37 protein-coding genes (1 of these 37 only partly in view) are annotated in these 44,581 nt (G+C 34.7%); 31 read left to right on the forward strand and 6 right to left on the reverse strand.

What is annotated here, in order from left to right; all coding sequences use genetic code 11:
• From Q0951_RS02290 to Q0951_RS02360, 15 genes are all read left to right on the forward strand, one after another.
• Positions 1–613, forward strand: partial view of a cytochrome c oxidase subunit II gene (locus tag Q0951_RS02290; protein WP_299333735.1) — the 3' portion only. 449 nt of this gene lie to the left of the window's left edge; only the last 613 of its 1,062 coding nucleotides appear in the window; its start codon lies beyond the left edge, outside the window; the stop codon is at positions 611–613.
• A gap of 24 nt (positions 614–637) precedes the next feature.
• Positions 638–2,431 carry a cbb3-type cytochrome c oxidase subunit I gene (locus Q0951_RS02295; RefSeq protein WP_299333737.1) on the forward strand — a complete coding sequence of 598 codons (1,794 nt, stop codon included), beginning with the start codon at positions 638–640 and terminating at the stop codon, positions 2,429–2,431.
• A gap of 69 nt (positions 2,432–2,500) precedes the next feature.
• Complete coding sequence (gene ruvB, locus Q0951_RS02300) at positions 2,501–3,523, forward strand: Holliday junction branch migration DNA helicase RuvB (protein WP_299333740.1); 1,023 nt, start codon at positions 2,501–2,503, stop codon at positions 3,521–3,523.
• An 8-nt stretch (positions 3,524–3,531) separates the two neighbouring features.
• Positions 3,532–4,866 (forward strand): cytochrome P450, encoded by a 1,335-nt coding sequence (locus Q0951_RS02305; protein ID WP_299333743.1) that lies wholly within the window; start codon positions 3,532–3,534, stop codon positions 4,864–4,866.
• A 145-nt stretch (positions 4,867–5,011) separates the two neighbouring features.
• Positions 5,012–6,355, forward strand: a complete 1,344-nt coding sequence (locus tag Q0951_RS02310; RefSeq protein ID WP_299333746.1) for a cytochrome c peroxidase — start codon at positions 5,012–5,014, stop codon at positions 6,353–6,355.
• Between the two features lie 52 nt (positions 6,356–6,407).
• Positions 6,408–7,331 (forward strand): tRNA epoxyqueuosine(34) reductase QueG, encoded by a 924-nt coding sequence (queG, locus tag Q0951_RS02315; RefSeq protein ID WP_299333868.1) that lies wholly within the window; start codon positions 6,408–6,410, stop codon positions 7,329–7,331.
• Positions 7,332–7,432: 101 nt separating this feature from the next.
• The gene (locus Q0951_RS02320) at positions 7,433–9,733 is read left to right on the forward strand and encodes an NADP-dependent malic enzyme (protein WP_299333749.1); all 2,301 of its coding nucleotides are present in this window, start codon (positions 7,433–7,435) and stop codon (positions 9,731–9,733) included.
• 60 nt (positions 9,734–9,793) lie between these two features.
• Positions 9,794–10,375 (forward strand): Holliday junction branch migration protein RuvA, encoded by a 582-nt coding sequence (gene ruvA, locus Q0951_RS02325; RefSeq protein ID WP_299333752.1) that lies wholly within the window; start codon positions 9,794–9,796, stop codon positions 10,373–10,375.
• Positions 10,376–10,378: 3 nt separating this feature from the next.
• Positions 10,379–17,827, forward strand: a complete 7,449-nt coding sequence (gene sprA / locus Q0951_RS02330; RefSeq protein WP_299333755.1) for a cell surface protein SprA — start codon at positions 10,379–10,381, stop codon at positions 17,825–17,827.
• Between the two features lie 60 nt (positions 17,828–17,887).
• Positions 17,888–18,268 carry a glycine cleavage system protein GcvH gene (gcvH, locus tag Q0951_RS02335; protein ID WP_299333758.1) on the forward strand — a complete coding sequence of 127 codons (381 nt, stop codon included), beginning with the start codon at positions 17,888–17,890 and terminating at the stop codon, positions 18,266–18,268.
• Entirely contained in the window at positions 18,240–18,623 is a 384-nt protein-coding gene (locus Q0951_RS02340) for a VanZ family protein (protein ID WP_299333761.1), read from the forward strand. Before gcvH ends, Q0951_RS02340 begins: the two co-directional genes overlap by 29 nt.
• A gap of 62 nt (positions 18,624–18,685) precedes the next feature.
• Positions 18,686–19,411 (forward strand): energy transducer TonB, encoded by a 726-nt coding sequence (locus tag Q0951_RS02345; protein WP_299333764.1) that lies wholly within the window; start codon positions 18,686–18,688, stop codon positions 19,409–19,411.
• A 117-nt stretch (positions 19,412–19,528) separates the two neighbouring features.
• Complete coding sequence (locus tag Q0951_RS02350) at positions 19,529–20,329, forward strand: energy transducer TonB (RefSeq protein ID WP_299333767.1); 801 nt, start codon at positions 19,529–19,531, stop codon at positions 20,327–20,329.
• A gap of 115 nt (positions 20,330–20,444) precedes the next feature.
• Entirely contained in the window at positions 20,445–22,556 is a 2,112-nt protein-coding gene (locus tag Q0951_RS02355; protein ID WP_299333770.1) for a gliding motility protein RemB, read from the forward strand.
• Between the two features lie 89 nt (positions 22,557–22,645).
• Positions 22,646–23,128 (forward strand): hypothetical protein, encoded by a 483-nt coding sequence (locus Q0951_RS02360; protein ID WP_299333773.1) that lies wholly within the window; start codon positions 22,646–22,648, stop codon positions 23,126–23,128.
• Positions 23,129–23,225: 97 nt separating this feature from the next.
• On the opposite strand, the gene Q0951_RS02365 is transcribed toward Q0951_RS02360, so the two are convergent.
• Positions 23,226–24,110, reverse strand: coding sequence for an MBL fold metallo-hydrolase (locus Q0951_RS02365; protein ID WP_299333776.1), 885 nt, complete (start codon positions 24,108–24,110; stop codon positions 23,226–23,228).
• A gap of 128 nt (positions 24,111–24,238) precedes the next feature.
• Between Q0951_RS02365 and cyoE the strand changes: the two genes are divergently transcribed.
• From cyoE to tsaB, 15 genes are all read left to right on the forward strand, one after another.
• Positions 24,239–25,132: a heme o synthase gene (cyoE, locus tag Q0951_RS02370; protein WP_299333779.1), complete on the forward strand. Its 894-nt coding sequence runs from the start codon at positions 24,239–24,241 to the stop codon at positions 25,130–25,132.
• Positions 25,133–25,714 carry a cytochrome c oxidase subunit 3 gene (locus Q0951_RS02375; RefSeq protein WP_299333780.1) on the forward strand — a complete coding sequence of 194 codons (582 nt, stop codon included), beginning with the start codon at positions 25,133–25,135 and terminating at the stop codon, positions 25,712–25,714.
• Between the two features lie 137 nt (positions 25,715–25,851).
• On the forward strand, positions 25,852–26,829 hold the full coding sequence (locus Q0951_RS02380; protein ID WP_299333782.1) for a cytochrome c oxidase subunit 3: 978 nt from the start codon (positions 25,852–25,854) through the stop codon (positions 26,827–26,829).
• Positions 26,830–26,850: 21 nt separating this feature from the next.
• Positions 26,851–27,291 carry a cytochrome C oxidase subunit IV family protein gene (locus Q0951_RS02385; RefSeq protein ID WP_299333784.1) on the forward strand — a complete coding sequence of 147 codons (441 nt, stop codon included), beginning with the start codon at positions 26,851–26,853 and terminating at the stop codon, positions 27,289–27,291.
• Positions 27,292–27,359: 68 nt separating this feature from the next.
• Entirely contained in the window at positions 27,360–28,082 is a 723-nt protein-coding gene (locus Q0951_RS02390; RefSeq protein ID WP_299333786.1) for a hypothetical protein, read from the forward strand.
• 3 nt (positions 28,083–28,085) lie between these two features.
• Positions 28,086–28,847: an SCO family protein gene (locus Q0951_RS02395; protein WP_299333788.1), complete on the forward strand. Its 762-nt coding sequence runs from the start codon at positions 28,086–28,088 to the stop codon at positions 28,845–28,847.
• Positions 28,848–29,384 (forward strand): DUF420 domain-containing protein, encoded by a 537-nt coding sequence (locus tag Q0951_RS02400; protein ID WP_299333790.1) that lies wholly within the window; start codon positions 28,848–28,850, stop codon positions 29,382–29,384.
• A 3-nt stretch (positions 29,385–29,387) separates the two neighbouring features.
• Positions 29,388–29,615: a hypothetical protein gene (locus Q0951_RS02405; RefSeq protein WP_299333792.1), complete on the forward strand. Its 228-nt coding sequence runs from the start codon at positions 29,388–29,390 to the stop codon at positions 29,613–29,615.
• Positions 29,616–29,749: 134 nt separating this feature from the next.
• Complete coding sequence (locus tag Q0951_RS02410) at positions 29,750–30,451, forward strand: ABC transporter ATP-binding protein (protein WP_299333795.1); 702 nt, start codon at positions 29,750–29,752, stop codon at positions 30,449–30,451.
• Complete coding sequence (locus Q0951_RS02415; protein WP_299333797.1) at positions 30,444–31,688, forward strand: ABC transporter permease; 1,245 nt, start codon at positions 30,444–30,446, stop codon at positions 31,686–31,688. The genes Q0951_RS02410 and Q0951_RS02415 overlap by 8 nt, the downstream gene beginning before the upstream one ends.
• 1 nt (position 31,689) lies before the next feature.
• Positions 31,690–32,949, forward strand: a complete 1,260-nt coding sequence (locus tag Q0951_RS02420) for an ABC transporter permease (RefSeq protein WP_299333799.1) — start codon at positions 31,690–31,692, stop codon at positions 32,947–32,949.
• Positions 32,950–32,970: 21 nt separating this feature from the next.
• Positions 32,971–34,131: an efflux RND transporter periplasmic adaptor subunit gene (locus Q0951_RS02425; RefSeq protein WP_299333801.1), complete on the forward strand. Its 1,161-nt coding sequence runs from the start codon at positions 32,971–32,973 to the stop codon at positions 34,129–34,131.
• A gap of 51 nt (positions 34,132–34,182) precedes the next feature.
• Positions 34,183–35,625 (forward strand): TolC family protein, encoded by a 1,443-nt coding sequence (locus Q0951_RS02430; RefSeq protein ID WP_299333804.1) that lies wholly within the window; start codon positions 34,183–34,185, stop codon positions 35,623–35,625.
• A gap of 4 nt (positions 35,626–35,629) precedes the next feature.
• Complete coding sequence (locus Q0951_RS02435; RefSeq protein ID WP_299333807.1) at positions 35,630–36,931, forward strand: efflux RND transporter periplasmic adaptor subunit; 1,302 nt, start codon at positions 35,630–35,632, stop codon at positions 36,929–36,931.
• Positions 36,932–36,951: 20 nt separating this feature from the next.
• On the forward strand, positions 36,952–37,626 hold the full coding sequence (gene tsaB / locus Q0951_RS02440) for a tRNA (adenosine(37)-N6)-threonylcarbamoyltransferase complex dimerization subunit type 1 TsaB (RefSeq protein WP_299333810.1): 675 nt from the start codon (positions 36,952–36,954) through the stop codon (positions 37,624–37,626).
• On the opposite strand, the gene Q0951_RS02445 is transcribed toward tsaB, so the two are convergent.
• The 5 genes from Q0951_RS02445 to Q0951_RS02465 form a co-directional block, all read right to left on the reverse strand.
• Positions 37,623–38,435 carry a mechanosensitive ion channel domain-containing protein gene (locus tag Q0951_RS02445; RefSeq protein ID WP_299333813.1) on the reverse strand — a complete coding sequence of 271 codons (813 nt, stop codon included), beginning with the start codon at positions 38,433–38,435 and terminating at the stop codon, positions 37,623–37,625. The two genes, tsaB and Q0951_RS02445, sit on opposite strands and share 4 nt — an antisense overlap.
• Positions 38,436–38,524: 89 nt before the next feature.
• The gene (locus Q0951_RS02450; RefSeq protein WP_299333816.1) at positions 38,525–39,214 is read right to left on the reverse strand and encodes a hypothetical protein; all 690 of its coding nucleotides are present in this window, start codon (positions 39,212–39,214) and stop codon (positions 38,525–38,527) included.
• A 67-nt stretch (positions 39,215–39,281) separates the two neighbouring features.
• Positions 39,282–39,482, reverse strand: coding sequence for a dodecin family protein (locus Q0951_RS02455; RefSeq protein ID WP_299333818.1), 201 nt, complete (start codon positions 39,480–39,482; stop codon positions 39,282–39,284).
• A gap of 101 nt (positions 39,483–39,583) precedes the next feature.
• Entirely contained in the window at positions 39,584–40,330 is a 747-nt protein-coding gene (locus Q0951_RS02460) for a hypothetical protein (RefSeq protein WP_299333821.1), read from the reverse strand.
• Between the two features lie 76 nt (positions 40,331–40,406).
• On the reverse strand, positions 40,407–41,309 hold the full coding sequence (locus Q0951_RS02465) for a NifU family protein (RefSeq protein WP_299333824.1): 903 nt from the start codon (positions 41,307–41,309) through the stop codon (positions 40,407–40,409).
• Positions 41,310–41,662: 353 nt separating this feature from the next.
• Here Q0951_RS02465 and Q0951_RS02470 point away from each other — a divergent pair.
• The coding region (locus Q0951_RS02470) for a choice-of-anchor L domain-containing protein (RefSeq protein WP_299333827.1) at positions 41,663–44,581 on the forward strand (2,919 nt) is incomplete at its 3' end.

Consider the following 44,581-nt stretch of genomic DNA (forward strand, 5'->3'; position numbering starts at 1 on the left):
ATTTACTTGGACAAGTATCATGAATATTGATGAAAGTGAAGATCCTTTAGTGATTGAGCTATACGCACAACAGTTTAACTGGAAAGCACGTTATGGAGGAGAAGATAATACCTTAGGTATGGCCAATGTAAGATTAATTGATATTGATCGTGCTAACATACTTGGTGTAGACGAATCAGACCCGAATGCTCAAGATGATATCATTACTACAGAGTTGCATTTACCAGTAGGACGACCAGTATTGTTTAAAATGCGTTCTCAAGATGTATTACATTCAGCTTACATGCCTCACTTTAGAGCACAAATGAACTGTGTGCCGGGTATGATTACTCAGTTTGGTTTTACACCAACAGTAACAACTGCTCAAATGAGAGAACGAGATGAAATCAAAGAGAAAGTTGCAAATATCAATGCACTAAGAGCAGAAAGAAAAGAAGAAATAGAAGAAAAAGGACAAGAATTATTATATGAGTTTGATTATCTGTTATTATGTAACAAAATATGCGGTAAATCTCATTACAACATGCAAATGAAGATTGTTGTAGAAACTCAGGAAGAATACGATGCTTGGATTAAAGAGCAAAAAACATTCAAAAATTCTTTAACTAACTAAAAAAGATTTAAAAGAAAATAGATTATGTCAGCACACGCAGATACTCACGCACACGACGACCACGGACATCATCATAAAGAGACTTTTGTTACTAAATATATATTTAGTCAAGACCATAAAATGATTGCCAAACAGTATTTAATTACTGGAGTAATTGTTATGGGAATTATTGGTATTCTTATGTCTCTAATGATGCGTATGCAAATTGCATGGCCAGAAGAGCCTAATGTAATCTTTGAGGCATTATTAGGAAAATGGGCGCCAGACGGTGTCATGGATGCAGATATTTATTTAGCATTAGTCACCATACATGGTACTTTAATGGTATTTTTTGTATTAACAGCTGGATTGAGTGGTACCTTTAGTAACTTATTGATACCGTTGCAGATTGGAGCACGTGATATGGCTTCTGGATTTTTAAATATGATATCTTATTGGTTATTCTTTTTGTCTTGTGTAATCATGATATTATCATTTTTTGTTGAATTTGGTCCTGCAGCAGCTGGTTGGACAATCTATCCACCGTTAAGTGCATTGCCAATGGCTCAAGGAGGTTCTGGTATGGGAATGACGCTATGGCTAGTATCTATGGCTATATTTATTGCCTCGTCATTACTAGGTTCATTAAACTATATCGTTACTGTTATCAACTTACGTACAAAAGGGATGTCGATGACAAGATTGCCATTAACAATTTGGGCTTTCTTCGTAACAGCTATCATTGGTGTTGTGTCTTTCCCAGTATTATTATCTGCGGCATTATTATTAATAATGGATAGAAGCTTTGGTACGTCTTTCTTTTTGTCAGATATATTTATCCAAGGTGAAGTACTACATTATCAAGGAGGTTCGCCAGTATTGTTTGAACACTTGTTCTGGTTCCTAGGACACCCAGAAGTATATATCGTTTTATTACCAGCATTAGGTATTACATCTGAAATTATTGCTACAAATTCACGTAAACCAATCTTTGGTTATAGAGCAATGGTGATGTCTATTCTTGCTATTGCATTTTTATCAACCATTGTTTGGGGGCACCATATGTTCATTTCAGGAATGAATCCATTCCTAGGTTCTGTATTTACATTCACAACCTTATTAATTGCAATTCCATCAGCGGTAAAAGCTTTTAATTATATTACCACGCTTTGGAAAGGTAATCTCCAGATGAATCCTGCAATGCTATTTTCTATTGGATTAGTATCTACATTCATCACAGGTGGACTTACTGGTATTATTTTAGGAGATAGTGCCCTAGATATAAATGTTCACGATACATACTTTGTTGTGGCGCATTTCCATTTGGTTATGGGTATTTCTGCACTTTATGGTGTGTTTGCTGGTATTTATCATTGGTTCCCAAAGATGTTTGGTAGAATGATGAATAAGAATTTAGGCTACATACACTTCTGGGTAACAGCTATAGCTGCCTACGGTGTATTTTTTCCAATGCACTTTATAGGTATGGCAGGATTGCCAAGACGTTATTATACAAACTCTAACTTCCCACTTTTTGATGATGTTGCTAATGCTAATGTATTAATTACTATGTTTGCCTTATTAGGTGGTGCAGTACAATTGGTATTTTTATATAACTTTGTAAGAAGTATATTCTACGGAAAAAAGGCCGAACAAAACCCATGGAAATCAAATACATTAGAGTGGACTGCTCCAGTTGAGCATATACATGGTAACTGGCCAGGAGAAATTCCTCATGTGCACAGATGGGCTTATGATTACAGTAAACCAGGACATGACGAAGATTTTGTGCCTCAAAATGTTCCACTTTACGATGGAGAAGAAGAATTACAGCATTAAAATTCTTATGAAAAATATTGAAAAGCCTTTCGTTAATATCGAGAGGCTTTTTGTTTATATTTGTGTTATATGAACGAAAACCTTGATCCAACAAACGATAATTTTTCTCCCGAAGAACTCGATGTAGAAAAAAAGTTAAGACCCTTATCCTTTGATGATTTTACAGGTCAGGATCAGGTATTGGAGAACCTTCAGGTTTTTGTTCAGGCAGCTAATGGAAGAGATGAAGCTCTTGATCATACACTATTTCATGGACCTCCAGGATTGGGTAAAACAACCTTAGCTCATATTTTAGCTAGTGAGCTTAGTGTTGGGATCAAAGTGACTTCTGGTCCTGTATTGGATAAGCCAGGTGATCTGGCTGGTTTATTAACCAACTTAGATGAACGTGATGTCTTATTCATTGATGAGATTCATCGATTGAGTCCTATTGTTGAAGAGTATTTGTATTCTGCAATGGAAGACTATAAGATCGATATCATGATAGAATCTGGGCCAAATGCCAGAACTGTTCAAATCAACCTAAATCCATTTACATTAGTTGGCGCAACTACACGTTCTGGACTATTAACCTCTCCAATGAGAGCACGTTTCGGAATTCAAAGCAGGCTACAATATTATAATACCGAATTATTAACCACCATTGTTCAACGTAGTGCATCTATTCTAGATGTGCCAATTTCAATGGAAGCGGCTGTAGAAATTGCTGGACGTAGCCGAGGTACTCCAAGAATTGCTAATGCCCTACTTAGACGAGTTAGAGACTTTGCTCAAATTAAGGGCAATGGAAGTATAGATATCAAGATTGCTAAATTTGCTTTAGAAGCACTCAATGTAGATGCTCATGGTTTAGACGAAATGGACAATAAAATTCTGGAAACCATCATTGACAAATTTAAAGGAGGACCAGTTGGTATTACTACTTTGGCAACAGCCGTAAGTGAAAGTGCAGAAACTATTGAAGAAGTTTATGAACCGTTTTTAATTCAGCAAGGCTTTATCATGCGTACACCTCGTGGTCGTGAAGTGACTGAACTTGCGTATAAACATCTAGGTAAAATTAAAGGTCCAATTCAAGGCGGATTATTCTAAATGACCTTATGAGTAGTCCAAAAAACATACCTACAGTTCCATTACTTCGATTCCTAAAACATTCTCTTGAAATTTTAAAAAATCCCCTTCCCTTTCATCATAAAAATTTTAATGAAAAAGGAGATATATTCCGTCTAAAAATTGGGTTTAAAAATGAAGTCTTTTTTGTAAGAGATACTGGTTTTGCTCAATATGTACTTCAGAAAAATCAAAAAAACTACGTAAAATCTAAAATACAAACCGAAGATTTGGTAAAATATGTAGGAGAAGGTTTATTGACTTCAGAAGGTGACAAATGGAAGAAGCAACGGAAAATGATGCAGCCAGCCTTCCATAAAAAGCAATTGCAGAACTTGTTACTAGGAATGCAAGACACTATTATCTCAGAATTCAACAAGATAACACCAAATCAAGACATAGACCTGTTTCCTATTCTGAATGATTTGGCATTTCAAACTGTTGTAAAGTCACTATTCACTAAAGCTGCCAAGGAAGATGATATGGAAAGACTCCAATATATTACTGAAATGAATCAGAAGATGTTGGTTAGAGAATTACGTCAGCCGTATCTCGCTTGGTGGTTTAAAATAAGTGGAACTATAGACAAGTATTTGAAGCTTTCTAAAGAAGCACGAACCATTTTAAAAGGGATTGTAGATGAACGAAAGGCTTCAGGGAAAACGTATGGCGATTTGTTAGACATGTTATTAGAAACACGTTATGATGACGGTAAAGGAATGACTGAGGAACAATTGATTGACGAGATTTTAATCATTTTTACAGCTGGACACGAAACCACATCTAACGCCTTAACATTTACCTTTCAATTGTTAGCCTTACATCCAGAATGGCAAGACCAAATTTTTGACGAGAATAAACACATTAAAGAACAAACTCAAGATTTGATGACCTTGGTCACTTCTTCTAAAGTTTGTCAACAAGTACTTGAAGAATCGATGCGTTTGTATCCTCCAGCCTATTTTATTGATCGTGTTAATCTCAAGGAAGACCATTTTAATGGAATGACTTTTAAACCAGGCTCAAATTTATTGTTTTCGGTGCATGAAATGCATCGTCACCCAGATTTATGGGAACAACCAAATAAATTTTTACCTGAACGGTTCAGTGAAGGTGAACGGAAATTCTCGTCACAATATTTTCCTTTTGGTGCAGGACCAAGAAAATGTATTGGAAATAATTTTGCCATGTTTGAAATGATCATTGCAGTAACAACACTTGTTTCGAAATTTAAGATACATCCCGAATTTGAAGCAATTGAAATTACACCTCTAATTACTTTAAAGCCTAAAAATGCACGTTTAAGGTTTGCACCACGATCGTAGATTTTTCTTACTTCATTTATCCGTAAAAACCCACACTTTATCTTTTAGAAAATTACCTGAACTAAAAAACAGGTGTTTCGTCTGTTAAATTTAGATGCATTTTTATTTTGATTTACTTTTCACGAGCCTATTAAATGTAATCAAAATGAAAAAGTTACAACGTCCCACTTATCTTATTGTTGCCACAATGGCTTTGTTAATGTCTTGCGCATCAGATGATGATAACTACGTGCCAATCCCTGGACAGGATATTTTAGAGAATCGAATTATTGAACTTTATGGTTCTAAGACGGCACTAATCCAACCATTATCTACAGATTATAATTTGATACCTAACGATGCTAATAACCCAATTACAGAAGCTAAAGTGTCGCTTGGCCAACTATTATTTCATGAAACAGGACTTGCAACAAATCCTAATATGGATGAAGGGATGCATACTTATTCTTGTGCAAGTTGCCATCATGCTAAAGCTGGTTTTCAAAGTGGTATCTTACAAGGTATAGGAGAAGGCGGAATGGGCTTTGGACTCAGTGGAGAAGGACGATTTAAAAATACGTTATATCCTGAGGCAGATCTGGATGTTCAACCAATAAGAACTCCGAGTGCGCTTAATGTGGCCTATCAGGATGTGATGCTTTGGAATGGTCAGTTTGGTGCTACAGGAACAAATGCTGGTACAGAAGCTAACTGGACTCCTGGAACACCCAAAGAAGCTAATAATTTAGGTTTTGAAGGTGTTGAAACGCAAGCTATAGCAGGTTTAGATGTACATAGATTAGTTATCGATGAAGATTTTATTATCAATTCAGAATATAAAGATATGTTTGATGAAGCTTTTCCAGATGTTGATGTCTCCGAGCGCTATTCAAAGATAAATGCTGCGTTAGCTATTGCAGCTTATGAACGTACATTACTTCCTAATCAGGCACCTTTTCAGCAGTGGTTAAACGGAAATGTTAATGCCATGAATGAGCAGGAAACCGAAGGCGCGTTGTTATTTTTCAATGAGGCTAAATGTTTCTCATGTCACGCTGGACCAGCATTAAATGGTATGGAGTTCCATGCCATAGGAATGAACGATCTTGCTGGAGAAGATATTTTAACTACAATTGATGATGCCACAAAGCGAGGACGTGGTGGATTTACAGGTAACCCAGAAGATGATTACAAATTTAAAACACCACAACTTTATAATTTAAAGGATGTTTCATTTTATGGTCATGGCGGAAGTTTTCAAACTATAGAAGAGGTTATTCGCTATAAAAATATAGCTGTAGCAGAAAATCAAGACGTGCCATCTGCACAGTTGTCAGCTATGTTTGAACCACTAAATCTTACAGATTCTCAAGTAGATGCCATTACTGCGTTTTTAGAAAATGCACTGTATGATAGCAACTTACAACGTTACGTTCCTGAAGCATTGCCTACTGGCTATTGTTTCCCTAATGCAGATACAATGTCATCTGAGGATATGGGTTGCGAATAATCACATTTAGATAAGGATAAACACAAAAATTTAATGAGATGTTTTAAATTTGATTGTGAATACAACTGAACGATCAAAATTTATCAAAGCTGAAGCTAAGCGTTTAGGCTTTTTGTCCTGCGGAATCAGTAAGGCTGAGTTTCTAGAAAATGAAGCTCCAAGATTAGAAACATGGCTAAAAAATAATGCACATGGCGAAATGCGTTACATGGAGAACCATTTTGATAAGCGTTTGGATCCAACTAAACTGGTTGAAGGCTCTAAAAGTGTCGTGTCTCTGTTATTAAATTATTATCCTTCGGAAATTCAAAATCCTGAAAGTTACAAACTCTCAAAGTACGCTTACGGAACTGACTATCATTTTATCATTAAAGACAAATTGAAAGCTTTATTATACACCATTCAATCTGAAATTGGAGATGTTCATGGACGCGCTTTTGTAGATTCGGCTCCAGTATTAGATAAAGCCTGGGCTGCAAGATCTGGTCTTGGATGGATTGGAAAGCATAGTAATCTATTAACTCAGCAAATAGGCTCTTTCTATTTTATTGCCGAACTTATTATCGATTTAGAACTCGACTATGATCACGCAACAACAGATCATTGTGGAACCTGTACTGCCTGTATTGATGCTTGTCCTACCGAAGCCATTACAGAACCCTATATTGTAGATGGTAGTAAATGCATTTCCTATTTCACAATTGAACTTAAGGATAATATCCCATCAGACTTTAAAGGACAATTTGACGATTGGATGTTTGGTTGTGATGTATGTCAGGATGTTTGTCCGTGGAATCGCTTTTCAAAAGCACATAATGAACCGCTATTTAATCCACATCCAGAGTTGATGTCAATGTCTAAAAAAGATTGGGAAGACATCACGAAAGATACGTTTAACAAAGTCTTTAAAAACTCTGCAGTTAAGCGTACAAAGTACGAAGGACTACAACGTAATATTAGGTTTATTAAGAAGTAATTTTCCAATTACTAATCTATCACTTTCTCATAAAACACTTACATTTGTAATTCGATTTGTTGTCAGGTGCAAATACAAATTGATTAATAGATAAAAGAAATATGAGCAAGCAGAGTAAACGTAGAGAAGCATTGGTTTATCACGCCAAACCAATTCCTGGAAAAATACAGGTATTACCAACAAAAAAATATGCCACACAAAGGGATTTATCATTAGCTTACTCTCCAGGTGTTGCCGAGCCTTGTCTGGAAATTGAAAAGGACAAAAACAATGTGTATCGATACACTGCTAAGGGGAATTTGGTAGCAGTCATATCTAACGGGACAGCTGTGCTTGGCTTGGGAAATATTGGCCCAGAGGCTTCTAAACCTGTAATGGAGGGGAAAGGTGTTCTGTTTAAAATATTTGCTGATATCGATGTATTTGACATTGAAGTTGATACTGAAAATGTGGATGAGTTTATTCAAACTGTAAAAATGATTGCGCCAACATTTGGAGGTATCAATCTTGAAGATATAAAAGCACCCGAAGCCTTTGAAATTGAACGTCGCCTCAAAGAAGAATTAGACATTCCTGTAATGCACGACGATCAGCATGGAACAGCCATCATTTCTGCTGCTGCATTAATCAATGCATTAGAAATTGCTGAAAAAAATATTGAAGATGTCAACATTGTAATCAGTGGCGCAGGAGCTGCTGCAATCTCTTGTTCTCGCTTGTATCAAGCTTGTGGTGCTAAGCGTGAGCATATGGTGATGTTAGATAGTAAAGGTGTTATAAGAGACGATCGTGATGATCTAACGTCTCAAAAAGCTGAATTTGCAACACACCGAAAGATCGATACATTAGAAGAGGCAATGCAAAATGCTGATGTATTTATTGGTCTGTCTAAAGCTGATATTGTCAATACAGAGATGCTAAAATCAATGTCTGACAACCCTATTGTTTTTGCAATGGCAAACCCAAATCCGGAAATTCCATATAATGTTGCTATTGCAGCACGTAAGGACATCATTATGGCAACAGGGCGAAGCGATCATCCTAATCAGGTAAATAATGTATTAGGCTTTCCTTTTATATTCAGAGGCGCTCTCGATGTAAGAGCTACAAAGATCAATGAAGCTATGAAAATGGCTGCGGTTCATGCTTTAGCTAATTTGGCTAAAGAGCCTGTGCCAGAACAAGTTAATATTGCATATGGAGAAACACGTCTAACTTTTGGTCGTGATTATATCATCCCAAAACCTTTTGACCCAAGACTTATTGCCGAAGTGCCACCAGCAGTTGCTAAAGCAGCTATGGAAAGTGGAATTGCTCAAGAACCAATAGAGGATTGGGACAAATATAAAGATGAATTGCTAGAACGTTTAGGATCTGATAATAAGCTTGTAAGACTATTATTCAATAGAGCAAAATTAAATCCTAAGCGTGTTGTTTTTGCTGAAGCAGATCAATTAGATGTTCTAAAAGCAGCTCAAATTGTACATGATGAAGGGATTGCAACTCCTATTCTTTTAGGGCGTCGCGATAAGATCCTCAGTCTAATGGAAGAACTTGAATTTGAGTATGATTTAGAGATTATTGATCCAAAATCTGATGAAGAGGAAGACCGTAAAAATAAATATGCCAAAGTCTACTGGGAACAACATAAACGCAGTGGAGTTACATTCTATTCGGCAAGTAAAATAATGCGAGAACGTAATTATTTTGCTGCCATGATGGTTAATGAAGGTGATGCAGACGCCATGATTTCAGGGTATTCAAGAAGTTATCCTTCCGTAGTAAAACCAATGATGGAACTTATTGGTCTGGCTCCAGGCGCAACAAGAGTTGCTGCAACTAATATTATGATGACCCAACGCGGTCCAATGTTTTTGAGTGATACAGCTATCAATATTAATCCCTCAGCAAATGATCTCACCCGAATTGCACAAATGACGGCAAGTATCGTAAAAATGTTTGGAATGGAACCTGTTATGGCAATGATTTCTTATTCTAACTTTGGCTCTTCTAAAGATCAAACAGCAACTAAAGTTAGGGAAGCTGTAAGTTATTTACATAAAAGACATCCAGACCTTATTGTTGATGGCGAATTGCAAACAGATTTTGCGTTGAACAAAGAAATGCTTCAAGATATTTTTCCATTTTCTAAATTAGCAGGACGAAAGGTGAATACACTAATATTTCCGAATTTAGAATCAGCAAACATTACTTACAAATTACTCAAGGAGCTAAATAAAGCAGACTCCATAGGTCCTATTATGATGGGAATGAGAAAACCCGTTCATATTCTACAATTAGATGCAAGTGTAGATGAGATTGTAAACATGGCAGCCATTGCAGTAATAGATGCTCAACAAAAGGAAAAACGAGAAGCTGATAAACGTAATGCTTTAGCTTAATAATCACCTTTGAAATGTAAATAATTTTATTACATTTGAGTTTTTAACCCAAGTGAGTAAATGATCACGCATATTCAAGGAAGATTAGTTGAGAAGAATCCAACAGATGTAGTAATAGATTGCAATGGAGTTGGCTATCTTTTAAACATATCGTTACACACCTATTCTGAGATACCAGACAGTGAAGCTCTGAAGTTATATTCTCATTTAATAGTTAGAGAAGATTCTCATACATTATTTGGGTTTTCATCAATAGCTGAGCGCGAAATTTTTAAACTTTTAATATCTGTTAGTGGCATTGGAGCAAATACTGCAAGAACAATGCTATCCTCACTATCTCCGCAACAAGTTAAAGAAGGAATTGCCCATGGAGATGTTGCCTTAATTCAATCAATAAAAGGGATTGGAGCCAAAACCGCAGCTCGTGTTATATTAGATCTAAAAGACAAAGTGCTTAAAGTTTACGATATAGATGAAGTTTCTGTTAATAAAAACAATACAAATAGAGATGAAGCGTTATCTGCTTTAGAAGTTTTAGGATTTGCTAAAAAGCAGTCCGAACGAATTGTGGATAAAATTGTGTCTCAACAACCTGATGCAAGTGTAGAATCAATTATTAAAGAAGCTTTAAAAAATTTATAAAATTTGATTACAACTAACTTTACTTTATCAAAATCATATCGCCTTATTGTTGCCCTTGTATTTGTATTGGTTAGTGGTCTAGGCTACGCTCAAACCAATCCTGCTACTCAAGATTCAACCAAAACGGGCTTCTCATTAGGTAAATTAAGCATACCAAATCCTCAGAGTATTGTTTCAAAATATACCTACGACCCTATCACAGATAGATACATTTACACCGAAAAAGTTGGAAGTTTCAATATCAATTATCCTATTATTTTAACACCTGCAGAATTTCAAAAACTCATCTTACTTGAACAGCAGCAAATGTATTACAAGCAAAAAATTGATGCTGCCGACGGGAAAAAAGATGGTGCAGAGGAAGAACGTAGAAATTTATTACCTGAGTTTTATGTCAACTCAGGATTTTTTGAAACACTTTTTGGAGGAAATACTATTGAAGTAATTCCACAAGGTTCTGCAGAGGTAGACTTAGGAATATTATTTACGAAGCAAGATAATCCAACATTTTCTCCAAGGAACCGAAGTAATTTCACATTTGATTTCGATCAACGTATTAGCGTTAGTTTATTAGGTAAAGTAGGAACACGTTTACAGGTAACTGCTAATTATGATACCGAATCAACTTTTGACTTTCAACAATTAACAAAGTTAGAATATACACCAACGGAAGATGATATTGTTAGAAAGATTGAAGTTGGTAACGTAAATATGCCTCTTAACAGCTCATTGATCACAGGAGCTCAAAGTTTATTTGGTGTTAAGACTGAATTACAATTCGGAAAAACTACAGTAACTGCAATTTTCTCGGAACAACGTTCGCAATCGCAATCAGTCGTTGCGCAAGGTGGCGGAACTTTAGAGGAGTTTGAGTTTTTTGCAAGAGATTATGATGAGAATAGACACTATTTCTTAGCACAGTATTTTAGAAATACCTATGATGAAGCCATGCTTCGTTATCCATTTATTAATAACAATATTCAGGTCACCAGAATTGAAGTATGGGTAACAAACAGAAGTAACCAAACCGACAATGTTAGAAATGTTGTCGCATTTCAGGATTTAGGTGAGTTTGAAACTATCGGACTTAATGGTGGTGTAGCTCCTCCAGGTTTTATAAATGCCGCAGGTTCTGAATTTCCAGATAATGATAATAATGCTTTTGATCCAACTGATATTGGTAATGCAGGTTCTTTTCTGTCGCCTGCAGTTAGAGATATCACAACAGTAGAACAAGGGATCTTAACTACAGCAAATGAAGGGTTTGACTTTGGAAAATTAGAAAATGCTAGAAAACTGGAACAAGGAAGAGATTATACACTCAATCAACAACTAGGTTATATATCCTTAAGCCAGCGTTTATTAAATGATGAAATTCTAGCTGTCGCTTTTCAGTATACAGTTGGAGGAGAAGTATATCAAGTAGGAGAGTTTGCCAATGATGGTGTTAATTCTACTGCTTCAGGTAATGATGTTGATGCAGATGGTATTCCAAATGATATCGATTCAGATGTTGATGGCGATGGAACTATTGATAATGGACCAGATACTGATAATGATGGTATTAATGATACAGGTGATGCAGATATTGATGGTGATGGAACTATTGATAATGGACCTGATGTTGATGGCAATGGTATTAACGATACTTTTGTGTCTGTTCAGGAAGGTTCTAGTCAGAGTCTTATGGTAAAAATGCTGAAGAGTCCTATTACAGATGTTAATCAGCCTATCTGGGATCTGATGATGAAAAACATCTACGACACTGGAGCATTTCAACTAGATCAAGACGATTTCAGACTAAATATATTCTATACTGAAGCCTCTCCTCTAAATTATATAGCGCCTGTAGATGGAACTGCATTTCCAGTATTTGAGAACAACACACCTTTTGATACAACAGATGATGGAGAAATTCTCGATACACCATTAATTAGGCTATTCCATTTAGACCGATTAAATTTTAATAATGATCCGCAAGCAGGTGGAGATGGATTTTTTGATTTTGTTCAAGGGCAAACGGTTCTGGCAGAAAACGGAAAGATCATTTTTACAAAAGTTGAACCATTTGGTCGATATTTATTTGATATTCTTGATGACGATGGAAACCCAAATAACAATGATGCCGATTACGAATTAGAAACCTATACCAACTTAAATCAAGAGAAGTACGTTTACGACATTCTCTACAAGCAAACAAAAACAGCTGCTTTAGATGAAGCTGAAAAAAATAAATTCCAGATTAAAGGACGTTATAAATCCTCAGGAGGAGATGGTATTCCTCTAGGCGCTTTCAATGTGCCAAGAGGCTCTGTGATTGTTACTGCAGGAGGACGAACACTTGTAGAAGGTCAGGACTATACAGTAAATTACCAGATTGGTCGTGTTTATATTATTGATGAAGCCCTGAAATCATCCAATATTCCTATAAATGTTTCTGTTGAAAACAATGCTGTATTTGGGCAACAAACCAGACGATTTACTGGAATTAATGTTGAGCATCAATTCAATGAGAATTTTGTATTGGGAGCTACGCTTTTGAATTTGAACGAACGTCCAATTACCCAAAAAGCTAACTATAATACAGAGCCAATTAATAACACCATTTTTGGATTTAATGGAAATTTCTCTACCGAAGTTCCTTTTTTTACAAGATTAGTTAATAAGCTTCCAAACATCGATACTGATGCGCCTTCAAATCTTTCTGTAAGAGGAGAGTTTGCATATTTGGCGCCAGGTGCTCCAAAAGGAACCGATTTCAATAATGAGGCAACTGCTTATGTTGATGATTTTGAAGGAACTCAAGGTGCTATCGATCTGTTATCACCTCAATCCTGGTTTCTTTCAAGTAGACCAAGAAACTTAGGTAAGATTTATGGTGGATTTGGTGATGAGGATGGCATCGGAATTCAAAATGGATTTGATAGAGCCTTTTTGAACTGGTACACCATTGATCCAATTTTCTATAGCAATCAACGACCAGGAGATATAAGTGATGAAGACGTGTCAGATTTATATACAAGACGCGTTTTTATCGATGAGGTTTTTCCTGAACTGGATATTGCTCAAGGACAAACAACAGTAATCAACACTCTTGATTTGGTATATTATCCTACTGAAAGAGGACCATACAATTTTGATCCTACTGCAGTTGGAGATAATTTGAATCCAGATGATAGCTGGGCTGGAATCACCAGACAAATCACTTCAACAGATTTTGAACAAGCCAATGTAGAATACATAGAGTTTTGGTTGCAAGATCCTTTCTTAAACAATGCACCAGGAACAGGTGCTCCAGGAAAACTGTTTATTAATTTAGGTAACATTTCAGAAGATGTCTTAAAAGATGGTAAAAAGCAATATGAAAATGGATTACCAGAAGATGGTGACATTACACCTCTACTTCCAGAAACAGCATATCAAACGGTTGTGCCAAGGAACCAATCATTAATTTATACCTTCTCAACAGGAGGGGATCAACGATCTAATCAGGATGTTGGGTATGATGGATATGACGATACCGAAGAGATTGCAAGATTTGGAGGAGCTTTTGGAGAAGATCCAGCTAAAGATAATTATACATACTACTTAAATACAGAAGGAAATATCTTTGAGCGTTACAAGAAGTATAACGGTCTACAAGGAAATTCACCAGATGTATTTACAGATACCAATCGTGGATCAACGCCTCAACCAGATGTTGAGGATATCAACAGAGATAACACCATGAACACGATTGATAGTTATTTCCAATATGAAGTAGATATTGATCCAACAACATTAAACGAAAACAACCCTCAAATTAATGATGTAAAGCAGCGTACAGTTACCTTGCCAAATGGTCAAACTGAAGATGTGACTTGGTATCAGTTTAGAATTCCTATTGGTGAAGGTCCAGCTAGAACAGCTGTTGGAGGTATATCAGATATTAGATCAGTGCGTTTTGCACGTTTATTCTTGACTGATTTTGCAGAGACAACGGTATTGCGTTTTGCTACTTTAGATTTGGTTAGAAGTGATTGGAGACGTTACACCTTAACCTTGGATGAGGAACCTAATAATGATAATGATAATACCGAATTTACTGTTGGTGTTGTAGGTCTTCAGGAAAATGATGGTAACTATGTATTGCCACCAGGTGTTGTTTTAGAACAGTTGAATAACAATAATAATATTATCAGGCAAAATGAACAATCCTTACAACTTGAAGTTTGCGATTTAGAGCCTGAAGATTCCAGAGGTGTATTCAAAAATATCAATGTAGATATGCGTCAGTATAATAAACTACGAATGTTTATTCATGCTGAACAAGGTGAAACCGGAATGCTTAATGATGGCGATCTGGTTGGTTTTATTAGAATGGGTAATGACTTTACCCAAAACTACTATCAAATAGAAGTACCTTTACAAGTATCATCAGGTATGGCATCACCTGAATCTGTTTGGCCAGAAGTAAATGAGATAAGTATAGAGCTTGATGTTTTGGAGCAAATGAAATCTTTAGGTATTGCCAACGGAACATTAGCCAATATAGACCCAACATTCTATGATGTTGTTGGCGGACAATTAAATGAGGTAGCAGAATTTGACCCTTACACTATTGGTCAGCAAAGAATAGCCATAAAAGGAAATCCAAACTTTGGTGAAGTAAGAGTACTCATGGTTGGAGTTAAAAATTCAGGTAATAGTGGTATGGATGCATGTGGAGAAATTTGGTTTAATGAACTCCGACTTGCAGATCTAGATAATGAAGGTGGTTGGGCAGCAGTTGCTGGACTAGATGCCAACTTTGCAGATTTTGCTAACGTTAGTGCAACAGGACGAAAAAGTACTATTGGCTTTGGTTCCGTAGAACAAAGACCGAATGAAAGAAGTCGAGAAGATGTTGAACAATATGATATTGTTACTAATCTTAATTTAGGACAATTACTTCCGAAGAAATGGGGCATTCAATTACCTTTCAACTACGCTGTTGGTGAACAGATTATTACACCAGAATACGATGAATTCTACAGAGATATAAAGCTTCAAACCCAATTAGATAATACAACCAATCAGGATTCTATATTAAAGGTCAACGAGAATTATACCAAGCGAAAGAGTATCAATTTTATTGGTGTTAGGAAAAATAGAACTACTGATAAGAAGCCGCGCTTTTACGATGTTGAAAATTTAACTTTTAATTACTCTTATAATAAAGAAGAGCGACGTGATTTTGAAATTGAACGTTCACTAAGTCAGAATGTAAGGGCTGGAGTAAACTACAATTACAGCTTCGAGCCTTTAACGATAGAGCCTTTTAAAAAGAACGACTCCTTGTTTACAGGTAAGTATTGGAAAATCCTTAAAGACTTTAATTTCAATCCAATTCCAACGAGTTTTTCAGTTAATACAGATATCATTCGTCAGTTTAATAAACAAAAATTTAGAGAGGTTGATCTTACAGGAGATAATATTGGTTTAGAAGAATTATTCCGAAGAAATTATAATTTCAACACACAATATGTTCTAAATTACAACTTGACAAAAGCCTTAAGTTTAAACTTTACAGCAGCCAATACCAATATTGTCAGGAATTATTTTGTTGACGATGTTCTTAATGGTAGACAAGATCCAAATTTAGATGTTTGGGATGGATTCTTTGATCTTGGAGATCCTAACATTCAAAATCAGCAATTACAGGTCAATTACGAAATACCTCTTTATAAGATTCCTACCTTGAGCTTTATGCGTGCTACATATTCGTACACAGGAGATTTTCAGTGGCAAAAAGGTTCTGATCTTAATAGTAATTTACCAATTGAGAATGAAGATGGATCATTTACCAATTATAATCTGGGTAACTCAATTCAAAATGCAAACACCCATAATATCAACTCTACTTTTAATTTAGAGACACTATATAAGTATGTAGGACTGACTAAAAAGAATAATAAAAATGCCAGAAGTCGTCGTAGCGCTACACCAGGAGCTTTGACTAAAGACGGAAAAACGCCTGCTGCAAAAGATGGAGCTAATGCTGCTAATAGTAATAAAAAAGGCGCTGGTTCTAAAATTTTAGATGGAGCCATTGATCTATTAACAGCTGTTAAACGGGTTCAAATAAACTATACAGAAAACAATGGTACGTTTTTACCTGGATACTTAAGAACACCTGGTTTCATAGGGACATTTAGACCAACATTAGGATATACATTTGGTAGCCAAAGAGATATTAGAGATTTAGTAGCTAGAAATGGTTGGCTGACTATTTTCCCAGATTTCAATCAACAGTATAGTGAAGTGACTAATAGAATCCTTGATATTTCAGCCGACGTGGAGTTTATAAAAGACTTAAATATAGATCTTACAGGTGGTCGCGTATACTCTGAAAACACCACGCAAAATTTCAATGCTACAGATTTAGATGGAGATGGGTTGAGTGATACTTATAATAGACTGATCACTAATTCCTTCGGAAACTTTAATATTTCAACCGCTTTAATAAAAACAGCATTCAGTAAGAGTGACGAAAACCAATCTGCTGCCTTTGAAGATTTCAGAGCTAACAGGTTAATTGTTGCAAGACGATTAGCGAGAAACTTTTATGGAAACAATAACTTTGCCGTTGATGCTGAAGGGTATCCACTTGGATTTGGAAAAAATAGTCAATCGGTCTTGATACCATCATTTTTAGCTGCTTACAAAGGGTCAAATCCTGAAAAAATCAGTTTATCTGCCTTTAGAGATATTCCAATACCAAACTGGCAGTTAAAGTATACTGGTTTTATGAAAATGAAGTGGTTTAAAAAGAATTTTAAACGTTTTTCTATTACTCATGGATACCGTTCTAGTTATACCATCAATCAATTTAGAACTAACTTAGATCTAGATCCAACGTTGTTACAACCTGGAGTAGAATATGAAAATCAAAACCCTGATGTATTAGATCAATCAGGAAACTTTAAGAATGCTACAGTCTTCAGTAATATCAATTTAGAAGAAAGTTTTAGTCCGTTATTTCGATTAGACTTCGAGATGAAGAATTCTGTAAAAGTATTGGCTGAGATGCGTAGAGATAGAATCCTTTCGTTAAGTTTTGATAATAACCTTCTTACAGAGATTCGTGGGAACGAGTATATCTTAGGTTTGGGTTATAGAATCAAGGATTTACGTATTCGTTCTAAGCTTGCAGGTCCAAGGCAAGTCATAAAAAGTGATTTAGACATGAGAGCTGATATTTCAGTAAGAAATAATAAAACCATTATTAGATATCTGGATATTGAGAACAATCAAATTACTCAAGGTCAAACTATTTGGGGATTAAAATATTCTGCTCAATATGCATTTAGTAAAAATCTCACAGCTATTTTCTACTTTGATTATACATTCTCAGAATATGAAATATCTACTGCATTTCCACAAACAACAGTAAGGTCTGGATTTACATTACGTTACAATTTTGGAAATTAAGTAGTAATTAAAGTCTAAAAAAATTACATTTGTAGCTATACAATAATTTTAATTTAAAAGATGAATATACCATCAGACTTAAAGTACACTAAAGACCACGAGTGGGTTAAAATTGAAGGTGATACAGCCTTAGTTGGCATTACAGATTTCGCTCAAGGCGAGTTAGGAGATATTGTTTACGTTGAAGTGGAAACAGTAGATGAAACTTTAGATATAGAAGAAGTTTTTGGTACTGTAGAAGCGGTAAAAACAGTTTCTGATCTGTTCCTGCCTTTATCTGGAGAGATTGTTGAATTTAATGAGAATCTTGAAGATGAACCAGAGAAAGTAAATTCTGATCCATATGGTGACGGTTGGATGATTAAAATTAAATTTTCTGACGCTTCAGAAATAGATAGTTTAATGTCTGCCGATGATTACAAAGCTCTTATTGGTGCTTAAAAGATGGGCTCTGCCTCTAGTTATTATATATGCTATAGCTCTAACAATTGGGAGTTTGATGCATTTAAAAGATATGCCTAGTTTAGGGTCTTCTTTTGATGATAAAATTTACCATCTTGTCGCTTATATCATATTTACATTTCTAGTTTATAATTTTTGTGTGACAAAAAAATACAGTAAAGTCATTTTTATATCAGCTATAACTGTGACTATCTATGGCATCATTATTGAGGTATTACAATTTGTACTGACGTCTCACAGAACCTTTGATTTCTATGATGCACTTGCAAATGCTTCAGGAGCAATTTTTGCAGCAGTATTGTTGAAATATCAACATAAGCTAAAGTTAAATTAAATTAAATAGCTTGCTTTTTTGACAAATTATTGGTTAATTTAGCATTCTTAAACCGAAAAAAAATGGAACCGAAAAAAAGTACTAAAGCAGACGTAAGTAGAAATAGTTCTCTCTATTTTGCTGTTGGTCTTGCATTAATGTTGGCTTTAACGTACATGACAATTAATTACAAGTCTTATGAGAAAGAAGCCATTGATATTGGACAATTAGATCTTGAAGATCTTGAAGAAGAAGAAATTCCAATTACTCAACAGGAAATAGTTCCACCTCCACCACCTCCACCACCTCCAGTTGTACCAGAGGAAATTGAGATTGTTGAAGATGAAAAAGAAATCGAGGAAACAGTTATTGAATCTACTGAAACCGATCAGGAAGAAGAGATTGTTGAAGTTGAAGAAATTGAAGTAGAAGAAGTAGAAGAAGATATTGATGTACCGTTTAACGTTATTGAAAATGTTCCTATTTTTCCTGGATGTGAAAAAGAAAAAGGTAACAATGCTAAGAAGCAATGTATGTCTGATAAGATTGCCAAATTTGTAAATAAAAAGTTTAATACTGAGCTTGCAGGTGATCTTGGTTTATCAGGAAGACAACGTATCAATGTAATCTTTAAAATAGATAAAACTGGAAATATTGTTGGTATTCAGGCAAGAGCACCACATCCAGGTTTAGAAAAAGAAGCAAAACGTGTTATTGGATTGCTTCCAAAAATGAAGCCAGGTAAACAAAGAGGTAAGCCAGTAAACGTGCCTTACTCTTTACCTATCTTATTTCAGGTTCAAGACTAGATATTTATATAGCATATCATAAAATTTCAAAATCCCATCTAATTAATTAGATGGGATTTTTACTTTGGTATGCTTATTGTGATTTTCTCATAATATTAACATTTTAACTTAAGTATTATGAAAGATTTAAAAAAATCGCACAATATTGCTGGTCAGAGCAATACAAGTGTGCGAAAATCACACAAGCACGATGCAAATTTACAAAAAAACTCTACGCTGTATTTTCAAATTGGACTCATCTTATGTTTACTAGGCTCTTATGGTATCCTAGAAATGAAGTTTGAGACTACCACTTACGAGAAGGAAATTGTCTTCTTAGATCCAAATGAGGATGTATACCACATGCCAGATTTTATTATCGAGCCAGAGACTCCAGTTCAAAAAAAGCAAAAACAAAAGAAAACTAGAATTATAAAACCTCCAGTAATAGTTGACAACAATTACAATGATATAGAACCAACCGATCTCATTACAGATCCAGTTCCTGTTTCAGATCCTATTATTGATCCTAATAGCTTAACAACACCAGAAAAACCTGAGGACGATATTCCTGCACCAGAGTATTACACTTTAAAAGGTGTAGAAGTTGTTCCTATTTATCCAGGTTGTGAAAAGAAAATCACAAATGAAGAGCGTGTAAAATGCATGAGTGAAAAAATTGGAAAACTCGTACAAAAGAAATTTGATACAGGTTTAGCCTCAGAATATGGTTTGTCAGGACTACAACGTATCAATGTGCAATTCAAAATTGATGCCAATGGTCAGGTAACAGAGATTCTTACCAGAGCACCACATCCAGGTCTTGAAAAAGAAGCGGAACGCGTTACTAAAAAGATTCCTCAAATGAAACCAGGTCTTCAGAGAAAAAAGCCTGTTTCAGTAGTATATAATTTACCAATAGTTTTTAAAGTGAATTAACATTACACTAGCATTATTATAAAGACAGTCTGATGAAAATTTTTAGACTGTCTTTTTTATGAGTTGCATTTTGAAAAAAATGGTATCTTTCGGCAACTAATGATGCGCTTACTTTATGAAGAATTGCTTCTTAATCTTTTTTTTGTTTTCATTTTGCTTATTATCTGCACAGGATCTTTCAGATTCAGCAAAACCTCCAGTATTTCCAGGATGTGAATCTCAGCCACTAGAAGAGTTGAAGACTTGCTTAAATAATAAAATGAACTCCTACATTTTTAACAACTTCAAAGTACCTCAAGTGGCTTTGGATAATAATTACAAAGGAGAAGTCAATGTGCTTTTTGAAGTTGACAAAGAAGGCGTGATTTCGATACTTTACATTGATGCCGTTTACGAAGAACTTAAGGATGAGGCAAAACGTATTTTTGACGCATTGCCAAAATTAACTCCAGGAACTTATAATGGACGACCTACATTTTATCAATACTCATTAGGAATTGACATTCCACTTGTTGATCCAGCCGAAATTCAAACTAAGCAAGAAGAGCAATCAGCATTAGATATCACATCTGAAACTGATTTAAATGCAGATGTAAGTGATGAGTTTGATAGTGTTAATGATAGCATTGTTAAATACGAAAAACTGGAATATAGTAGTCAGCTTAATATTCCATTTACTCATAATTATTACGCTCGATTTGACCAACAAATGAATGGATTGGGAACTAATAGCCATACTGCAGCTAAACCTTTTATATACGAAGACGTAGCTGCCTATTACGATTTTAAAGCCGAAAAACAAGCATTAGTTAAAGGCTCTGATGGCTGGTGGAGTAGAAAACTATGGAACGAGCATTTAGTTGAAGTTCAAGGGAAAAACTATTGGTTTACCGTTGATCCGGTATTCGATCTCCAGTTAGGTAAAGATTCTGAGGCCGATTTTAGTACAACTTACAATAATACCAGAGGGATATATATCCAAGCAGGTTTAGGAAAGAAATTTAATTTCACAACAACTATTTACGAAAGTCAAGGGCGATTTGCTCAATACTTTAATGATTATGCCAATGCACTCGCTGCTTCGGAAAATGAACCTATTGTTCCTGGTAGAGGTCTAGCAAAACGATTTAAAGATCGAGGTTTTGATTATCCTGTAGCTGAAGCGTATTTATCCTACACACCTGCAAAATTCTTAAATATTCAATTTGGACATGGTAAGAATTTTATAGGTGATGGTTACAGGTCGCTTTTACAGAGCGATGCTACTAGTCCGTATCCTTTCTTGAAACTCAATACAAAGTTCTGGAAAATAAAATATACCAATACCTGGATGTGGCTAAGAGATGTTAGAGCAGAGGTTACAGAAGATGGTGCCTTTTTAACCAAATATATGGCTAACCATTATTTGAGTTGGAATGTGTCTAAGCGTTTAAATATTGGTTTATTCGAATCTGTACTTTGGTCTAATGATAATGACAGGGGCTTTGATATCAATTATCTTAATCCAGTCATATTTTATAGAGCTATTGAATTTTCTACAGGTCAAGATGCTGGAAACGCTATTTTAGGAGCTTCAGCAAAATACAAATGGAATAATAAAGTCAACTTATACGGACAATTTATTCTTGATGAATTTTCGCTAAATGATATAACTGGAGGTGAGAAAAGTTGGAAAAATAAGTTTGGTTACCAATTAGGTGTAAAATATTTTGATGCCTTTAAGGTCGATAATTTATTGCTACAGATAGAATACAACAGAGTAAGACCTTATACCTATTCGCATAATTCTATTGTATTAAACTATGCTCATAACAACCAACCTATGGCGCATCTTTGGGGAGCCAACTTTAGTGAAGCGATAGTGATAGGTCGTTATAATTACAGACGTTGGTTTGCCGATGCGAAGTTGATCTTTGGAAAGCGAGGTTTTGACTTTAATGATGGAACAGACTTTGCTAATTATGGAAGTAATATTTACAGAAGTGAAGACGACCGAAATGCTGATACAGGAATAACCGTCGGACAAGGAAATACTACAAATGTATTTCAGGCTGATCTTGGAGGAGGATATATTATTAATCCAGTAACTAACTTGAGATTGTTTGCTAATATTACTTTTAGAAACTATAATCCAGAGGCCGATACTTCAGCTGCTTTAAATACTAATACGACATGGTTTACTGTTGGTGTAAGAACTGATTTGTTTAACTGGTATAATGATTTTTAAGCGTTTTATCAATGATTATTTACAGTTGATATTCCTTTTAACATAGTTGTATAAAAATTAGTTTAAGTTTGTTTAAAATAAATCTGATTATGAAATACGTTAAAATCCTAACCCTACTTATATGCAGTTCAGTTCTCTTTTTTTATGGATGTAATGAAAAAAGTAAAACACCTGAGCAAAAGACAGAAAAGTCAGCAGACGTTTCAGAAACATCTAAAGCAACAACTCCACCTAAGACAAAAGAACCTGCTCAAAATGCTAGTGGTGTTTGGCACTATACCTGTAGAATGGGTTGCTCCGGAGGTGCTGGATCAGCTGTTAAATGTGCAACTTGTGGGATTGTTTTAGCCCATAATACAGCGTATCACGCCAAAGCGAATAGTACAACAGATAACTCTCCGTTTGCGACTCCTACTGCAGCAAACAAGACTACTAAAACTCCAGAGCCAGCTCAAAATGCCGCAGGTGTTTGGCATTATACCTGTGCTAATGGACATCCAGGTGGCGCAGGATCTGCAGTAGCTTGTTCAACATGTAGTACAACATTGACGCATAACCAAGGGTATCATTAGTCTCACTAGAAGAGTTTAAGTGTAATTTAATAATAACTATTACAGTTTTTTATTATAATTGGTATTATTTGAGAGAGTAGTAAAAGGCTTTCTTTTGTTATTCTTTCAAACTGACATAAAACGTTCGGCGAATTTTTTCGGAGTTAATAAAGCCTGTTCCGTAACCAAGTTCATCATAAGTTTTGGTGATGGCTTCATTTTTAGCCACTTCATCTTCGGTTTTTCCTGCTTTAATTTCAGCAATAATAGAGGTTCTCAATGCTTCAAGCATCTTTAAAAAAGAAGTGTATTCAGCTTTATTGGATAAATTACCATGCCCTGGAATAATTTTGGTATCATCATCAATAAGTTGGAGTCCGAGTTTTGCTGCGGAAATGTAACCATCAACACTTCCACCAGCGTTTAAATCAATATAGGGATAGCGACCTTTAAAATAAGTGTCACCTGTATGGAGGACATTACTGTCGGTAAAATACAATAAGGCATCTCCATCTGTATGCGCATTTCCAACATGAAACACACCTATTTTTTCGCCATTGATGTGCAAGCTCAATTCATCATTAAATGTAACTACAGGTAATGCCGCCTCAGGCTGATTAGTGCCATCACGCTTTTTTGTTGTCGCCATACGTTGCCTTACGTTATCGTGGGCAACTATAGTAGCACCTAACTTTTGCATGTTCTCATTTCCGCCGGTATGATCACCATGATAGTGGGTGTTGACTAAAAATGTAATCTTTTTATCGCTTAATTGCTTTATGGCTGTATTGATTTTTTCAGTTAGTGGTGCGAATTGATCATCAATAATAAATACGCCATCGTCTCCTATTGAAACTCCAATATTTCCACCAGCACCAACAAGCATGTACACATAATCTGAAACTTGAATGGTTTCAATCTTAACATCGTCAAATCGTTGAGCGTTAGTAGAATTTGTGAAGTATAAAAAAGCAATTGAAAGTAAGCAAAAGATACGTTGCATAAAATAAATGGTTTAAACTAGAGTCTCATAAAGATACTCAAACTTACAACGCCTTTATTTATTTGTGAATAGAATTGTCCAAAAGCTTTTTTCAGAGTATCTTTGCAAACGCAATAAAATCAAGTGTATTGAGTACTGCAAAAACATCTATTCCAAAAGCATCTGTAATCTCCGATTTCAAGGACATTACTAAAATGAGACTCTCAATAAGTGTAGTGTTTTCAGCACTTGCTGGATATTTGCTTGGTGCTATTGAAGTTGATCTGTATACATTGGTCTTATTGGCTTTTGGTGGTTACTTCATGGTAGGAGCCTCTAATGCATTTAATCAAATTATTGAAAAAGATCTGGATGCATTGATGGATCGTACTAAGAATCGACCAGTTCCTGCTGGACGAATGAGTAAGCAATCGGCATTTATAATCGCAACACTTTTTACTATTTCAGGAATAGTAGTGCTTTATATTATTAATGAGCGCACTGCAATGTATGGTGCAATTTCGATTTTTCTCTACACTTGTGTGTATACACCTTTGAAAACAAAAACGCCATTGGCTGTGTTTGTTGGTGCAATTCCAGGAGCGATTCCGTTCATGTTAGGATGGGTTGCAGCTAGAAATGACTTTGGAATAGAGCCAGGTACTCTATTCGCCTTACAATTCTTTTGGCAATTTCCTCACTTCTGGGCCATTGGATGGTTCTTGTTCGAGGATTATGAAAAAGGTGGTTTTTATATGCTACCTACAGGAAAACGAGATAAAGGAACAGCAGTGCAAACCATAATGTATACCATCTGGACTATTTTAATATCTATTATTCCTGTATTTGGAGTTACAGGAGATTTGAAATTGTCGATTGTTGCGGCAGTTATTGTGTTTTTGCTCGGAATGGTAATGCTTTATTATGCATTTGAGCTATTTAAGAAGCGAACAGCTAAAGCTGCGAAACAATTGATGCTGTCTAGTGTATCATACATCACTCTATTGCAAATAGTATATGTTGTAGATAAATTTATAAGATAAATGGATTTAACCGAAGGAACAATAAAAGAAAAAAATGATAGAGCCAAACGAATGATGCTTTGGTTTGGGATCATATCTCTAATCATGTCATTTGCTGGATTGACCAGTGCTGTTTTAGTAAGTAGAAAACGCGAAGATTGGTTACAAGATTTTGAGATGCCTCAAGCATTTTTAATAAGTTGTATCATTATTGTTATTAGTAGTATTACGTTTATTTTGGCTAAGCGAGCTCTAAAAGCTAATAATCGAGGTTTAACAACGTCAATGCTATTGCTTACATTTGGATTGGGAATAGCTTTTATTGCCAGTCAGTTTTATGGATTTGGACAAATTGTAGATTCAGGCTATTATTTTACTGGAGAAACGTCTAATGTGACCATGAGTTTTATTTATGTAATTGCTTTTGTGCATATTTTACACGTTGTGGCAGGACTCATTTCATTATTGGTCGTAATTTATAATCATTTTAAACAAAAATATACAGCTACAGAATTATTAGGTATGGAACTCTCTGCTACCTTTTGGCATTTTATTGATATACTGTGGTTGTTCCTATTTTTCTTTTTAGCCTATTTGGTTTAAATTATAGATCATTTTTTTAAGCTAAAAGCTACTATCCACTCTGGTTAAGACCGATTTTTTAAATTTTAGAAAAGGATGTTTTTTTAGATAGATAAAATGATTATTTTTGTGCAACTTTTAACAACTAAATGCTTTATATGGATACTACAGTAGCAAATACTGGAACAGAAGGCAAAACTTGGGGTGGTGGTAATAAGCCGCTCAAAGCTAGTTATGGTAAAATGATGATGTGGTTTTTTATCGTATCAGATGCCTTAACGTTTTCTGGATTTTTAGCAGCTTACGGATTTTCAAGATTTAAATTCATTGATTCTTGGCCAATAGCAGACGAGGTGTTTACTCACATACCTTTTTATCATGAACCTGCTCCTATGATTTATGTAGCGTTCATGACCTTTGTCTTAATTATGTCATCTGTTACTATGGTACTTGCTGTAGATGCAGGACATCATATGAATAAGGCTAAAGTAACATTGTATATGTTCTTAACTATTATTGGAGGTTTAATTTTTGTTGGCTCACAAGCTTGGGAATGGGGAACTTTCATTAAAGGTGATTATGGTGCTGTACAAACAAAAGGCGGAAACATACTTCAATTGGTTAATACTGAAGGTGAGCGTGTGGCAATAAGTTCAATAGCTATTGATGCTCATGGAGAACGTGTTCAGCATGAACGCAAGAACGGCCTTTGGTTTGTTGATGAAGGTACACTTCCATCTTATACGGTTGATGAGGTTTATAATGGTTTGGTAGCACATCCTGACGTATTAGTAAGAACCCAAATCATCAATGAAGAAGGCGAAAAGACAGTTTTATCCAGAGAAGAATCTTTGATGCAGATAAAGAATAACGGTAAATTAGTAGTTGAAGGAGCTAACCTGAAAGTTAACGAATATGGAACATCGTTATTTGCTGATTTCTTTTTCTTTATTACTGGGTTCCACGGATTTCACGTATTTTCAGGAGTAGTGATCAATATTATCATATTCTTTAATGTTATCTTAGGTACTTACGAGCGAAGAAATAGCTATGAAATGGTCGAGAAAGTAGGTTTATACTGGCACTTTGTCGATTTAGTTTGGGTATTCGTATTTACATTCTTCTACCTAGTTTAAATTTTATTTATTAGAACAAACATGGCACACGAACATAAATTAGCAATATTTAGAGGAACAGTTAAGTTTAAATCTAACACTCAAAAAATTTGGGGTGTACTTATTTTCTTAACTATAGTTACAGCAATAGAGGTTGTTCTTGGTATTTACAAACCAGAGTTTTTTATGCATACTTGGATGACACCTTTTGAGGGTGGTTTTCTAGCAACACTAGGAAATATATTGTTTTCCCCAATTATATATATGAAACCTCTAAACCTGATCTTTATTGTACTAACAATAATAAAAGCGTATTACATCACTTGGGATTTCATGCACATGAGAGATGAAACCAAAGCTTTAAGAAGAATGGTTGTATGGACTGGTGTATTCTTAATTTGTTATCTTGTTTTTATTTTATTACAAGAAGGTGGATACATAGAAAGTGTTTATACTAACGGATTCATCAAAAGAGATTTTTAATATGTTATTATTAGCATAAAGTATATCAAAAGGCGGTTTTTTTAAACCGTCTTTTTTATTTTTGCATTATGGAAAAAAGTAGTGTAAAACGAAATGTAGTATTGGGGATTTTATTCTTTTTACCAGTGGCCTTTTTATTGATGTTATACCCTTCAACTCATAATTATGACCCTCTGGAAATTGTAGATGAGGAGGTTTCCGAATTACAATTCTTCTCCTCAAATTCTGACGCTGAACTCCAGCTTGAAGATCATATTACAATTTTAGGTTTCCTCGGAAAAGAGCCGATAAATAATGTAATCCCTGTTTCCAATCTAAAAGAACTTGTTTACGATAAATTTAAAGGTTTCAAAAAGTTTCAAATAGTCATTGTTTTGCCTAAAGGTTCAGAAGAGAGTGCGAAACAACTACAAAAGGAAATTAATAATTATGAAGATATGCGATTTTGGCATTATGTCTACGGGGAACCCAATGATATTAAATCGCTTTTTAATAGTTTAAAAGTAGAAGAATCTCTAGATGAGAATCTATTCACAGACCATGTGTTTATTGTGGATAAAGATTTAAAACAGCGTGGTAGATTAGATGATAGAACAGATAAAGAAATAGAACGAAATGAACCAATCTATCCACTCTATTCTTATGATTGTATAGAAGTTGCTGAAGTGAAAAACAAAATGAGTGACGACCTTAGAATATTGTTTACAGAATATCGTCAAAAACGTAAAGGAAAGTTTGATTCTTCATCCAGACGTAAAGAAGATATCCAAAAAGATAAAAACAAAGAATGATCTATGAGCACTAAAAAGACCAATTATTCATATATAGGTATCGCTTTAACTCTATTGGTTTTTGGAATTATATTCATTCCAAGAATTGTTGATAGAATAAAAGGAGAAGATATTTCGAGAACAGAAAGTAGAAGTGAGGATGTCTCCAAAAATGCTGACGACTATGTCTCAGACCTTATGTTTTTGGAAATCAATGGAACGCCAAAAAAAGTGCCGCAGTTTTCTTTTGTAAATCAAGATGGAAAAACAATAACAAATAAAGATTATGAAGGCAAAGTATATGTGGTTGAGTTTTTCTTCACAACCTGTCCAACTATTTGTCCGAGAATGAATAGAAACTTAGTACAAATTCAAAACACATTTTCCGATTTTGAAGATTTCGGAGTGGCTTCATTCACTATTAACCCTGAGTATGATACTCAAGAGGTTTTAAAGACCTATGCTGAAACCTATGGAATTACAAATCCAAATTGGCATTTAATGACTGGAGACCAAGAAGCAATTTATGCCTTAGCTAACGTTGGATTCAATATCTATGCAGGTGAAAACCCTGAAGTAGATGGTGGTTTTGAGCATTCAGGAAACTTTGCGCTTATTGATAAAAATGGTTTTATGAGATCAAGAAAAGATAACTTCGGAAATCCAAAAATATTCTACAAAGGCATCATTAGTGAAGAAGAAAAAGTAGATGATGATGGTGAAACTGAAGAAATAAGTATGTTAAAACAAGATATTGCTAAACTTTTAAAAGAGAAATACCAGTAAATGAGTTCAATTGAGAATACTTCCGAAGAAAAAAAATATAATAAATGGATTGTGGTTTTATCTATTGCCATTCCGTTAGTTGTAGCTGCTTTATTTACGGTTAAAATACCTAATGTAGAACCCTTATCTTTTTTGCCTCCTATCTATGCTACTATAAATGCCATTACAGCCTTAATATTAATAATTGCTCTATGGGCAATTAAAAATAAAAAGATAAAGTTGCATGAAAATTTGATGAAGTTTGCCATAGCATTATCTGTGGCTTTTCTCGCTATGTATGTGGCTTATCATATGACTAGTGAATCCACAAAGTTTGGCGGAGAAGGGGCTGTGAAATATGTCTATTATTTTATTTTATTAACTCATATTTTATTGTCAATTGTGGTAATCCCATTTGTTCTTATTACCTATGTGAGAGCCATTACTAATAATTTTGAGCGACATAAGAAGATTGCTCGAATTACTTTTCCAATTTGGTTGTATGTTGCTATTACTGGTGTAGTTGTTTATTTAATGATTTCACCTTATTACTCATAAAGCATGAAACGCAGTCTTATTTTTTTTATTTTTTCAGTTCTGTTTGTCATTCAAACTAATGCACAATGCGCTATGTGTAGAGCTGTTCTGGAAAGCGAAGAAGGGCAGTCTTCGGCTGAAGGTGTTAACGATGGGATTATGTATTTGATGACTATACCATATATTTTGGTTGCAGGTATTGGTTTTATGATTTACTGGAAATATTTCCGTAGTAAAAAAGAAACAGCATAAAAATAACCTCATAGTGTAACAATAATGATATTTATACGTCTTATAAATATCAATCAAAATCTAATTCTTAACAAATACTTAGCATAATCCAGCATTGGATTTATTTAGTTTTGTGTGAATTAACCATCCATGCTATGATTCAAATCAAAGATTTACACAAATCTTATCATATGGGAAGCAATTCGCTTCACGTTTTAAAAGGTATCAATTTTGATGTGCAAGAGGGTGAACTCGTATCTATAATGGGCTCATCAGGATCTGGTAAATCAACATTACTCAATATTCTTGGTATGTTAGATGAGGCAGATAGTGGAAGTTATATTCTTGATAACGTTCCAATCAAAAACTTAAACGAAAAAATAGCAGCCAAGTACAGAAATGAATTTCTTGGGTTTATTTTTCAATCTTTTAATCTTATCAATTACAAAAGCGCATTAGATAACGTATCTATGCCGTTATACTATAAAGGTGTAAAACGTAAAGAGCGTAACGAACGTGCCATGCATTACCTTGAAAAAGTTGGACTAAGTCAATGGTCTCACCATTTACCAAGTGAGTTATCTGGTGGACAAAAGCAGCGTGTAGCTATTGCCAGAGCTCTAGCCAGTGATCCTAAAGTTCTATTAGCAGATGAACCTACAGGAGCCTTAGATACCAAAACTTCCTATGAAGTTATGGAGCTTATTCAAGGCATTAATGATGAAGGGAGAACCATCTTAGTTGTTACTCACGAACATGATATAGCTCAAATGACCAAACGCATAGTGAATTTGAAAGATGGAGTGATCATTGATGATAGTAAAGTAGAACAAGTAAGAGCCTCACAATATGTTTGATCTTGAACGTTGGCAGGAAATATTTGAAACGTTGAGCAAAAATAAATTGCGTACGTTTTTAACAGGACTCTCCGTAGCTTCTGGAATATTTATATTGGTTGTACTCCTTGGTTTTAGTAAAGGCATTGAAAATGGTGTGAAATCACAATTTGAACAAGATGCAACTAATGAGATTTCGGTTTGGACAGGAGTAACAACAAAGGAATACAAGGGATTAAATCCAGGTCGATATGTTCAACTTAAAAACTCCAGTTTTGAAGCTATTGAAAATGAATTTGATGATTACCTAGAATACAGAACTAAAGATTATAACATTTGGGGAGGAAACGTATCCTATAATAACGAAACTGGAAACTACAGGGTTCGAGGGACTTTGCCTGATAATCAATTTATCGAAAATGCCGATATGGGATCTGGAAGATTTATAAGCCAGTCTGATATTGAAAGCACAAAAAAAGTTGCTGTTATTGGAAATAAAATGAAAACCGATCTTTTTAAAGGAGAAGATCCTATCGATAAGAATATTCAAATCTTCGGAATGAATTTTAAGGTTATTGGTGTTTATTTTGATCCAGGTGGAGATCGTGAGGAAAGTCAGGTTTACATTCCTGTATCTACAGCTCAAAAAGTATTTAATGCTGGAGAGAATATAAGAAATATGGGCTTTACGGTGAAAATGGCTGATAACTTTGATGAAGCGGTTGCAATGTCTACTGCCATATCAGAAGGCATTGAAAGCACACTTAAAGAAATCCATACAGTTGCTCCCGATGATCTAAGCGCTGTAAGAGTAAACAACACACTCGAAGAGGCACAAAAGATATATTCGCTAATTGCTACAATTCAGGCTGTTTTCTGGTTTGTTGGTATTGGAACCATAATTGCAGGAATAGTGGGTGTTGGAAATATTATGCTTATCATAGTTAAAGAACGTACCAAAGAAATTGGAATTAGAAAAGCCTTAGGTGCTTTGCCAATGTCTATTGTTGGTATGATTTTGCAAGAAGCAGTTTTTGTAACCATGTTTGCAGGTTTATTTGGATTGATTTTTGGCTTGGGACTCTTGGAACTTTTTGGGCCAACAATTGAAAATGATTTTATAAAATATCCTCAGGTTGACTTTAGTATAGCTTTAACTACTGTGTTTTTATTAGTTACTGCGGGTGCTTTAGCCGGATTTATTCCAGCCTATAGAGCAGCAAAAATTAAACCTATTGTAGCACTAAGAGACGAGTAATATGTTTAGTAGAGATCGTTGGAATGAGATACTAGAAGCATTAAATGCTAATAAAGTTAGAACCTTTCTAACCGCTTTTGGTGTGTTTTGGGGTATAACAATTTTAGTGTTACTGCTAGCGTTGACCAATGGTCTAAAAAATGGTGTTACTGCCGATTTCGGTGATTTTGCTACCAACTCTATGTTTATGTGGACCCAAGGAACATCTAAACCCTATAAAGGCCTGCCTAAAGGCCGCTATTTCAACTATAAGATAGGAGATGTTGCTGCAATAAAATCAGAGATTCCAAACTTAAAATATGTATCTCCAAGAAATCAATTAGGAGGTTTTAGAGGTGCAAATAATGTTATTAGAGGAACCAGAACAGGTGCATTTGAGATTTATGGTGACTACCCAGAATATATCAAACAGCAGCCTATGGATATTCTCCAAGGTCGCTTTATTAGTTATTCTGATATTGAAGCTAAGCGTAAAATATGCGTAATTGGAACAGGTGTATTGAAAGGACTTTATGATAAAGGAGAAGAAGCACTTGGAACCTATATAAAGATTAATGGAGTAAATTTTTTAGTGGTTGGTACCTTTAAAATGAGCAATAGCCAAGGTGATGGAGAGCAAGATGCAAGTACGATTTATATTCCTTTTACAACATTCGGGCAAGCATTTAATAGAGGTGAAAGCGTAGGATGGATGGCCATAACAGCAGTAGATGGTATTCCTATTACCACTATAAAACAACAAGTATTTGATTTGATGAAATCAAGGCATAAAGTACATCCAGAAGACGAGCGTGCGATTGGACACTTTGACTTATCAGAACAGTTTGAACGCATTAGTGGTTTGTTTTCTATTTTGTCTTTTGTAGGCTATTTTGTTGGCATACTGGTATTGACCTCAGGTATAATAGGTATAAATAATATTATGCTTATTGTGGTCAAAGAGCGAACAAAAGAAATTGGGATACGCCGAGCTTTAGGAGCTACCCCATGGATGGTAAAAGGTCAAATCTTACAGGAAAGTTTAATACTAACTATACTATCAGGAATGGTAGGAGTTTCCTTTGCTGCATTAGTTATCTGGATCATGAATAGTATTTTGGATAGTGTTGGTCCTGTAGAAAATTTTGCAAATCCTAGTGTGAGTATGCAAGTTGTATTCACCGCTTTGATCATATTAGTGGTTTCTGGTTTACTTGCCGGATTGATTCCAGCAAATAGAGCAACCAAAATGAAGCCTGTAGACGCATTAAGAATAGAATAAAATTAAAATAATCATCAACTCATGAAAAGAACAAGAACTGTAATATTATTGATATTGATCGTAGTTGTATTTGGAGCAGCCTTATACTACTTATGGAAAAAGAATCAAGAAGATCCTGTGACGTACACTTCGGAAATTCCTACAGAAAAGACTATTGTTGTTAAAACAGTTGCTACAGGCAGTATAGTTCCAAAAGAGGAAATATTAATTAAGCCAAACATTTCAGGAGTAATTGAAGAGGTATTCATTGAAGCTGGTGAATATGTAAAGCAAGGAGATCTTATTGCTCAAATAAGAGTAATACCAAATGTGTCTAACCTAACCAGCGCAAAAAATAATATAGCGTCAAATAGAAATGCTCTACAAACAGCCGAAATTAACTTTAAAACTCAAAAAGCTATTTATGATCGTCAAAAGGAGTTATTTGATAAAGGGGTTATTGCTGCTAATGAATTTGATCAGGTAAACAATACCTTTTTACAAGCAAAACAACGTGTTGAACAAGCTAGAATAGATGTTACACAAGCACGTCAAAACTATGATATTATTAAAACAGGAACGACTTCCGGATTAGGGAGTGCTGCTCAAACTCAGGTTCGTGCAACAGTTTCTGGGATGGTTTTAGATGTTCCTGTTAAAGAAGGTAATCAGGTTATTGAAGCTAATAATTTCAATGAAGGTACTTCAATTGCATCACTTGCAGATGTGAAAAAAATGATTTTTGAAGGAAAAGTTGATGAGAGTGAAGTAGGAAAAATTAAAGAAGGACTTCCTTTAGAAATAACTGTTGGAGCTATTGAAAATGAAAAGTTTGATGCTATTCTAGATTATATTGCTCCAAAAGGTGTGGCTGAGAATGGTGCTATTCAGTTTGAAATAAAAGGCTCTTTAAAGTCAATTGATTCAACATTTATAAGAGCAGGATTAAGTGCAAATGCATCTATTATTTTGGATAGAGCTGAAGATGTTTTAGCCATAAAAGAAGCCCTTGTTCAGTATGATAATGAAACAAAGAAACCTTTTGTTGAAGTTGAAATTGGAGATCAGAAGTTTGAAAGAAAAGATGTAGAGTTAGGTATTAGTGATGGTATATTTGTCGAGGTAAAAAGCGGTATCACCAAAGACGATAAAATCAAAGTTTGGAATCAAATACAAGGCATTCCCAAATACGCTCAACAATAATTTTAACATTTAGTGTAACACTTGTATATTTATAGAGACATATAGTTAATTATGAAAAAAATAGTCAGCATATTAATTGTTTTAGTAACAATAAGCTCACAGGCACAAAACAAAAAATGGACACTTATAGAGTGTGTTGAATACGCTTTAGAAAACAATATTTCAATAAAGCAAAGTGAGTTAGATCTTGAAGTTACAGAAGTAGAAAGACTTAATGCACTTGGTAACTTTATTCCTAGTTTAAACGCTGGAGCTGGAGTTTCAGAAAACACAGGACTTAGTTTTAACCCAGTAACAAATAATGCACAAACAACAACATTTTTATCAGCTAGCGGAAATATAAACGTCGGATATACCATATTTGATGGCTTACGAAATGTTAGAGCATTGCAACGTGCTAAAATTTCTAAATTGGCGAGTCAGTATCGATTAGACAAAATGAAAGACGATATTTCACTTTTTGTAGCTAATGGTTATTTACAGGTTATTTTGAATAAAGCAAATTTGGAAGTCCTAAAGTCTCAAAATCAAGTTACTCAGGAACAGATTGAAAGAACACAGCAATTAGTAGAAGCGGGCTCAATTCCCAGAGGTGATCTACTTGAAATACAAGCAACAGATGCAAGTGAAAAGCAATCCATTATTAATGCTGAAAATAACGTCACAATTTCATTAATTAGTTTAGCACAATTATTACTAATTAAGGACTATGAGAATTTTGATATTGAAGATGAAGGTTATGATATCATTGATGCTGGAATTGCTGAAAAAGATGTTTCCGAAATATTGGCTCAGGCTAAAGAATCTCGATCAGAAATAAAAATTGCTGAGCAAAATGTAGCCTTAGCAGAAAAGGATGTTCAAATTGCTAAAGGAGCAAACTTACCAACACTCTCGGCATTTTTTGGTTACAATACACGATTTGCTAATACACCGTCATTCTCTCAAACAATAGATCCAGATAACCCTTCATCTACACAACAAATAGGTGTTGTAGAGGCTACTGGACAAGCAGTAGTTGCAGATTTCCCAAATACGATTTTACAAGAAGTAGCTGCAGATCCTTTTATTGACCAATTATACCAAAATGATGGAATTGGTTACGGACTTCAGTTAAATATCCCTATTTTTAATGGATTCTCAACACGAGGAAATATCAAACGAAGTGAAATAAGCTTATTACGCAGCAAATTTCAGTTAGAACAAGCGGAATTAGATTTAGAATCAACTGTTTATCAGGCTTATGTTGATGCAAAAGGATCTCTTAAATCATATGAAGCCGCAGAATTAGCTTTAGAGTCTCAGCAATTAGCTTATGATTATGCAAAAGAGCGTTATGATGTTGGATTAACAAATGCATTCGATTTTAGCCAATCTAAACTAAGATATGATAATGCTAGAATTGAGGTTAATCGTGCTAAGTACGATTATATATTTAAGTTAAAGGTTCTTGAATTATATTTTGGAATTCCTGCAACTGAATTAAAGTTTTAAAACCATGACTAAAAGAACAAAAATTATTATTGGAATTATCATTTTTGTACTTCTGGCTCTTGTAGTAGGAAGCAAAATGGGACTCTTTGGTAAAAAAGGCAATTTCAAAGAAGTAGATGTTAAAAAAGTAGCTCTTGTAGATATTATTGAAACGGTTTCGGCCACTGGAAAAATTCAACCAGAAGTTGAGGTTAAAATATCTAGCGAAGTTTCTGGAGAAATTTTAGAGCTACCATTTAAAGAGGGACAACAAGTAAAAAAAGGAGATCTTTTAGTTCGTGTTAATCCAGATCTAATTCAATCTGCAGTAAACAGATCTCAGGCAACTTATCAAAATGTAAGAGCCGGTTTAGAACAAGCTGAAGCAACTCTCAAAGAGGCTAAGGCAAACTATGATAGAAATAAGTCACTTTTTGAAAGAGGTGTGATTTCTAAAGCAGATTGGGATCGTGCAATTGCAGCCTATGAAACAGCTCAGGCATCTAAAAGTTCTGCATATTACAGTGTTCAAAGCGCTGCTGCTTCAGTAAATGAAGCTAAAGATAATTTAGGTCGTACTACAATCTATGCACCAATGAGTGGTACCATATCTCTTCTCAATGTGGAGTTAGGAGAACGTGTTGTGGGAACACAACAAATGGCAGGTACTGAAATTTTAAGAGTAGCAAACCTTAATAACATGGAAGTTGAAGTAGATGTTAACGAGAATGATATTGTTAAAGTTCAAATTGGAGACTCTACAATTGTTGAGGTGGATGCCTACTTAAAGAAAGAATTTAAAGGAATTGTAACCGAAATTGCTAACTCAGCTGCGGGAACATTAACTGCAGATCAAGTTACTAATTTTAGAGTAAAAGTTAGAATTTTAGAAGAATCATATAAAGATTTAGTGGAAGGTAAGCCAGAAAACTATTCGCCTTTTAGACCTGGTATGACTGCTACTGTTGATATTATAACAGATAAAAGGGATAAGACAGTTGCTGTTCCTATTAGTTCTATCGTTATTAAAACAGACACCTCTTCTGTTAAGAAAGATTTTGAGAAAACAGCTTCAGACGAAATTAAGCCAGAAAATGAAGAGAAATTTGAATGTGTTTTTGTTAGTAGTGGTGGAGAGGCTAAATTAAGAGTAGTGAAAACAGGAATTCAAGACGATACTAATATTGAAATTACATCTGGATTACAAGAGGGAGATGAGATTATTACTGGGCCATACAATATCGTTTCAAAAACGTTGAAGTCTGGTGATAAAATTGAAAAGAAAGGTGATAAAAATAAAGAGAAAGTAGATACTCCTGAAGAGTAATTTTCCTAAACATTTCATATATGTCTCTTATATTAAGTATAGAAACATCAACAACTAATTGCTCAGTCTCTCTTTCTAAAAAAGGAGAGACTTTGATTTTAAAGGAGGATAATAATAGTAATTATTCGCACGCAGAATCTTTGCATGTCTTTATTGACAAAGTTATTGCATCTGCTGAAATTAAAAAGGAAGATATTGATGCAATTGCAGTAAGTAAAGGTCCAGGTTCTTATACAGGGCTTCGAATAGGCGTATCTGCAGCAAAAGGCTTGAGCTATGCACTTGAAATTCCTCTCATATCAGTTTCTACATTAGAGGCTTTAGCTCATCAAGTTAATACTCAAGACGGTGTTATCATACCAATGCTTGATGCAAGACGATTAGAAGTTTATTCGGCAATTTATAGCAGTGCTCTCAAACCTTTAAGAGCCATTGAAGCTCAAATACTAGATGAAACTTCTTTTTCTGAATATCTCAAAAAAGGTAAAGTTTATTTTATTGGCAATGGTGTTGAAAAGACCAAAGACCTTATAGATCACTCTAATGCAATTTTTATAGAAGGTAAATTACCATCTGCTAATCAAATGAGTGCTTTAGCATACGCTAAGTATAAAAAAAGCGACATCGAAGATGTCGCCTATTTTGAACCTTTTTATTTGAAAGATTTTATTGCTTTAAAGCCTAAATCGTCTTAGCCTTCTTTTTTGATTTCAACTGCATGTGGATAAGGTATTTCTATACCAGCAGCGTCTAATGCATTCTTAACATTTTCATGAGTTTCAAAGTAAACATCCCAATAGTCGGCAACAGAAGACCAGGGTCTTACAGCAAAATTAATAGAACTATCTGCAAGTTCAGATACGTTCACAGAAGGTGCTGGGTCTTTTAGTACTTTAGGGTTAGATGTTAATACATTCATCAATACCTCTTTAGTTTGTTTGATATCAGATTCGTAACCAACACCAAAGGTAAGATCAACTCTAAGCTTTCCTTCCGAAGAATAGTTTACAATATTTCCATTAGACAATACTCCGTTTGGAATAATAATCTCTTTGTTTGTTGGAGATAAAAGTTTAGTTGTAAAGATTTCTATTTCTTTAACAACTCCTAATTCACCTTGAGCTTCGATTAGATCACCAATTTTAATAGGTTTGAAGATCATGATAAGTACGCCACCAGCAAAATTAGCAAGAGATCCTTGTAAAGCCAGTCCAATAGCCAGACCTGCGGCTGCAAGAATAGCTGCAAATGATGTTGTTTCAATTCCTACAGTTCCCAAAACTACAACTATAAGAACAATTTTTAATGCCCAACTTAACAGGTTTAACAAGAATTTTTTGAGACTTTCGTCATAGTCTCTTTTTGTCATTACCTTACGGATTCCTTTCAATACATTTTTAATAATAATTGAACCAACAATCCATATCGCAATAGCTGCTAATACTCTTGGTCCAAAATCTACGATAAGGTCATAACCTTTATCAATCCATTTTTGTATGTCCATATTCTAGTTTTTATTTAGATTGTAATATTAATAAAAAACCCGAACATTTTAAATTTAAACGTTCGGGTTTATAGTTTAATCTATTTGTCTTATAGTGAGTTAATGTAATCCATTAACTTAACTAAATCTTCTTGTTTTGAAGTTTTGATTTTATTAGATTTGATATAATCTAATATAGCTTTTGAATGTTCTGGAAATGAATTTGCTAAATCTTTTTTCTTCGTAGACAATTCAATAGCAATTCCACTTTCATTTAAAGTGTAATATTGATCGCTTTTTCTTTTATACTGAGCAGGCTTAGTTTTTGCGTACCCACTTTTAGCTTTTTGCTTCTCAATAAATACAACACGCTCTTTAATCAATAAAGGTTTTTTGTGAGATACATCACTAGCTATAACAAAATAGCCTCTTTTACCTTTTTTTGTTTTGGCATCAATGTAGTTGTAAGCTCGATATGATTTATTTGAGTTACTGAAGGTAATAGTCACGTTAACAAGGTCTCTATTCAAAGCTTCAACTTCATTTTCGTTTTTCTTCAGTTCGATAACATCATTGAAAGCATTATAACGCAAACTATATAGTTTACCTTCTTTATCTGCTGAAATCTTACCTGGCATAAATTTATCAATGATGTAAGGTGTTCCAATAATACTATTGTCATTCATGTCAAATGCATACACCATTCCAGGCGATGTAAGATTTTGTCTTGCGGTATCCTGAGCAATAGCATTAAATGATACTACAGTGAGTAATACCATAAAAAAAAGTGATTTTTTCATAATTAGTGTTTTTATAAATGCTCCAATAAACATGCCAATTTTAGTGCTATCAGATAATAGGTTTAATTTATTTGACTTCAAAGGTGAGTTTTACGTTCACTCTAAATTCTGTGACGTCATCGTCTTTTACAATAGCGCTTTGATCCTGAACATAGACTGACCTTATGTTTTTTACACTTTTAGAAGCTTGCTTAACAGCTTTTCTGGTTGCATCTTCCCAACTTTTATCAGAGTTTGATAATACCTCAATTACTTTTAATACTGCCATTTTATTAGATTTTATTTGTTAATAAATAGAACATTAAAGATACTAATAATTATTGAAATTAGTATCCAATTGCGATTATCGATAATTGATTTAGTTTTACACTATTTAGTAGTTATTGAGGAGATGTATTCAGCAATTAGAATTAAATCCTTTTCTTTTTTTGGATTCAATTTATTACTCTTAAAGAACTTTTTAATCTTTTTTTCATGCGCTTCATAAGTACTTAAAATTTTTCGCTCTTTTAAAGGTAAACTGGTTATTTTTTCTCCATTCAAGAGATAGTAGACATCAGATTTACGTCTGTATTTAGCAGGTTTATTGCTGTTATATGACGTGTAGGATTCTGCAGCTTTATGATACTGAACCTCTTGTTTCTTTAAAACTGAAAAATTTTCATCTTCGTGTACTACAACCAGAAAACCTCTTTGAAGCGTATTAGTTTCATCTATAAAGGAAAACGTCTTGTATTTTGTGCCTGTTCTTGTAAATTCAATTTCAAAAGGCGTGTTATTATTAAGTGCAATAATATTGTCTTCAGCTAATTTAACTTCCATTTCACCACTATGCGCATTATATCTGCAATAGTAAATATGGTTTTCGTAATTAGTAATTCTAACTGGCTGATAATCGTCATGAATGTAAGGAGATCCAATAGCGCGTATCTTTTCTACCATGATTTTTGATCCAAATCCCATTTCTGTAGCTGTATCAATAGCACCTAAATTCTGTCCAGAACCATAACTTTCTACATATCGCTCTGCTGGTTGAGTAAACGTGGGGTTTTGGGCACTGCCTAAATTGAAACATAGCAATGTAATAAATAATAGATTGAATTGATGATTTTTCATGATTGTGAATTTTTGTATTGGATTTCAACCCATAATAATAAAAAAAACAATAAGATAAAAAGGATAAAAGTTAAAATTATCCATTTATAGCTTCAACAGTTTCCACCTTGTCTTTGAGCATTTCTTTCAGCATATTTTCTATACCATTTTTTAAAGTAAACGTCGATGAAGGACATCCACTACAAGCTCCTTGAAGAATTACTTTAACTTTTTTCTCTTGAGCATCATAAGATTTAAATTCGATATTTCCACCATCACTAGCTACAGCAGGTTTAACGTACTCTTCTAAAATATTAATGATTTCTTTTGAAACGTCATCTCTTTGTTCAAATTGCTCATCCAAATACGTTTGGCTTTTTTCAATACTTTTTGGAGCATTAGCACTGATAATTTCTTTGCCATTTTCTATGTAAACCCTTATAAATTCTCTAATTTCTGGAGTTATTTCATTCCAATCGGCAACATCAAATTTAGTAATGGATACAAAGTTTTCATCAAAAAAAACACTCTTTACAAATGGAAAGTGAAACAATTCGGCAGCCATTGGCGCAAATTTAGTATCGTCTATTGAAGTAAACTCATGTGAATGAGTAACCAGCTTTTTATTCGCAACAAACTTTAATACACTTGGGTTTGGCGTGCTTTCGGCATAAACCGTAACAGGAACTTTCTTTTTTCCTTCGGAAGAAGTTACAACCACACCACCCGAATTTAGATAAGCTTCTATTTGTTCGGAAACTTCATCCTGCACATCACTCCATTCAACAATGTTGAAACGCTCAACTGCAATGAAGTTACTTGATATATATACTTTCTTTACAAAAGGCAAATAGAATAGTTGCTGAGCTAGCGGAGATGTTTTAGCTTCATCTATGTTATTGAATTCAAAACTTTCATGTTTAGTTATAAAGCGATCAGTTTCAAATTTTAATATTGTTGGATTTGTAGTTTCTCTTATTGATATTGAATAGTTGTCCATAACTTATTTTTTTGCAAAAATAAACAACTAAATAATCAAAATGTATGTTTTAAGAATATCATAACGCTTAAATTTAATTATTTCATCTAAAATAAATGATAAAAATAGGAGTTATCTGATAATGAGAGTTAGGGTTTTTTAGTGTTAAACTGTTATTTTTAAAATAAATTAGAATAAGGAATTACTTAATTTTTACTAAATTTCGCTCTTATTATAATAAACCTCTACCTGTAACTTCATTTTGATTGACTTTTTTAAATCGAAAAGGGACCTTCATAGTTATAGATTTCGACACGTTAAGTGATGTTGAATAAAGAGCGTTTGTAATAAGTTTAAAACCATTTTAAACCGCTATGAAAAAGCTCTACATTCTTTTTATATTTCTCTCATTTCAAGCCTTTTCGCAAGACTTAAATATGCAGGATGGGACATTTACCAGATGCGCACCAGATTTATTTTATGACTCGGGTGGTCCTGGAGGAGCATATTCAAGCGATGAAACGTTGGTGACTACAATTTGTCCTGAAAATGCTGGAGAATTTATGTATATAAATTTTCTTGATTTCAGTACTCAGTTAAATGTTGATGTTCTTACAGTTTATGATGGAGATAGTACATCTGCACCAGTTATAGGAACGTATTCTGGTGTTGCAGGTCCAGGAACAATCATTGCGTCAGATACAAATACAAGTGGCTGTATCACTTTTGAATTTGTCAGTGATGGTTCAGGTACAACCACTGGTTGGGAGGCAGAACTGGTCTGTGCTGTTCCATGTCAAAATATTTTTCCAACCATAGATAGCACTGTTCCTGAAGCTAATGGAGCTGGAAACATACTAGTTATACTTGGCGAACAGGTAGAATTCAATGGTAGTTCTACATTTTCAATAGATGGCACTGGAGCTACTTACGAATGGAATTTTGGAGATTCGAATTCTGCAATGGGAACATCTGTAACTCATACCTATACTGCACCTGGAACTTATCAGGTAACATTTACAGTAACAGATGCTAATCCCATTGGTTGTTCTTTTGGACGCGTTATTGACGTCATTGTTGTTGGTGAAAATATAGTGGTTGATCAAGATACTTATACTGTTGAAGAATTAGTCACAGATGTACTTATTGATAGTCCTTGTGCTGAAGTAAGTAATATCACTTGGTCAACGGGAACTGATTTTAATGATGATAACGGAATTGGTTACTTTGCAAACGATGGAAGTATTTTTCCTTTTACTGATGGTCTCTTAATGACATCAGGTGACGCCAGTAGAGTGAGAGGTCCTAACAATAATGCTTTGAGTGATGGTGGTTTTGGATGGCCTGGTGATGCAGAATTAGATGCAGCGGTAGGAATAAACTCAAATAATGCCTCCATAATACAATTTGACTTTGTGCCATTAGCTGATAGTATAAGTTTTGACTTTTTAATGGCTTCTGAGGAATATAACGGGAGCACTGGAGGTACTTTTGAATGTACATTTTCTGATGCTTTTGCTTTTTTGCTGACTGATTCGATGGGAAATACAACCAATTTGGCTGTGTTACCTGGAACGACAACACCCATTTTAGTTACTAATATTCACCCAGCCAACCCAGGCTGTCCTGCGATAAATGAACAGTTTTTTGGTGGATACACTGGAAATAACCTTCCACCAATGAGTTTTGATGGGAGAACAGCTGTCTTTACAGCACAATCACCAGTTATCCCAGGAGATAGTTATACAATTAAACTCGTAATAGCAGATGCTTCCGATACAGCATTAGATTCTGGAGTATTTATTAAAGCAGGAAGTTTCAATTTAGGTGGTGATCTTGGTGATGATATAACAATTGCCGCAGGAACTGCCGAATGTGGTGGTGAAACGATTACTTTAGATACCCAAGCTCCAAATGCTACACACGTTTGGTACCTTGATAGTGCAGTGATTCCAGGAGAAACTGGTTCTACTCTTGATGTTACTGAACCTGGAATTTACTCGGTTGACGTTATTTTTTCTGGTTCTTGTCAAGCTTCAGATTCAGTTCTTGTAGAGTTTAAGTCAAATGCAGTAGCAAATACGCCTCCTGACCTATCTATTTGTAGTTTTTCAGGAACAGGTGATTTTACTCTAACCGATAATGATGATGACGTCTTGGGAGCTCAAGATCCTAATGACTATGTTATTACTTACCATTTAACTGAGCAGGATGCTATAGACAATGTAAATCCTCTTGCCAGCCCTTATACTAATGTTTCTAATCCGCAAACCATTCACGTTCGAATTGCTGAAAACACACAGGAATGTTTTGATCTTACATCTTTCGATTTAGTCTTTACAGATCTTACTATAAATACGGCAGTGACACCAATTAATGAGTGTGATGATAATAATGATGGCTTTGCCATGTTTACCCTAACAGATAGAAATGCCGAAGTTATAGGTGGATTAGATGCAGCAACAGTGACAGTGTCGTATCACGAAACTCAGGCTGATGCTGATAATGATGCCAATCCATTACCTATTCCTTTTACTAACACTGTTATAGACAACCAAACAGTTTATATCAGAGTTGAAGCAAATACAGATGCAGGTTGTTACAATACAACAACTTTAGATCTTATTGTAAATCCAATTCCTGTTCCTGTTGTTCCAACTCCTTTGGAAATTTGTGATGATGATAATGATGGGTTTGGGATGTTTACCTTGACAAATAAAAATCTTGAAATACTTGGAGCCCAAACTGGAATGACAGTCACTTATCATGAGACACAAGCTGAGGCTGATACAGGAGTTAATGCGCAATCAAGTCCCTACAGTAATATATCTCCTAACGCTCAAACTATGATAGTCAGGTTAACCGACGATATATCTGGTTGTTTTGATACCGTAGAATTATTATTACTTGTGAACCCAATTCCAGCGGTTGGTGTACTTTCCGATTATTCATTATGTGATATCAACATACCTGGTGATGAAATTGAAACCTTTGATTTGTCAACGAGAGATATTGAAGCCATTAACGGTCAAACAGGAGTAACAGTATCTTACCATGAAACTCAGGCTGATGCAGAAACTGGTTTGAATCCGTTGCTAAACCTTTATAACAATACAAGCAACCCTCAAACCGTTTATGTAAATGTTACAAATACGTCCACTAATTGTACAAATGTTGGTAGTTTTGATTTAATAGTAAACCCACTTCCTGCCATAGTCGATCCTACACCATTAGAGGTTTGCGATGATGGTACACCAGATGGAATTACGAGTATAGATTTAACGTTAAAGAAT

The organism is uncultured Psychroserpens sp., assembly GCF_947501425.1.
Classification (GTDB): Bacteria; Bacteroidota; Bacteroidia; order Flavobacteriales; family Flavobacteriaceae; genus Psychroserpens.

Bases quoted from the DNA above. Each gene is read 5' to 3' on its own strand.
- Q0951_RS02420 (WP_299333799.1), top strand. From the start codon at position 31,690: ATGTTTAGTAGAGATCGTTGGAATGAGATACTAGAAGCATTAAATGCT.
- Q0951_RS02465 (WP_299333824.1), bottom strand. From the start codon at position 41,309: ATGGACAACTATTCAATATCAATAAGAGAAACTACAAATCCAACAATA.
- Q0951_RS02430 (WP_299333804.1), top strand. From the start codon at position 34,183: ATGAAAAAAATAGTCAGCATATTAATTGTTTTAGTAACAATAAGCTCA.
- Q0951_RS02305 (WP_299333743.1), top strand. From the start codon at position 3,532: ATGAGTAGTCCAAAAAACATACCTACAGTTCCATTACTTCGATTCCTA.
- Q0951_RS02395 (WP_299333788.1), top strand. From the start codon at position 28,086: ATGAGCACTAAAAAGACCAATTATTCATATATAGGTATCGCTTTAACT.
- Q0951_RS02320 (WP_299333749.1), top strand. From the start codon at position 7,433: ATGAGCAAGCAGAGTAAACGTAGAGAAGCATTGGTTTATCACGCCAAA.
- Q0951_RS02455 (WP_299333818.1), bottom strand. From the start codon at position 39,482: ATGGCAGTATTAAAAGTAATTGAGGTATTATCAAACTCTGATAAAAGT.
- Q0951_RS02310 (WP_299333746.1), top strand. From the start codon at position 5,012: ATGAAAAAGTTACAACGTCCCACTTATCTTATTGTTGCCACAATGGCT.
- Q0951_RS02460 (WP_299333821.1), bottom strand. From the start codon at position 40,330: ATGAAAAATCATCAATTCAATCTATTATTTATTACATTGCTATGTTTC.
- Q0951_RS02340 (WP_299333761.1), top strand. From the start codon at position 18,240: ATGATTACAAAGCTCTTATTGGTGCTTAAAAGATGGGCTCTGCCTCTA.
- Q0951_RS02400 (WP_299333790.1), top strand. From the start codon at position 28,848: ATGAGTTCAATTGAGAATACTTCCGAAGAAAAAAAATATAATAAATGG.
- Q0951_RS02355 (WP_299333770.1), top strand. From the start codon at position 20,445: ATGAAGAATTGCTTCTTAATCTTTTTTTTGTTTTCATTTTGCTTATTA.
- Q0951_RS02425 (WP_299333801.1), top strand. From the start codon at position 32,971: ATGAAAAGAACAAGAACTGTAATATTATTGATATTGATCGTAGTTGTA.
- Q0951_RS02405 (WP_299333792.1), top strand. From the start codon at position 29,388: ATGAAACGCAGTCTTATTTTTTTTATTTTTTCAGTTCTGTTTGTCATT.
- Q0951_RS02445 (WP_299333813.1), bottom strand. From the start codon at position 38,435: ATGGACATACAAAAATGGATTGATAAAGGTTATGACCTTATCGTAGAT.
- Q0951_RS02435 (WP_299333807.1), top strand. From the start codon at position 35,630: ATGACTAAAAGAACAAAAATTATTATTGGAATTATCATTTTTGTACTT.
- ruvB (WP_299333740.1), top strand. From the start codon at position 2,501: ATGAACGAAAACCTTGATCCAACAAACGATAATTTTTCTCCCGAAGAA.
- Q0951_RS02365 (WP_299333776.1), bottom strand. From the start codon at position 24,110: ATGCAACGTATCTTTTGCTTACTTTCAATTGCTTTTTTATACTTCACA.
- Q0951_RS02295 (WP_299333737.1), top strand. From the start codon at position 638: ATGTCAGCACACGCAGATACTCACGCACACGACGACCACGGACATCAT.
- Q0951_RS02350 (WP_299333767.1), top strand. From the start codon at position 19,529: ATGAAAGATTTAAAAAAATCGCACAATATTGCTGGTCAGAGCAATACA.
- Q0951_RS02390 (WP_299333786.1), top strand. From the start codon at position 27,360: ATGGAAAAAAGTAGTGTAAAACGAAATGTAGTATTGGGGATTTTATTC.
- Q0951_RS02360 (WP_299333773.1), top strand. From the start codon at position 22,646: ATGAAATACGTTAAAATCCTAACCCTACTTATATGCAGTTCAGTTCTC.
- Q0951_RS02345 (WP_299333764.1), top strand. From the start codon at position 18,686: ATGGAACCGAAAAAAAGTACTAAAGCAGACGTAAGTAGAAATAGTTCT.
- gcvH (WP_299333758.1), top strand. From the start codon at position 17,888: ATGAATATACCATCAGACTTAAAGTACACTAAAGACCACGAGTGGGTT.
- ruvA (WP_299333752.1), top strand. From the start codon at position 9,794: ATGATCACGCATATTCAAGGAAGATTAGTTGAGAAGAATCCAACAGAT.
- Q0951_RS02450 (WP_299333816.1), bottom strand. From the start codon at position 39,214: ATGAAAAAATCACTTTTTTTTATGGTATTACTCACTGTAGTATCATTT.
- Q0951_RS02385 (WP_299333784.1), top strand. From the start codon at position 26,851: ATGGCACACGAACATAAATTAGCAATATTTAGAGGAACAGTTAAGTTT.
- Q0951_RS02380 (WP_299333782.1), top strand. From the start codon at position 25,852: ATGGATACTACAGTAGCAAATACTGGAACAGAAGGCAAAACTTGGGGT.
- tsaB (WP_299333810.1), top strand. From the start codon at position 36,952: ATGTCTCTTATATTAAGTATAGAAACATCAACAACTAATTGCTCAGTC.
- Q0951_RS02375 (WP_299333780.1), top strand. From the start codon at position 25,133: ATGGATTTAACCGAAGGAACAATAAAAGAAAAAAATGATAGAGCCAAA.
- Q0951_RS02410 (WP_299333795.1), top strand. From the start codon at position 29,750: ATGATTCAAATCAAAGATTTACACAAATCTTATCATATGGGAAGCAAT.
- Q0951_RS02415 (WP_299333797.1), top strand. From the start codon at position 30,444: ATGTTTGATCTTGAACGTTGGCAGGAAATATTTGAAACGTTGAGCAAA.